A 54261-nucleotide genomic window follows, 5' to 3' on the forward strand; every position below is an offset into this window, starting at 1 on the left:
AGACTTCCTGCACACCTACAACCACCACCGCTGCCACACCGCACTCGGCGGCCAGCCACCCATCACCCGCGTGAACAACCCTGCGGGTCAATACACCTAGACGTCGGGGGTGCACGCCGCGGCGATCGACGCGCTGTTCTCATAAAGATGGTGCCGGGTGATCCGCCCGCCCTCGACGGTGAGCCGCAGCGCGAAGGGCCCCGAGAAGGACTTGCCGGTCGCACGGACGGTCCCGGAGAGGTGCCCCATCAGAACGGCGTCGGTACCGTCGACGAGGATCGTGTCGATGGACGCGCGGGCGTCCTCCGGCACGGTGTACTGGGCCAACTCGTCGGCCTGAGCGGCACATTCGGCGGCCGTGGACCGAGGGCGGATCCACGGAACGCCGGGGTTCTCGGCCAGCATCCAGTCGACCTTGTCCGCGAAGAGCCCGGTGAGCCCTTCGGTGTCGCCGGCGAGCCGGAGTTCGAGGAACTTCTGGACGGTGGCGCGGGTGGCGTCCGCGGTGCTGGTGGCTGTCATGAGAGCCAGCTTGCCGGGATGCCGAAGACCCGTCGATTACGTCAGAGGTAAGGACGACCCCTACGCCAAGCGGACTTGACCGCCTCCGCCTCCGCCTCCTCCTCCGCCTCCTCCTCCTGTGATCACTGCCCGACCCGTCCGTCGATCAGCTCACGCAGCAGGTCGGCGTGACCGCAGTGGCGCGCGTACTCCCCGATCTGCGCCACCAGCACGTCACGCAGCTGGAGCTGCCCACCGGGCTCGGGCCCGAGGTCGGAGTACCCGGCGTTCCGTGTGGCGAGGTCGGTGACACCGGCCAGATACCGCTCGTTGAGCTCCACTTCGGTCCGCCACTGCCGCCACGCCTCCTCCACGACCGCCGCGTCCGCGACCGCCCCGTTGAAGTCACCGTCCCGGTCCTCCTCGGTCCGGTACAGCTTCGGGGCGTCGTCCCCGGTCATCACCCGCCGGAAATGCCGCTCCTCCTCGGCCAGATGCCGCACCAGCCCGAGCAACGACATCGTGGACGGCGGCGCGGACCGCCGAGCCATCTGCTCCGCGTCCAGCCCCGCGCACTTCATCTCCAGGGTGAGGCGATAGTGCCGCAGGGCATCGAGCAACGCCCCCCGTTCGTCGACGATCTCCACCTCGGTCTCGCGCGGATCGTCATCCGGATCCACCCACATGTCGGGGTAGACGCTCGCCCGCGTCCACCGAGCGACCGCTGGTTCACTCACGTGCTCGTCGGAGACCATGCCGGGATGGTGGACGGGATGGGACGGGTTCCGCTACCGAATTTCGCCCGGCGCTTCTGTGCCCTGCAGCGCTTCATCAGCACGGTGATCCGCGCTTGGTCGGCCCGACCATTGAGCTCAGCCAGTAGCCCCCCGGCACACCTCTGGCGACGTAACGTCTCCTGCTCACTGCTTCCCCCCCCCGGGTCATCCAACGTGGCCCCGTGACTTCGTCGAGGAGGTCCAGGATGCCGAGGAGGGACAGCGGTAAGACCCAGCTTGACGCTGCGATGATCTGGTGCACTTGTGGGGCGGGGCCGACGGGCGCCGTAGCAGAAGCTACGGTCGGTTTATGCAGTGGATCACCCTGGTCAGCACCATAGTTGGCGCGGCGATCGCCACAGGATCCGCGATGCTTCTGGACCGTCAACGATGGAAGCGGGAGCGCTTGGATCGTGAGACGCAAGTGCGTCGCGTCCTGTATGGGGACTACCTAGCCGGTCTGTCCGAGGCCCGTCACGCCTGCGGCAACATGGCTCGTGACCCGGACATGGAACCTTCGATGCGCCGCACCACCGCTCGCGAAGCGTTCGGGCCGTGCATCGGGCTGAGATATCAGATGACCATCAGTGCGCCCAGCCGCGTCGTAGGAGCTTCGGAGGATGCTTTCCGCCGTCTGCGCGACCTTCGCGATCGGGTGATGGAGGGAGTCTTGGCAACTGATCCCGTGTACCTGGAGGGGCGCCGAACCTATGACGATGCCCTCGCTGTGCTCCGGGCGCGCATGCGAGAAGACCTGCGCGTCAGTGAAGACAGCACTGGGCTCTGAGTTTGGGAAGCTGATGTGATCTACAGTCGGGGCCCCAAACCCCTTTCACGGCCCAGCGATGGCCCCAGCGCAGCAACAAGCCCCCTACTCGCGGAAAAACCGCAGGAAGGGGGCTTGATCGCGTCGGCCTACTTCTTCTTCCCCTGGTTCTTGACCGCCTCGATCGCCGCCGCAGCCGCGTCAGGGTCCAGGTACGTCCCGCCCGGGTTCACCGGCTTGAAGTCGGCGTCGAGTTCGTAGGACAGCGGGATGCCCGTCGGGATGTTGAGGCCCGCGATGTCGGCGTCGGAGATGCCGTCCAGGTGCTTGACCAGGGCGCGCAGGCTGTTGCCGTGGGCGGCGACCAGGACCGTGCGGCCGGTCAGCAGGTCGGGGACGATCGCGTCGAACCAGTAGGGGAGCATGCGGACGACGACGTCCTTGAGGCACTCCGTCTGCGGGCGCAGCTCCGGCGGGAGGGTCGCGTAGCGCGGGTCGGAGAACTGGGAGTACTCGGCGTCACGGTCCAGCGCCGGCGGCGGGGTGTCGTAGGAGCGGCGCCACAGCATGAACTGCTCCTCGCCGAACTCGGCGAGCGTCTGGGCCTTGTCCTTGCCCTGGAGGGCGCCGTAGTGGCGCTCGTTCAGGCGCCAGCTGCGGTGGACCGGGATCCAGAGGCGGTCGGCGGACTCCAGGGCGAGCTGCGCGGTGCGGATGGCGCGCTTCTGGAGGGACGTGTGCACGACGTCGGGGAGCAGGCCGGCGTCCTTCAGCAGCTCGCCGCCGCGCGTCGCCTCCTTCTCGCCCTTAGCGGTCAGGTTGACGTCCACCCAGCCGGTGAACAGGTTCTTCTCGTTCCACTCGCTCTCGCCGTGGCGGAGGAGGATCAGCTTGTACGGTGCGTCGGCCATGCCTCAGAGCGTAATCCACGCATTCGCCCGTTCGCGTGGCTGCCCGGCAGGCGGACGTTTGACGGGTTCTGTTAATTGAGTGGCCTCCGTCAAGCGCGGATTCGTAACGTGTGATTGCTGCATGCGCCGCTTACATGCGCCGCTTACATTCTTGCGTTCCGGGGGAGCCCATGTCGTCCATGCCGTACGCCCTGCGTGCCAGACGCGCCGTCCGGGAGACCGTCTCCGGACTGCCCCGCGAGTTCTGGTGGCTGTGGACCAGCACCCTCGTCAACCGGCTCGGTGCCTTCGTCGCGACCTTCATGGCGCTGTACCTGACGCTCGACCGCGGCTACTCCGCCACGTACGCCGGTCTGGTCGCGGCCCTGCACGGGCTCGGCGGGGTGATCTCCTCACTGGGCGGTGGCGTGATGACCGACCGGCTGGGGCGGCGGCCGACGCTGCTGATCGCGCAGGCCTCGACCGCCGTGTCCGTCGCGCTGCTCGGGTTCGTGCACCACCCGGTCGCGATCGCCGGCGTCGCGTTCCTCGTCGGCATGGCCAGCAACGCGTCCCGGCCCGCCGTGCAGGCGATGATGGCCGACATCGTCCGGCCCGAGGACCGCATCCGCGCCTTCTCCCTCAACTACTGGGCCATCAACCTCGGCTTCGCCGTCTCCACCATGGCCGCCGGGTTCATCGCCGAGGTGAGCTATCTCGCCGGGTTCCTGATCGAGGCGGGGATGACGATGGTCTGCGCGGTCCTCGTCTTCGTGAAGCTGCCGGAGTCCAAGCCCGCCGAGACGGTGAAGACGTCCGCCGCCTCCGACAGCTCCGTCAGCCTCGGGACCGTACTGCGCGACGGGCGTTTCATGGGTGTCGTCGGGCTGTCCTTCCTCGTCGCGCTGATCTTCCAGCAGGCGTCGGTGGGGCTGCCGGTGGCCATGGGCGAGGCCGGGTTCACGCCCGCCGAGTACGGCATGGCGGTCGCCGTCAACGGCGTCCTGATCGTCGTGCTCCAGATCCCGGTCACGCGGTTCATCGAACACCGGGACCCGCGCCGGCTGCTCGTCCTCTCGTCCGTCCTCGCGGGGTACGGCTTCGGACTCACCGCCTTCGCAGGGTCGGTCGGCGTCATCGCCCTCACGGTGTGCGTGTGGACGCTGGCCGAGATCGTCAACGCTCCGACGCAGACGGGTCTGGTCGTCCGGCTCTCCCCGCTCCACGGACGCGGGCGCTACCAGGGGATGTACAGCATGTCCTGGTCCGTCGCCGCGCTCGTCGCCCCGCTGATGTCCGGTTTCGTCATCGACCGCTTCGGGGCCGAGTGGCTGTGGGGGCTGTGCGCGGTGGTGGGGACGGTGGCCGGGCTGGGGTACGGGGTGTTGATGCGGCGGGTGCCGGAGGAGGAGCCGGCTGAGTCGACCGTTCCGGCCGGACCTGCCGCCGTGGCCCCAGGGGAAGTCCCGGAGCGTTCCGCGTCCGCTCCCTGATCCGTTTCCGGGGAGTTCCCGATGGTGTGGCGATGCGGCGCTTGATGAGCTGTTCCCATGACCCGTCACCGCCGACACCACCACAGGCAGCAGCAGTCAGCCCATCGCCTCCTCTTCGTCGTCCTCGCCGCCCTGGTCGGCATGGCCACCCTCGCCGTCGCCGCCTCCGCGGGGGCCGGTACCTCTCACCACCCGCCGCCCCGATTACACCCGGACGGCCACGCAGCCCAGAAGAACCAGGCAGCAGCCCATGCCACGACCCAGGCCGTGCTGAACCGGATCGTCGCGCAGGGCCCCCCGGGCGTCATCGCCCAGGTCCGCGACCGGCACGGAGTGTGGGACGGCCGAGCCGGTGTCCGCAAGCTCGGCTCGGACCGGCCGCGGAACACCCACGAGAGGTTCCGTATCGCCAGCGTGACCAAGACCTTCACCGCCACCGTGCTGCTCAAGCTCGAAGCCGAGGGCAAGCTGTCGCTGGACGACAGCGTGGCCAAGTGGCTCCCGGGAGTGGTGCGCGGCAACGGGTACCGCCCCGGGCACATCACCGTGCGGCACCTGCTCAACCACACGAGCGGGATCTTCGACTACAACATGGACGCCGGCTTCCGGGCCAGGTACGCGGGTGAGGAGTTCGAGCGGAACCGGCACACCAGGTGGTCCCCACGGGAGCTGGTGGACATCGCGCTCGCCCACCCGCCGAACTTCCAGCCGGAGCAGGGCAGCAGGCCCGGCCGCCCCGGCGAGTGGGACTACTCGGACACCAACTACGTCCTCGCCGGCATGGTCATAGAGAAGGCCACGGGCTGCAGCTACGCGCACGCCGTCGAGCGCCTCGTCATACGGCCGCTCGGTCTGCGCGGCACGAGCGTGCCGGACACCGCACCCGCCCTGCCCTCGCCCCACGCGCGGCACTATTCGACGCTCTTCGAGGACGGGCCGCAGGCGAAGGTGCGCGACGTCACCGAGTTCAGTCCCACGGTCGCCTTCTCCGCGGGGCAGATGATCTCGACCGTGGGCGACGTGAACACCTTGCTGTCCAGCCTGCTGGCCGGTCACCTGCTGCCGCCCGCACAACAGCGGCAGCTGCTCGACGCCGTCCCGGTCGATGGGGACAAGGGCCATGGCGGCCCGGAGGACGCCTACGGCCTCGGCCTACGGCACTTCAAGCTCGCGGAGGGCTGCTGGGCCTGGGGGCACGGCGGCATGATCCCCGGCTCCGCGACCCGCACCCTCGCCTCGGCGGACGGCCGGCAGGTCATGACCATGAACCGCAGCGGCGACTGGGGCGAGCAGCGGCTGGAGGACGCCGCTGTCGCATCCGAGTTCTGCCGGAGCGCCCCCTGAGGCCGGCCGATCGGCCGGCCGCACCGCTCACATCACTGGACCGTCAACGGCACCGGATGGATCTCGTCCGCCTTGTGCCCCGCGCGTTCGTGGATGCGCTGGACCGCTTCCGCGGAGGGTGCCTCCGAGAGGCAGTAGACGAGGCCGGACTCCGGGTCCGCCCAGGCCCTCTCGAAGTGAACCTTCTCGTCCGCTTCGATGGCGAGGTCCGCGTTGTGGGCCTCGAGCAGCTGTTCTTCCGTGATGCCCTTCATGCTGTGGTGGACATCCATGAACTTGGCCATGACGTCACGCTCCTTCCCAGGATCCGGCGGGCACGCCGATACAGCGGGCGTACCTCCATGGTCCGCCCGTACCGGTACGAAGGCACCATGACGGCCGAAACCTTCACAACGCGACAGGGCCCCGGCGGCGAACCACCGGGGCCCTGCTGGTCGTACGAGAATGCCGGCGTCAGCCGCACTGGCAGGGGCTGCCCGACTGGCAGCCGCAGCCGCAGCCCGAGCCGCAGCCGCACGCGGCGACCAGGGGCAGGTTCCTGATCTCGGCGGGCTGCTCGGTCTCGCGCTGCTGCGTGGGGTCGGGCGTGGTGCTGGGGGATTCGGCCATGGGTCCCTCCTCGAGGCTGGTGCCTGTGCCCATTGGATGCCCGTTCCGCTGGGCGCATCAACGGCGCACAGAGGCGCCCGCACGCCCGGCCGATCCCCGCCGGCCCCGACCACTGGCCGGCTCGCGCCACGCTCAGGCGCTCTCCGCCCCCGTCACCGCCTGGATCTCCGGCTGCGCATCCGCCTGGAGCTCATCCGCGTGCTCACCCGTCACCAGGTACACCACCCGCTTGGCGACCGAGACCGCGTGGTCGGCGAACCGCTCGTAGTAGCGGCCGAGCAGCGTCACGTCCACGGCCGTCTCGATGCCGTGCTTCCAGCGGTCGTCCATCAGGTGCCGGAAGAGCGTGCGGTGCAGCAGGTCCATCTCGTCGTCGTCCTGCTCCAGCTGGAGCGCCAGGTCGACGTCCTTGGTGATGATCACCTCGGCGGCCTTGGCCATCAGGCGCTGGGCGAGCTGGCCCATCTCCAGGATGGTGGCGTGCAGGTCGCTCGGCACCGCGCGGTCCGGGTAGCGCAGGCGCGCGAGCTTCGCCACGTGCTGGGCGAGGTCGCCCGAGCGCTCCAGGTCGGCCGACATGCGCAGCGACGTGACGACAATGCGCAGGTCCGTCGCCACGGGCTGCTGCCGCGCCAGCAGGGCTATGGCCCTGGCCTCCAGGTCGTGCTGCAGTTCGTCGACCTTCTGGTCGGCCTCGATGACGTTCTCGGCCAGCTTCAGGTCGGAGTCGAGCATGGCGGTGGTGGCGCGCCCGATCGCCGAGCCGACCAGCCGGGCCATCTCCACCAGACCGTCGCCGATCGAGTCCAGTTCCTCGTGGTACGCGTCCCGCATCAGGCATCCCTCTCGTGCGTCCGTGTCGGGGGTTCAAGGGCCGGGGCCCACCGAACAACCGGCGGTACGACCGTCGTATTACCAACGGTCCGAACCCCACGCTCCCACGTTCCGTCCCGTACGCGTCCGTTTCCGTCATCCCAAATGAACCAATACTGGCTCCAAGGTGAACTCTGGGCGACGAGTGTTCGAGGTCGCAGCCCGACGGCTGTGGCCCGTGCCCGACCCATGCCTAACCTGGGTGCATGGACGTGAACGCGGCGGTCGCCGCAGTGGCAGCGATCGCCGGGGTGCTCACCGGCGTCATCGCCATGCTGGCGTTCCGCTGGAGTGAGCGTGAACAGAAGCGCCCCACCCGCAGCTCCCTCCACACGGACGCGGTGCTCCCGCCGGGCGTGGACACGGTCCTGTCGGTCCTCAGATCCTCCGCCGTCGTGCTCGACGAGGCGGACGCGGTGGTCAAGGCCAGCTCGGCGGCGTACGCCCTCGGCCTGGTCCGAGGCGGCAAGCTCGCCGTCGAGCCGATGCTGCAGATGGCCCGGGACACCCGGCGCGACGGGGAGATACGCCAGGTCGAGCTGGACCTGCCGAGGCGCGGCACCGGACGCGGAGAGGCCCTGGCCGTCTCCGCGCGGGTCGCGCCGCTCGGCTCCCGGCTCGTGCTGCTGCTCGTGGAGGACCTCACCGAGGCCCGCCGGATCGAGGCGGTGCGGCGCGACTTCGTCGCCAACGTGAGCCATGAGCTGAAGACGCCCGTCGGCGCCCTGTCCCTGCTGTCCGAGGCCGTCATGGACGCCTCCGACGACCCCGAGGCCGTCGAGCGGTTCGCCGGGCGCATGCAGATCGAGGCCACCCGGCTCACCAGCCTGGTCCAGGAGCTCATCGACCTGTCGCGGGTGCAGAACGACGACCCGCTGGAGGACGCCGAGCCGGTCCGCGCCGACGAGCTCGTCGCCGAGGCCATCGACCGCTGCCGGCACCAGGCCGGCACCAAGGAGATCACCATGGCCGCGGGCGGCACCGCCGACCTGCACGTGTGGGGCAACCGCGGCCAGCTCGCCGCCGCCCTCGGCAACCTCGTCGAGAACGCGGTCAACTACTCGCCCGCCCGCACCCGCGTCGGCATAGCGGCCCGCAAGGTGAACGCGCCCGGCGGGGAACAGATCGAGATCGCCGTGACCGACCAGGGCATCGGCATCTCCGACAAGGACAAGGAGCGCATCTTCGAGCGCTTCTACCGCGTCGACCCGGCCCGCTCCCGTGCCACCGGCGGCACGGGCCTCGGGCTGGCGATCGTGAAGCACGTGGCCGCCTCGCACGGCGGGGAGGTCACGGTGTGGAGCGCCGAAGGCCAGGGCTCCACCTTCACCCTGCGGCTGCCGGAGGCCGGTGCGGCCCGCGACCGCGCACATCAGCAGCCCGCCCGAGAGATGCGCGCAGGAGGCGCGGGCCTCGACGAGGAGGCCGGGCGGTCCACCCCCACATCCCCCGAATCAACCGCGTACGAAACGCTTCCTGCCCCGGAGGTCCTTCCGTGACCCGAGTGCTCGTCGTCGAGGACGAGGAGTCCTTCTCCGACGCCCTGTCGTACATGCTCCGCAAGGAGGGCTTCGAGGTCGCCGTCGCGACCACCGGGCCCGACGGACTCGACGAGTTCGAGCGCAACGGCGCCGACCTCGTCCTCCTCGACCTGATGCTGCCCGGTCTGCCGGGCACCGAGGTCTGCCGCCAGCTGCGCGGCCGCTCCAACGTCCCCGTCATCATGGTGACCGCCAAGGACAGCGAGATCGACAAGGTCGTCGGCCTGGAGATAGGAGCCGACGACTACGTCACCAAGCCCTTCTCCTCGCGCGAACTGGTCGCCCGCATCCGCGCCGTGCTGCGCCGCAGAGGCGAGCCGGAGGAGGTGACCCCCGCCGCGCTGGAGGCCGGCCCCGTCCGGATGGACGTCGACCGGCACGTGGTCACCGTCGGCGGCACCAAGATCGACCTCCCGCTCAAGGAGTTCGACCTGCTGGAGATGCTGCTGCGCAACGCCGGCCGCGTCCTGACGCGCATGCAGCTCATCGACCGCGTCTGGGGCGCCGACTACGTCGGTGACACCAAGACCCTCGACGTCCACGTCAAGCGCCTGCGCGCCAAGATCGAGCCGGACCCGGGCGCCCCGCGCTACCTGGTGACGGTCCGCGGCCTGGGCTACAAGTTCGAGCCGTAGGCCGGCCGCGTACGACGAACGTGAAGGGCGGGACCTCCTGGGAGGTCCCGCCCTTTCGTACGACTGTCTCACGCGGGCTCAGTGCCCGGCGCCCGCGCCCGTCGACGCGCTCGCGGAGGCCGCGTCGGTCGGCGTGCCCGGCGACGCGTGGCCGCCCGGGGTCTCGCCGGCGGCGGGGCTCTCGGTGCCGGCCGGCGAACCGGAGGGGCTCCCCGACGGCGAACCGGACGGGGACGCCGAGCCGCCCGGCGCGGCCGGCACCTCGGTCGGGCCCCACTCGGCGAAGTAGTGCTTGGCGGGGACGACGAACGCCCGCAGGCTCACGTCGCCCGTCTTGCTGAAGGTGAAGGTGACCTTCTGGGCGTTGCCGTCCTGGACGGCCTCGCGGCTGCTCGGCAGCACGGCGGTGGCGTTGTCCTTGCCGCCCAGGACCAGGCTGCCGCCGGCCGGGATGCTCAGGCTGCCGCCCTTGGCGGGCTTGAGCTCGGCCTTCTTGCCGGTGCCCGGCAGGGTGATGGACTCCAGCGTCTCGGCGGTGCTGCCGGAGTTGAAGAAGGTGGCGGAGATCGCGGCCGGGCCGGTCGACTCGAGGTCGGGCTGAGTGATCACGATCGCGTTCTGGATCTTGATGTTGCCGACGCTCGTCGCCGCGTTGTCCGGCTTGATCTCGAGGGTCTGCGCGTTGTTGCCGGCACCGCACGCGGCGAGCGAGGCGACGGAGAACGCGATGGCGGCCGCGGCGAGGACGCCGCGTCGAAGGCTGCTGCTCACGGCGGCGGCAACTCCTTGACTCGAGCAGAGCGGCCGATAAAGCCGCCCTAAGTGTCTGTCAGCAGGCCTCAGGTTACCGAGCCGTCCCCGCCCGGCCGCACCCGACCCCCCGGCACCCGTCGTCCCACCTGAGTCACAAGTGACACCCAGGTCACATTGCGGGGTGCTCGTCCGGCATTCACATAAGCGCCTCGGGGGGCAGCGCAGATTTTCCGTGAAGGAATGTGCGGACCACCTGGAATTGATCACCGGCGGCTCGTCCGGACGCCCGGTGATCAATTCCGGATTCGACCGGAACCCGGCTCGGGCCGCCGAACGGAGTAGCGGAAGTCGATCATACGGAAGCGGACATATGGGGATGTTCGACCGCTCGGAGGGGGGTTCGGATGCGTGTAACGTACGCGTTTCACTCGACCCGGAGAGCCGCTCCGACCTGCGAATACCTTCTTCCATCCCCTGTCCGAAGCACGTTCCTGTTGGACTTGTCAAGCCCCGAGATACGCCCTGACCTGCGAAAACGCCATTCAGAACCCACGATTTCCGTGTTACCCTGGATAGCCACGGAAGGGGTACCTGTCACATGACGTTCAAGGTTGGCGACACCGTGGTCTATCCCCATCACGGGGCCGCGCTGATCGAGGCTATCGAAACTCGCCAGATCAAAGGCGTGGACAAGACCTACTTGGTGCTGAAGGTCGCCCAGGGTGACCTGACAGTGCGTGTGCCAGCGGACAATGCGGAGTTCGTCGGCGTGCGTGATGTGGTCGGTCAGGACGGGCTGGACCGGGTCTTCGAGGTGCTGCGCGCGCCGTACGCCGAGGAGCCCACGAACTGGTCCCGTCGTTACAAGGCAAACCTGGAGAAGCTCGCCTCGGGCGATGTCATCAAGGTCGCGGAAGTCGTGCGTGACCTGTGGCGTCGTGAGCGTGAGCGTGGACTCTCCGCAGGCGAGAAGCGCATGCTCGCCAAGGCCCGCCAGATTCTGGTGAGCGAACTCGCCCTCGCGGAGAACACCAACGAGGACAAGGCCGAGGCCCTGCTCGACGAGGTTCTCGCCTCCTGAGGCGAAGCCGGTCGCTCAGCACTCTGCTGATCAATCCTGCACATCGAAATGCCGCGGTGCCCGATGACATTCTCCAGTCGCCGGGCGCTGCGGCATGTTCGTACTCGGATGCCGAATGCGCCGTCACCGCCGGATGTGTTAGCACTCACGATCCGGTGCTTGGCGTGCCGGGCCCGGGCAGCCGGCTCGACCAGCGTCACGGAAGGGTCCGGTCGAGCGCGTCGCGCCCGGCACTCCTCCAGGCCATACCCACGCCAGGGCAACACACAAACCTGACAGGAACCGATGTCTGACGATTCGCGTCCCTCGCCGTCGGCCGCCCCCTCGGCAGGCCGTACGGCGGCCGTGATCCCGGCCGCCGGCCGTGGTGTACGGCTCGGCCCGGGCGCCCCCAAGGCGCTCCGCGCGCTGGGCGGCACCCCCATGCTCATCCACGCGGTCCGCGCGATGGCCGCCTCCCGCGCCGTCTCACTGGTCGTCGTCGTGGCCCCGCCCGACGGTGCCGCCGAGGTCAAGTCGCTGCTCGACGCGCACGCGCTGCCCGAGCGGACGGACTTCCTCGTCGTACCGGGCGGGCAGACCCGCCAGGCGTCCGTGAAGCTCGGCCTGGACGCGCTGCCCCCCGGCCACGACATCGTGCTGGTGCACGACGCGGCCCGGCCGCTGGTCCCGGTGGACACGGTCGACGCCGTGATCGAGGCCGTACGCGAGGGCGCCCCGGCCGTGGTCCCGGCCCTCCCGCTCGCCGACACCGTCAAGCAGGTCGAGCCCGCCGGGGCGCCCGGCGAGCCGGAGCCGGTCGTCGCCACGCCGGAGCGCGCGCGGCTGCGGGCGGTGCAGACGCCGCAGGGCTTCGACCGGGCGACGCTGGTCCGGGCGCACGAGACGGTCACCGGGGATGTCACCGACGACGCCGGCATGGTCGAGCAGCTCGGCCTCACGGTCGTGGCGGTGCCCGGCCACGAGGAGGCGTTCAAGGTCACCCGCCCCCTGGACCTGGTGCTCGCGGAGGCCGTCCTGGCCCGCAGGAGGCTCAACGATGGCTTCTGACGAGACGCCCGCGACCGGCGAGATTCCCGCGACGCACGAAACGCCCGCGGTGCCGCTGCCCCAGGTCGGCATCGGCACCGACATCCACGCCTTCGAGGAGGGCCGCGAGCTGTGGTGCGCCGGCCTGAAGTGGGAGGGCGAGGGGCCGGGCCTGGCCGGCCACTCCGACGCGGACGTCGTCGCACACGCGGCGTGCAACGCGCTGTTCTCGGCGGCCGGCCTCGGCGACCTGGGACAGCACTTCGGCACGGGCCGCCCCGAGTGGTCGGGCGCGTCGGGCATCACGCTGCTGACGGAGGCGGCCCGGATCGTCCGCGCGGCCGGCTTCCGCATCGGCAACATCGCCGTCCAGGTCGTGGGCCCGAGGCCGAAGATCGGCAAGCGCAGGGACGAGGCCCAGAAGCTGCTGTCGGAGGCGGCCGGAGCGCCGGTTTCCGTATCGGGCGCGACGACGGACGGACTGGGCTTTCCCGGACGCGACGAGGGCCTGATGGCGGTGGCGACGGCGCTGGTCGTGCGGGTCGGGTGAACGGCTCCGCCCCACACACCCCCCACGGCCTACTACCCTGGTCCCGTGACTATTCGCCTGTACGACACCAGCGCCCGGCAGATCCGTGACTTCTCCCCGCTCAAGCCGGGTTGTGTCTCGATCTACCTGTGCGGTGCCACCGTGCAGGCCGCACCCCACATCGGGCACATCCGGTCGGGTCTGAACTTCGACATCATGCGCCGCTGGTTCGAGTACCGCGGCTGGGACGTCACGTTCGTGCGGAACGTGACGGACATCGACGACAAGATCATCTCCAAGGCGGACGAGCAGAACCGTCCGTGGTGGGCCATCGGCTACGAGAACGAGCGCGCCTTCAACGACGGCTACACCGTGCTGGGTTGCCTGCCGCCCACCTACGAGCCCCGCGCCACCGGCCACATCACCGAGATGGTCGAGATGATGCGGGACCTCATCGACCGCGGGCACGCCTACGAGGCCGACGGCAGCGTCTACTTCGACGTCCGCTCCTGGCCCTCCTACCTGGAGCTGTCCCGGCAGGACCTCGACGAGATGCGGCAGCCGGCCGAAGAGGGCATCACCGGCAAGCGCGACCCGCGGGACTTCGCCATGTGGAAGGCGGCGAAGCCGGGGGAGCCCAGCTGGGAGACGCCGTGGGGCCGCGGCCGTCCGGGCTGGCACCTGGAGTGCTCGGCGATGGCGCACAGGTACCTGGGCGCCGCCTTCGACATCCACGGCGGCGGCCTCGACCTGGTCTTCCCGCACCACGAGAACGAGATCGCACAGGCCAAGGCCTACGGCGACGACTTCGCCCAGTACTGGGTGCACAACGCCTGGGTCACCATGAGCGGCGAGAAGATGTCCAAGTCGCTCGGCAACTCGGTCCTGGTCAGCGAGATGGTCAAGCGCTGGCGCCCCATCGTGCTGCGCTACTACCTCGGCACCCCGCACTACCGCTCGATGATCGAGTACAGCGAGGAGGCGCTGCGCGAGGCCGAGTCGGCGTTCGCGCGGATCGAGGGCTTCGTGCAGCGCGTGGTGGAGAAGGCCGGTGTCGTCGAGCCGGCCGCCGACGTGCCGCCGGCCTTCGCCGAGGCGATGGACGACGACCTGGGCGTGCCGCAGGCGCTCGCCGTCATCCACACCACCGTCCGGCAGGGCAACAGCGCGCTGTCCGCCGACGACAAGGAAGCCGCGGTGGCCCGGCTCGCCGAGGTCCGTGCCATGCTCGGCGTCCTCGGGCTCGACCCGCTCGACGCCCACTGGGCCGGGGAGAGCGACCGAGGCGCCGACCTGCACGGCGTGGTCGACACGCTCGTCCGCATGGTCCTCGACCAGCGCGAGGCCGCCCGGGCCCGCAAGGACTGGCCCACCGCGGACGCCATCCGCGACCAGCTGAGCCAGTCCGGCCTGGTCATCGAGGACAGCCCGCAGGGGCCGCGCTGGAGCCTCGGACCGCGCTGACCCGGCCGCGATCCGGAAGATCGATTGTGCCGCCCGGGCCTCCGGGCGGCACACTTCATAGACGTACGTACGTACCGCACCCACAGACAGGTAGGTCATGGCAGCCAACAACCGCCGCATGTCCGGCAAGAAGGGCGCGCAGGTCGGCAGTGGCGGCCAGCGGCGCAAGGGCTTGGAGGGCAAGGGCCCCACCCCGCCCGCCGAGATGCGCAAGGGACACAAGAAGAACCGTGTCGCCGGCGCCAAGGCGCGGCAGACGGCGCGCCGTCCCGCGCCCCGGGGCCGCGGCGGCAAGTCCACGTCCGAGCTGGTCGTCGGCCGCAACCCGGTCTTCGAGGCGCTGCGCGACGGCGTGCCCGCCTCCACGCTGTACGTCCAGCAGTTCATCGACAACGACGAGCGGGTCCGTGAGGCCCTCCAGCTCGCCGCCGAGCGCGGTGGGATCAACCTCATGGAGGCCCCCCGCCCCGAGCTCGACCGGATGACGAACGGGCTGAACCACCAGGGGCTCGTGCTCCAGGTCCCGCCGTACGAGTACGCCCACCCGCAGGACCTCGCCGACGCCGCCCTCGACGACGGCGAGGACCCGCTGATCGTCGCGCTCGACGGTGTCACCGACCCGCGCAACCTGGGTGCGGTCGTCCGCTCCGTCTCCGCCTTCCGCGGGCACGGCGTCGTCGTACCCGAGCGGCGGGCCGCCGGGATGACGGCCGGTGCCTGGAAGACGTCCGCCGGTGCCGCCGCCCGTACGCCCGTCGCCCGCGCCACCAACCTGACGCGCGCGCTGGAGGCGTACAAGAAGGCCGGCATCGTGGTCGTCGGCCTGGCCGCCGACGGCGAGGTCGAGATCGGTGACCTGGAGGCCCTGGGCGGGCCCGTCGTCATCGTCGTCGGCAGCGAGGGCAAGGGGCTGTCCCGGCTGGTCGGGGAGACCTGCGACCACCGCGTGCGGATCCCGATGCCGGGCGGCGCCGAGTCGCTCAACGCCGGTGTGGCGGCAGGGATCGTGCTGTACGAGGCGGCCCGCCGACGCAGCTGAACGGGCGTCCGACACCTCACCCGCACGGGTTAATTCCGGGAACATCGGGGCGACGAGGACAAGCTTGACGGGGTCCGGACAGATCCGGCGAGTCAAAGCAGTGTCCTATCCCGACGTCACTCGGTTAGATGAGTGTGGACACCAGAACACCCCGCACACCCACGGGGGACCGCTCGTCGGGACTCGACGACGCTCCCGCGCTGAGCATGGTGAAGGTGCCGAGCGACCCGGCGCAGGTCATCGTCAATCACGCGAGTTTCCGCGTGCAGTTGGGCGTCTCGACGCGTCGCGTCCAGTCCCCCCGGGTCGCACGGCATCTGACCACCAGCGAGGACACCGCCCGCATCCCCGTCGTCACCGCCGGGGGCGCGGCGGACGGGGCCGCCACCCGCCGCCGGCCCGTCGTCTGGAGCGGCAAGTCCGCGCCCGACGACACCGGCGCCCACCGCCTCCTCCAGGCCGTCCGGCACGAGAGCGTCCGCCACCCCGACGAGTCCGCCACGGACGCCGGGGCCACCCAGGTCATCTCCCGCGTGGGCACCGCCCCGCAGGGCCCGGGGTACGGCGCCGGGTACCAGGACGGCGGTTACGGCGGCACCGGCTACGAGGGTGACGGCTACCCGGACGACCTCACCCAGACCGTCGAGACCCCCGTCGTCGGCCCGCAGCGCACCCACGAGCCCGCCGACGGCACGCGGCTGCTGCCGCCCATGCGCACGGTCGGCAGCGCCTACGACGAACCGGCCTACGACGAACCCGCCTACACGGAAGAGGACTTCGAGGACGCCGGTGAGGCGGACGACACCGGGCGGCCCGGCAGACGCCACGGCGACGACCCGGCACGGCACGCCTACTACCCGGGTCGCCGGCTGAACCTCGGCGTCGTCCTGCTCCCGCTGCGCGTCTTCCTCGGCTTCATCTCCATCTACGCCGGCATGGGCAAGCTGTGCGACCCCGTCTACTTCGACGGCGGCAAGCGCGGCACCATGGTGAAGTGGCTGAACACGCTGCACCCCTGGGAAGTCGCCGAGCCGCTGCGCCAGTTCGCCTTCGAGCACCCGGTCGGCTCGGGACTGGCCATCGCCTTCGCCCAGGTCATCGTCGGCGTCCTGACGGTCCTCGGCTGCTGGCAGCGCGTCGCCGCGTGCTTCGGCGCCCTGCTGTCGGCCGCGCTGCTGGTCACCGTCAGCTGGAAGAGCGTCCCCGTCTACGAGACCCCCGACATCATCTACCTCGCCGCCTGGTCCCCGCTGATCATCGCCGGCGCGCCCGTCTACTCCGTCGACGGCCGCCTGGCCGGCAGCGCCTGGCGCCGCCTCGGACCCCGCGCCCACATCTGGGACCTGCGCCGCTACGTGCTGCGCCGCGGCGCCCTCGTCACCGCCGTCGCGACCGGTCTCACGCTGCTCGTCGGCTCGCTGCTCGGCGGCGCCGTCCGCGACGCCGACCGGGTCGTCGTCCCCGGCCCCGGCGAGGCCCCGCGCAACGAACTGCCCGGCTCCCCGCTCCCGGACGCCCCCGGCGAGCGGCAGGCCAAGCGGACCCCGTCGGCCTCCACCTCGCCCACCCAGGGCGCCACGGCCGGCTCGGCCAGCCCCAGCGCGGGCACCACGACCACGCCGGGCGCCACCCGGGACGTCGGCACGGTCACCGGCGGCTCGCCCAGCCAGACCCAGGGCAGCGCGGGCCAGGCCCCGCCCCAGCAGTCCTCCCCGGCCGGCCAGGCCCCGAGCACGACCTCCGGCCCCACCTCCGGTGGCACGGCGACCGGCGGTACGGGCTCGACCGGCGGCACGGGCGACGGCGGCGGCTCCTCGTCCACGGGACGGCCGGGCCTGGTGGGCGGTTTGCTGGGCTAGTCGGCAAGGCAGGCAGCAGAAGGGCCCCGCACATCAAAGATGCGGGGCCTTTCTGACGCAGAGGGCGCAGCTGACCAAGGGGCGCGGGGCTGTGTCTGCTATGCGGCTCTGCCGCGTGGGCGCGACAAGTCACAGTCGGCCCGCAGCCGCCACACGACCACAACCAACCGAGTTCTCAGCGCCCCGACGACGCCAGTTCCTTCGCGGCCTCCGTCAGATCCTTCGCTGTGTCGATCGCACGCCAATACGACCCCTGAGGGATCGTGAAACCGGCCAGCTTCCGCTCACGGGCCAGCCGGGGAAACGTCGTGCGCTCGTGGTCCCCACGGTCCGGCAGCAGCCCGGCGAACCCGGGGGAGAAGACGTACACGCCCGCGTTGATCTCGAAGGTCGACGGCGGGGCCTCGATGAAGTCCGTGATGCGGCCGAAGCCGTCCGTCTTCACGGCGCCCCACGGCAGCCGCGGCCGGGCCAGGGCCAGCGTCGCGACGGCGTCCCGCTCGGTGTGGAAGTCCGCCATGTCACGCAGCGAGAACCGGGTCCAGATGTCGCCGTTGGTGGCGTACCAGGGCTGGTCCGGGTGGGGAAGGCGCGCGGCGGCGTACTTGAGGCCGCCGCCGCGGCCGAGGGGCTCCGACTCCACGACCGTGGTGACGGAGACCGGCAGATCGGCCGTCTCCAGCCACTTCTGGAGCACCTCGGCGAGGTGGCCGCAGGAGACCACCACGTCCGTCACGCCCTCCTCGGCGAGCCAGGACAGCTGATGGCCGATGATCGGTGTCCCCGTGCCGGGGATCTCGACCATCGGCTTGGGCCGGTCGTCGGTGTACGGGCGTAGCCGGGAGCCCTGGCCACCGGCCAGAACGACGGCTTGAACGGGGCGGGACGCGGCGCTCGGATCGCTCATGAGACCGAACTGTACGTGGCGTCCCGCCCGGGGCCGCGGCGGACAAAGGTTCTCGCGTCGGCCGCTGTCGGCTTCTCACCCCTCTCGTCCGGCGGCAGGGCGGGGTGCTCAGCTGTGCGCGGCCGCGACGCCCGTGGCGAAGGCGGTGTCGCAGACCGGGCGGGCGTAGGACTGGGCGCGTGTCGGGCCGTAGACCCGGACGGCGGCCTGGCCGAGGGCGCGGGCGATGGACGCGCAGTGCTTCGCCAGCGACGGGCGGCCGTTGACGGCCTGCTGGAGATGAGTGAGGGCGACGCCCGGGTTCTCCTCCTGGAGCTCGGTGAGCAGCTTGTCGCGCAGGACGTCCTGCGGGGCGCGCTTGGCGGCCCGCGGCGTGCCGGCGGACGTGCTGGTGTCCGCGGCGGTGAGCACCGGGTCGGAGGTGCTCCCCGACCAGTTGACTCGGGTGACCGCGAGGGTCCCGGAGAGCACCAGGACGACGGGCAGGACGAAAGCGAGGGAGCGGCCGATCCGGCGGGCGGGGCCCCGGCCGCGTCGCGTCTGTTGGTTAGTGGAGTGCTTCACGCGTGTGAGGGTAGCGCGGGGTAATGGTTTGTAGACATTTAGTCACCGGTTCGGGGGATGGGAAAGTGCTCTTTTTTGGGTAAGGCGTTGACGCACACCGCTCGAAACGTCCGGTGTGCCGGGGTATTTGTCGACAACGAGCGGCAACGGGAAGGGCCCCGCAGCACGCTGCGGGGCCCTCTTCGTCAACCTGGGTGATTCACCCGGGGTTGTGCGTTTGCCGGTGGGTCAGTCGGACAGGCGCTCGCCCGTGGAGGTCGAGAACACGTGCGTCTCGCCGGAGCGCGGGACGATGTGCAGCGTGCTGCCCTTCTCCGGGACGTCACGGCCGCTGACGCGGACGACGAGGTCCTTGGAGTCGTCGCCCACCTTCGCGGTGCCGTAGACGTAGGCGTCGGCGCCCAGCTCCTCGACGACGTTGACGGTGACCGCGAGGCCCAGCTCGGCGTCGGCGCCGGCCACGTCGAAGTGCTCGGGGCGGACGCCGACGGTGACGGTCTTGTCGGTGGTGGCGGCGAGCGCGTCGCGCTGCACCGGCACGACCGACTTGCCGAACTTCACGCCGCCGTCGGTCACCGGGACCTCGACGAGGTTCATCGCCGGGGAGCCGATGAAGCCGGCCACGAAGAGGTTGGCGGGCTTGTCGTACATGTTGCGCGGGGTGTCGATCTGCTGGAGCAGACCGTCCTTGAGGACCGCCACACGGTCGCCCATCGTCATGGCCTCGACCTGGTCGTGGGTGACGTAGACGGTGGTGATGCCCAGGCGGCGCTGGAGCGAGGCGATCTGCGTACGCGTGGACACGCGGAGCTTGGCGTCCAGGTTGGACAGCGGCTCGTCCATGAGGAACACCTGCGGCTCACGCACGATGGCGCGGCCCATGGCGACACGCTGGCGCTGACCACCGGAGAGGGCCTTCGGCTTGCGGTCCAGGTACTCCGTGAGGTCGAGGATCTTCGCGGCCTCTTCGACCTTCTGCCGGATCTCCGCCTTGTTGACGCCGGCGATCTTGAGCGCGAAGCCCATGTTGTCGGCGACGGTCATGTGCGGGTAGAGCGCGTAGTTCTGGAACACCATGGCGATGTCCCGGTCCTTCGGCGGCAGGTGGGTGACGTCGCGGTCGCCGATGCGGATGGCGCCGGCGTTGACGTCCTCGAGCCCCGCGAGCATGCGGAGCGAGGTGGACTTGCCGCAGCCGGACGGGCCGACGAGGACGAGGAACTCGCCGTCCTCGATGTCGATCTCCAGCGCGTCAACAGCGGGCTTGGTGGAACCCGGGTAGATCCGGGTCGCCTTGTCGAACGAGACAGTGGCCATGATGAGTGAACCCCTTCTACCGGCAGGAACGTGCCGGACGATCCGAGTAGGAAGGTGGTGCCACGACGGTGTTCCGTTGTGGTGTAGTCCACGCGTGTGAACTGGCTCAGGACGGTACCTGGCGTTCACGTGGTCTGTCAGTACCTCCGGGCCTGTGAACTTCGCGGAAATTTTCGAAGACGCTTCACGGCTGCCCGTACCGGTCCGCCAGCGCCGCCACCGCCCGCGCCACGGCCTGCCGCAGCTCCGGCGGCCCGAGGACCTCCGCCTCCGGACCCAGCCGGAGCAGGTCCCCGACCGCCACGGCCTCCGCCTCCACGGGCAGCTCCACCTCCACCCACCCGTCCCCGTCCGGCGCACCCGTGTTCTGCAGGGCCCGTGCACCCGCCGCCCCGAACTGCATCGGCAGCAGCCGCTGCCCCCGCGGTGAGAGACGCAGCCGGGCGACACCCTGCTGCAGGGCGGCCTCCAGCCGCCGGGAAGACTCCTCCCAGTAGGAGGCCAGGTCGAAGCCGGCCGGACGGTCGAAGGTCTCCCCGGTGTCCTCCACGGCCAGCACTCGCGACACCCGGTACGTCCGTACGGCCTCGTCCGCCAGGGCGACCAGGTACCAGATGCCGCCCTTCAGGACGAGCCCCAGCGGCCGCACCTCCCGGTGCACCTCGCCCCGCCACCGCCGGTAGTGCACGCGCAGCACCCGCCGCTCCCACACGGCTGCCGCCACCGGCTCCAGGCACGGCACCGGGTCGGCCTCCCGGAACCACGCCGGCGCGTCCAGGTGGAACCGCTCCTGCACCTGCCGCGCCTGACCGGCCAACCCCGTCGGCAGGGCGGCCTGCACCTTCAGCTGGGCACTGGCCAGCACCGCCCCCAGCCCCAGGTCCCGCGCCGGACCGGGCATCCCGGCGAGGAACAACGACCCGGCCTCGGCGTCGGTCAGACCGGTCAGCCGGGTCCGGTAGCCGTCCATCAGCCGGTAGCCGCCCTCCGGCCCGCGATCGGCGCACACCGGCACACCCGCCGCGCCCAGCGCCTCGACGTCCCGGTAGACCGTGCGCACGGACACCTCGAGCTCGGCGGCGAGCTCGGGCGCGGTCATCCGCCCGCGGTTCTGGAGCAGCAGGAGCAGGGAGAGGAGCCGGTCGGCACGCATGGGGGTCATTGTCCGGGGTGCGTTTCCCGTACCTGACAGGAGATGTCAGGTACAGCGAAGAGAGTTGGGTCCTGGGACGGCCCGCACGGCCATCGTCTTAGCTTCTGATCTTCGAGAGGACACTCATGCCCGGCAGCACACACACCACCACCGGACACTTCACCTTCGCCGACTGGCAGGAGCGCGTGATCGGCCCGGGCGAGGACGCGAACCCCCGGCTCGCCCACGCCTCCGTCCGGAACACCTTCAGCGGCGGCATCGAGGCGGCCGGGACGCTCTGCGAGTACTCCATCGTCTACGTCACCCAGAAGACCGGCACCTACACCGGCATGGAACTGATCACCGGCCGGCTCGACGGGCGGGAGGGGAGCTTCGCCGTGGAGGAGCGGGGGTGGTTCGGCGAGGACGGGACGGTGCACTGCACGTTCGAGGTGGTGCGGGACTCCGGGAGCGGGGAGCTGGCCGGACTGCGGGGGAAGGGCGGTTTCACCGCGCACCACGGGGAGCCGACGGTGGCGTACCGCTTCGAGTACGAGCTGGAGTGAGACCGGCCGACGGGGAACTTCGTGGCTCGGGGTAACGGGCTCTGTGTACAGTGGTGCCGCCCTCGCGTACGGCGTTGTAGTACGCGGTGCCTCCTTAGCTCAGATGGCCAGAGCAACGCACTTGTAATGCGTAGGTCGTCGGTTCGAATCCGACAGGGGGCTCTGCTGGAACCCCAGGTCAGGTGCGTTCTGACCTGGGGTTTCGTCGTCAGCGGATGCGGCGGCGGCGCCGGGCGCGGGCCATGCGGCGCATCGCGGTCTTGGCGAGGTGAGATCTACCTGGTGGAAGGCACACCGTGCCGGGGGCGTTCCGTCATGCTCCGAGCACGTCCATGAGATGGTCGTCAAGGTCGGCTACCCAGTTCTCCCGCCGCCACGGCATCAGTGCCCTGCGGGCCTGGCGCAGGCGGAGCGCCGGCACCCGGCCCCCTGTGGTGGACGCGGCGGCCACACAACCGTGCAGCAGGTCCGTGGCCGCGCGAGGTTCGCCCAGCCGGATCCTGGCGAGCGCCTGATCGGTGGTCACGATCGCCCGCTGAACCTGGTCGCGCGGCGCCCTCAGCGCCTCGGCCGCTTGGGCGAAGCGGTCGTGTGCCTCGGCCGCGTCCCCGATGTACAGCTCACACAACCCTTCGAAGCCCTTTAAGTGGCCAGCTGAGAACGACGCGGGCGCCGGGTCGCCCGAGTGGTCCGCTTCCACGTCGTACCAAGCAAGCCCGAGTGCCGTCTGCGCCTGCCGCTCGTTCCCGGCCCGCGCCGCCAACTCTGCCTGGAGGGCGTGGGCGCGGGCCCGCATCAGGGAGCTCTCCCCGGTTCGCGCCGCGCGGACAGCCTGATCGACCAGGCGCCGTGCCCCATCCATGCCCTGGGCGGAGTAGAGGGTGACTAGAGCGTGGCTCATGTGGACGCTGGCCTGCCGCCACGGTTCCGCCAGACGGCCGGCTTCCCCGGTGGCCTCCGCGTACAACGCTCGGGACGCCGCGTCGTCTCGTGTCTCGAAGGCCAGGCGCCCGGCGAGCGTGGCAGCGGCCACAGCGACCTTCCGCAGCTGAGGGAGCAGGGGCTCGGGCACGGGGCCTGCGAGCAGGCGCCGTGAGGCCTCGACGGCGGGCGCAAGCAGGAGCTGCAACCGCACCATCGGCAGGCTGCCGATCTCTGCGTTGACGTCCGCCACGACAGAGGCCAGCCCATCGATGGTGTCCTCGTCTGTCCGCGACGGGTCGTCGAGGGCCGCGCTCAGCCCGACCTGGACGCCAGGCGCGAGCAGGGCGAGCATGCCCCCGCCCCCGCCCGCGTCCGTGACAGCCCGCAGCATGAGGCTCCGCAGCTCCGCCGTGCGCCGTTCACTCTCGCCCAGCAGGCCGAGCGCATTCAGGTACTCGGCGAAGTCGCTCCCCGCGCCGAGTACCAGCGACCCGCCAGGGGCGCGGGCGTAGAGGTGGGCGAGCAGCAACTGGTACCGCTCGTCCGGCATCACCGGCTTCGCGGCCTCCCAGCGGGCGACGGAACGCTGCACACTGGCCACGGCCGGTAGCGCGGGCTGATGCAGGTCCCCGGCAAGCTGGACGAGTGCATGCGCGACGGCGGCGAGGGACAGGCCGCGTCGCTTCCGCAGCCTCTTGAGCGCCGCAGCCCCTGCGGCCCTGTCCTCCATACGGCTTATGGTGCGGCAGCCGACGGCTACACGGGCACGATCAGGCGTGGTTTCCCCTGATCTGCTGTGTAGTTGAGGGTCTGCCACGTACCCGAGGCCGGTTCGGCGTGGTGCGGGAACCCGGCCGTCATGCCGCTGCGGTCGACCATCCAACGGTTGCGGGCGTGGAACGCCGGCGTCTTCAGCTCTGGGGCACGCAGCTCGACTATCTCTTTGACGCGGTCACGGACTCGGACGATTGCCTGGCGGGCCTCGGGCGGCTGTTGGTCGAGGACGCCGGGGACCACCACCGTCAGGTCGGCGCCCGTGTTACCGGCCAGCCACAGCAGGGACAGGGAGTCGATGCCTTTGGCGCCCCCGATGTAGAAGTGGGCGTTGCGAGAGAAGGGGCCAAGGTAGTCCCGGAACAGGGTGTCGTACTCGTCGAGGCTTCGGTGCCCAGTGTTCCGGGTGCCGGTGATCGCCACGGTCCGCATGATCAACTCCGTGTCATAGGTTGTCATATCCCGCGCCCCCCGGGCCGTTGGGATCGTTAGTGTGTGGACACCAACGACCTCCAAGTTCTCGCGGGTTATCTGGAGAAACGCGGCCTCCAGGTGGTTGTGAACGAGCCTGGGATGCGGCTTCTCGCGACGAATGCCCTCAACAGTCGCCTCAGCGAAGAAATTACCTCGGCCGGTGACCGGTACGTCACGTCCTTCGACTACGAGATCGGCGAGCGCGGGCGAGAAACGGAGTGCGCCGAGCGCATCGCGCAGATGCTCGCTCTCGGACCTGCGTCAGTACGCGGGCGGTCCGCATGAGCAGCACACCCACTGAGATCACATCCGTCGGGCAGGCCCTGGCGCTGCTGGCGCTCCCCAGCATCGGCAGCCTCACCGAAGACCAGGTGCGCGGCTTGACTTGCGTCTGGTGCAGCAGCGAAAAGCCGCTTACCAAGAATGCGGCCGTGGTCCTCGGGCCGCGCCGCATGAAGCGTCTGGACGGCCAGTACGACTGGCACCCGCGCGGCTGCCCCGAGCACGTGGCCCACGCGGCCTACGAGAAGCTGTTCGGCCACTGCATGGAGGAGTGCGAGCAGTGTGGCCGGACGGAGGAGACCGTCGTGGACGGTGTCGTGCAGGAAGACTCCTGCGAGATCGGTGTCGCGCTGCGTCGCCTGGTCATCCGGAGGGGGCGGCTGTGACAGCGACGTATTGCGCTCGCTGCAACAAGCCGCTGAACGACAATGACGCCGAGCAGATCAACATGGCTGCGCCGACTGGTTCGGGCACCACGATCTACGTGTGCAAGACGTACTGCCGGTCTGCCCCGACCCAGACTGCGCCGTACTCCAAGCGGCACTGATCCACCGTCACCGGCGCTCCGCCGATCGCACCGGTGACGTGCGGCCCCGGCCTAGCCCCCGTCGCCAGCCGGGGCCGCTCCATGCCCAGTCGTTGTGGCGAGCGGACAGTGGGCGCCAGGGCGAGTGGTGGCGAAGTCGGCGAACGCCATGGGTGACGGGCTCGACACGGGGCAGCACCAGCCGCTGGGGGTTTTGAACAGCGCCACGTTTGTGTCCAGTGACGAACCGGCCTGCAGAGCCTTGCTCAGCTCTTCCTCAAAACTGTTGCCCGGTAGTCGCGTTCACCACAAGATCGTCACGTCGCGCCGATCTCGCACGGCTGCCGGCCGGCAACGCAGCGGCCCGGACGCGGCACGCACGTCTGACCAACGTGCGGATGAGCAACGGAAATTCATGTACCGGGGGACGATGTGTCGACATCATCCATAGTCAGAGACCGCCTGGCCAAGGGGAACGGCCGATGGAACAGGATCCGCGACATCGCCGCGCTGACGGCGGCGGCCGTGGCGCTGGGGGTCGCGGCACCGCTCGCGACCGCTACGGCCGCTGAACGAGACACGGCAGTGGTCGCGAGTACCACCGACGCCGCCGAGGTGGAAACCGGCCTCGACGTGCTGGAGAACCTGAGCGAAGAGGACGCCTTCCGCGGTCTGGAGGAGGCCCTCCGGCTCGTCAGCGAGATCCCGGACGAGGTGCTCGCGCAGGGGCAGGAGGCCACCGAGCAGTGGCTGCGGGGCCGCCTCGGTGACACGGCCGGTGAGGGCCGCGTCCAGCTGATGAAGTTCGACGCCGGCGGATGCGCCCGGGGCATCCTGCTGGCGGTGGGGTCGAACCTGCTGGCCATCGGGAAGATCTACAAGGTCAAGAAGGCCATCGACAAGCTCGGCGGTATCAAGAAGGTCGTCAAGAAGATCCAGGACAAGAAGAAGCGCGGCAAGAAGAGCTTCAAGAAGGCGATCATGGAGGTCTTCGAGGAGTCCGGGACCGGTATCGGCGCCATCGCGGCCGAGATCCTCGGCGTCGACCAGGTCATCAAGAACTGCTGGTGAGACCGGCCTCGGGGAAAGGAAACGTCCTATGCAGACAGTCGCGACTGTGCTCCAGTGGTCCTTCTTCGGCGCAGGCGTCGCCGTACTGGCCGTGGCCCTGGGCAGTTCCGTCAGGATGAAGCTCTCCGGCGCCCGCCTCGGCGCCGTCCTCGAAGCCGTCGAGACCCGGTGGTTCGGAGCGGGATCCGTACTCCTCGCCCTGCTCGTCGGCGGCGCGGCCATGACCGCTGCCGGGCGCCTGACCGACCACAGCATCGGCATCGAGCAGGCCGCGCTGGTCGTCTTCCCGCTCGCCCTGGTCGCCGCTTTCGCCGTGCGCCGGATCACCGACAAGTACGGGCACAAGACCGCCGCCCGAGCCTCCGGCCTGGTCCTGGCTCCGGCCGTGTTGGGCGCCCTGATGTCGGCCGCCGGATGAGGCAGGCAGGCTGCTGAGGACTCGGCCGGCCGCTGCGGCTGCGTAGTGAAGCGAGGGCCATCGGAGGCACAATCCGTGGCCTCCGATGGCCCGTTCTGTCGTCATGAAGGACGTCGCGTTCCGGCCGGGTCAGAGCGTCTCCGGCCCGGGCCGTTTCCTGGTCCGGACGTCGCTGAGGGCATCGGTGCTGTCCACCCACTGGTCGATCGCGCCGGTGTCGGGCAGGGAGCGGAGGGCCGGGTCCGTGATGCGGGCGCGCAGGGCCGCCGTGAAGCGTTCCGCGCGGAGGACCTGGAACGGGCGGCTGTGGTACGGGCGGGTGGTGGGGTCGACGGGGGCCGTGAGCGCGAGATCGTTGTGGTGGGTCGCGACGGCCTCGTAGGCGTGCTTGAGGTGGTGCTCGCGGGTGTGCCAGTCGGGGGACGCCAGTGCTGCGGTCAGGGTGGGAGTGAGCGCCGCGCCCTGGGGAGTCGCGGTGAAGGCGGTGCCGAGCCACTTGCTGTACGGCGGGTAGCGGCGGTGCATGAGGAGGCTCAGGCGCATCAGGTCGCGGATCAGACGGGCGGCCACGATCGCCGAGCCGAGTTCGTCGCCCACCTCGCCGCAGCGGCCTACGAAGGCCTCCTCCTGGGAGATGCGTTTCCACTGGCAGGCCAGGACGTACAGCCAGACGTCGTGCGGGTACCACCGGAGGGTGGTGCGGGCCGGGGTGAGTCGGCCGAGGCCGTCGTGGAAGACGGCGCCCGCGGTGGCCTCGGCCAGGCGCTGGGTGGGTGCGGCCAGCCAGCCCGCCGTGGTGACGCCCTGGGCCGGGTCGAAGCCGAGCCGGTCCGTGAACCAGGTGGCGGGGTCCGTGATGTCGACGCGGTGGTGGACCGGGCCGTCGGTGCCGGTCATGACGCGGATGTCGGTGCCCGGGTCGTCGCCGGTGCGGGCGAAGTGGGTGGGGTGGCCGAGGAAGGTCTTCGGGAGGCGGTGGGAGAGGAGGGCGGTGAGGCGGGGGCCGTGGGTCTCGGTGTCCTCCGGGCGCAGGAAGAGCTGGAGACGCGGGCCCCACTCGTGGTCGGCCGAGCGCGGGGTGTCGTAGCCGAGGACCTCGGAGCCGCTGCCGAGGCGGGCGGCGGAGTGGGGGATGCCGGGGAGGGCCTCGTCCAGGAGGGGGCGTACGGCCTCGGTGTAGAAGCGGCGGGAGAGCTCCAGACCCGGGAGGAAGGAGGGCATGGGTCAGGCGGTGTGGCCGCGCAGGCGGCGGGCGATTTCGAGCTGGTCGTCGTCCAGGGCGCGGCCGTCCTCGATGTCCCACAGGGCGTTCTGGAGGAGGCGGCCGAGGGTCCAGGCGCGGGCGCGGGAGCGGTCCAGGGCGAGGACGTCGGTCATGGCGTCGAAGCGCCAGAGGATGTCGTCGGGGTCGTAGCGGTTGTCGATGGCCGGCCACAGTTCGAAGCCCGGGTCGCCCGCGAGGGGCTTGGGGTCGATGGCGAGCCAGGGGGCGCGGTCGGAGGCGAGGACGTTCTCGTCGTGGAGGTCCCAGTGCAGGAGCCGGTCGCCCGGTTCGTCGACGACCTCGCGTACGGCGGCGGCGCAGTCGGCGACGAGGCGGCGGGTCTCGGGGTCGGGGATGCGGTCGAGTGCCCAGGGGGTCTGGTCCAGCATGGCCCGGGCGATGTCGCCGAGGCGGCGCAGGCCGGGCGGGGCGGGGAAGGAGGTGAGGTGGGCGAGGAGTTCGGCGATGGTGACGACGGCCTGGTGGGGGTCCGGGACGTGGGACAGCATCCGGGTCTCGTCGAGACGCTCCAGCAGCATCGTGCCGGTGGGCTCGTCGTGGTCGAGGAGGCGGACCGCTCCGTCGCCGTCCCAGACGCGCAGCGCGACCGGTTCGCCCTCGCTCTCCTCGTCGAGGATCTGGAGCTTGAGGACCGCGCGGCCGCCGTCGGCGCGGTGGACCGGGAGGACCAGGGCGGACACGCCGTGCATGGGCGGCCCGTCGGGCTCCAGTCCCCAGCGGTCGAGGAAGCCGGCCGCCAGGTCCGGCAGTTCCTCGATGAAGGCGCGGCCCGCCTCGCCGTTGTACTTCTCCTGTGACGCTGCCAGTTCCCGGGGGATGTCGATCACTTCCGGCACGGTAGTGGGGTGGGCCGGGCGGGTCATGTGAATTAACAGCCGGTGCCGCCCCTTCAGGGCTCCAGTACCACCTTTCCGATCGTCCCCCGGCTCTCCAGCGCCCTGTGAGCGGCTGCGGCCTCGCGCAGCGGGAAGCGCTGTACGGCCGGAGTGAGCCGGCCGGCCGCGGCCTCGGCCAGGGCGCGCAGTTCGAGGGTGCGTACGGGGTCGGGGCCCCCGGCCTTCTGGAGCATCACGGCGCCGAGGACCTGCTCGGAGACGCCCTCGACGAGGTAGGGACCGCCCTCGTGGATGCCTTCCGCGGACCAGCCGAAGACGACGTGCCTGCCACCGGGGCCGAGCAGGGCGACGGCCTCGCGGGCCACGTCGCCGCCGACGCCGTCGAAGACCACGGTCGCGGCCCGGCCGCCGAGGTGGGCGCGGACCTTCGCGGGCCAGGACGGGTCCTTGTAGTCGACGGCGAGATCGGCGCCGCCCGCCTGCACGCGGGCGACCTTCTCCGGCCCGCCCGCGAGGCCGACGACGGTGGCGCCGGCGTTCTTGGCGTACTGCACGAGGAGCGTGCCGATGCCGCCGGCCGCGGCCGGGACGACGACCACCGAGTCGGGGCCCAGCTCGGCGAACTGCAGGATCCCCATCGTCGTACGGCCCGTGCCGATCATGGCGACGGCCTCGGCGAAGTCCAGGTTCAGCGGTATCTCGTGCAGTCGCCCGACCTCGGCGACGGCCAGTTCGGCGTAGCCGCCCGGGACGAATCCGAGGTGGGCGACGACCCGCTTGCCGAGCCACAGGTCAGCGACGCCCTCGCCCAGGGACTCGACGACGCCGGCGACCTCGCGGCCGGGGATGGTGGGCAGGGGCGTCGGCTCGGGCGCCGGCCCCTGTGCGCCCTCGCGCAGAGCGGTGTCCAGGAGGTGGACGCCCGCCGCCCGTACGGCGACACGGACCTGGCCGGGGCCCGGCCGCGGGTCCTCGACCTGCTCGTAGGTGAGGTTCTCGGCCGGGCCGAAGGCGTGCAGGCGGATGGCGTGCATCGGGGCTCCTCGTGTTGTCGTGGTCTGCGCCCCAGCCTTCAACCTCAAGCTTGCTTGAGGTCAAGCTCCCGTCGGCCGAGCGCCAACGACACCGCCGTCAGGGCGCTGTTGAAGGAGACCTCCGACAGCACGCCCGGGGCCGCTACCTGGTCACCGGCGAGGTAGACACCGTCGCCCCGGTCCACGGAGGGCCGGTCGCGCCAGCTGGTGCCGGGCAGGTCGACCGCGCCCGTACGGCCGTTCGCGACGGCCTCGCGCCGCCAGGTGACGCGCTCGCGCCAGCCCGGGAAGCCCAGGTCGAGCAACTGCTCGGCGCGGGCGGTGCCGTCGGCCTTGGACTCGTGCGGGGCGATGGGGATCTGACCCTGGATGAGCTGCTCACCGGCCGGGGCGAGACCGCGGTCCTGCGCGGTGAACCGTTCGAGCCAGCCCGGCGCGTCGAGGTCGGACACCACGAACGCGTCCCCGCGCCGCGTCCGTACGGCGAGGTCGACGAGGACGGTACGGCCGCTCGGCCAGGTCAGGAAGTCGTCGCCGAGCAGGCGCCGGGCGGCGTCGAGGGAGGTGGCGACGACGACCGGCGTGTCGGTGGGGAGCGTGTCGACGCGGGACAGGGTCTCCATCCGGACGCCCAGGTTCCAGGCGCGGGCGGCCATCCGGTCGATGAGGCCGGCCCAGCCGCCGCGCGGGTAGTGCGCCTCGGGCGGCAGCTTCGTGGCGCGGCGCAGCCGCTCCTGCACGAACGCGGCCGACAGGGAACCGGGGTCGTGGTGGAAGAGGGCGACGGCCGAGTAGTGGGCGGCGGCCCGGGCCCCCTCCTCGCCCGCGACACCGGTCGCCCAGGTCAGGAAGTCGACGTCCACGGGCGCCTGTTCGGCGGTCCGGCGCAGCAGCTTCAGCATCGGGAAGGGCGGGGTGCGGCGCAGCACGCCGTGGTGCCGCAGTCGTAGCCGGGCGGCCTCCAGGGGCGGGATCGGGGCGAGTGGTCCGATGAGGTCGCGCTGCTTGAGCCAGGCCCAGTGCGGGCCGCCGTTGTAGAGGGCGTGCGGGCCCTCGTTCGTGCGGTAGGGGCCCTCGGCGGTGCGGGCCCGGCCGCCGAGGGTGTGGTGGGCTTCGTGGATGGTGACCTTGGCGCCCGCCTCGGCGGCGGTGATGGCGGCGGTCAGGCCGGCGAAGCCGCCGCCGATGACGGTGATGCGGTGCATGACTGGGGGTCTCCCTCGGGTCGGGGTCGCCTTCTGCGAGTACGACCGACCGAGGGCGCCGGAATGTGACATGGCCGGTGTTCTCGCAGGTCAGGGCCGGTTGTCAGTGGTGGGGTGAACCATGGGGGCATGGCGAGGAGAGCAGCGGGCGGTACGGGTGTGAAGGGCGCGCGGCGACCGGAGATCCGGCTGCCCGCGCTGGAGCCGTTCCCGGGCGGCGGGCTGGAGCCGGACGGGGACTACGACGGGCTGGAGTTCCGGGAGGCGGACTTCGCGGGGCAGGACGGGGCGGGGGCCCGCTTCCTGGACTGCGCCCTGACGGAGTGCGCGCTGGACGAGGTCCGGCTGCCGCACGCCTCCGTCCTGGACTCGGTGCTCACGGGCATCCGGGGCGTCGGTACGCATCTCGCCGAGGCGACCCTGCGCGACGTCGAGCTGATCGACGCCCGCCTCGGGGGCACGCAGATGCACGCGGCGGTGCTGGAGCGCGTGCTGATCCGCGGTGGCAAGATCGACTATCTGAACCTGCGCATGGCCCGGCTCAGAGACGTCGTCTTCGAGGGCTGCGTCCTGGTCGAGCCGGACTTCGGCGGTGCCCGCCTGGAGCGGGTGGAGTTCGTGGACTGCGCGCTGAAGGGCGCGGACCTCCACGCGGCGACCCTCAAGGACGTCGACCTGCGCGGTGCCGTGACACTGGAGATCAGCCGCGGCCTGGACCGCCTGGCCGGGGCGGTGATCAGCACGGGCCAACTGCTGGACCTGGCACCGGTGCTGGCGATGCAGTGGGGGATCAGGGTGGAGGACTGATCACCCGCTCAATTCCCGTACCAGCCCCAGGTTCCAGCCCGTTCCGGGCAGTCGTAGGACTGATGCAGTGCGATCAGGGCGTTGATCAGGCGCGGGTCCACCTCGTGGCTCAGCAGCCGGTAGTCCTCGGCCACCGCGCGGAAGACGAGATGGGCGCGGCGCCAGATGACGCGGCGCGGCGGTCCGAAGCCGTCGCCGTCTCCCGCCAGAAGAGCCCACACCAACAACAGCAGGTACACCGGAAAACCAACGGGCCACCACAGCGCCCACCACACCAGACGGCCCTCGTACCCCTGGAGGGCGGGGCCGGCCACCGGCTCGACGGTCCAGCGCCTGCGGCCCCAGCGGAAGGCGCGGCGGCGCCGCAGCGTGATCCGCCCGAGCGGCGCGCCGTGGGGATCCAGCACCTGGTACACCGCCGGGCGCCCGCTCAGCCGGGACCCCAGGGCCTGCTCCGTGACCACGCGGGCGACCGGCGTCCCGTCCTCGGCGCGCAGATGGAAGGCCCGCAGCGAGCGGAGCCGGTCGGGAGCGGGACTGTCGGGGTCACGGCACAACCGGACGGAGGTGCCCTGCCCAGGTCCGTCGCCGACGACGGCCGGTGGGTGCACCCTGTAGTCCAGCCCGTAGGTCACACGTCCCTGCGTCATGCTCCCGCTCTCCCCGTGTCAGGTACTGATCACGGACAAGGGTGTCACCGCGGTCGCCGGCGCCCGTCAGGAGCCCCTGGGGAAACGCGCCTGGAGCGTCCAGATCGCCGGGTTCTCGGCGAGGTCGTCATGCAGGTCGGTGAGGTCGGCGATCAGGTCGTGCAGGAAGTCGCGGGCTTCGCGGCGCAGTTCGGAGTGGGAGACGGTGAGCGGGGGCTCCTCCGCGCGCATCCAGTCGGCCTCGATGTCCACCCAGCCGAAGCGGCGCTCGAACAGCATCCGGTCGGTCGACTCGGTGAAGTCCAGCTCCGCCCGCTGCGGCCGCGACGCCCGTGAGCCCGCCGGGTCCCGGTCGATCCGCTCCACGATGTCGCACAGCGCCCACGCGAAGTCGAGCACCGGCACCCATCCCCAGGCTGTGGACACCTCATGGTCGGTCTTGGTGTCCGCCAGATAGACGTCACCGCAGAACAGGTCGTGCCGCAGGGCGCGGACGTCCGCGCGGCGGTAGTCGGTCTGCGGCGGGTCGGGGAAGCGGTTGGAGAGGGCGTAGCCGATGTCGAGCACGGATGTGATGGTGTCACGCACCCGTAGGATCGCGACCGTGGCCCGATCTGTACGTCTTGTCCCCGCGCTGACCGCCGTTCCCGTAGCCCTGGCCCTCACCGCGTGCGGCGGCGGAGTCCACGGCACCCCGGGCGGCTCCGGCGTGCGCGACCCGTACTTCCCGAAGGCCGGTAACGGCGGCTACGACGTCACCCACTACGACCTGCGCCTCGACTACGCCCCGGACGCACACCGCCTCACCGGCACGGCCACCCTCACCGCCCGGGCCACCGAGGCCCTCTCCGCCTTCAACCTCGACCTGCTCGGTCTGGAGGTCGGGAAGGTGACCGTCGGCGGCGAGACCGCCCGCTGGAACCGCGCCGGGCAGGAGCTCACCGTCCGGCCGCGCGAGGATCTCGACCGGGGTGAGACGTTCCGCGTGACCGTCGGCTACTCCGGGGCGCCGGAGACCGTCACCGACCCGGACGGCTCGCAGGAGGGCTGGCTGCGCACGACCGACGGGGCGCTCGCGCTGGGCGAACCCACCGGATCGATGGCCTGGTTCCCCGGCAACCACCACCCCTCCGACAAGGCGGCGTACGACCTCACGGTGACCGTGCCGCGCGGGCTGCGAGCCGTGTCCAACGGGGAGCCGCGCGGCGAGACGACCGCGCGGGGCCGGACGGCCTTCCGCTGGCACACCGCCGAGCCGATGGCGAGCTACCTCGCCACGCTCGCCATCGGCCACTACGACATCTCCCGCTCCACCGCCCGGGACGGTCTGCCCGTGTACACGGCCGTCGACCCGGCGGAGAAGGAGGGGAGCCGTGCGGTCCTCGCGCGCCTCCCCGAGGTCCTGCGCTGGGCGGAGCGGCGGTTCGGCCCGTACCCGTTCTCCTCCACCGGCGCGATCGTCGACCACGCGCCCGCCATCGGCTACGCCCTGGAGACCCAGAATCGGCCTGTGTTCCCCGGCGCCCCGGACATCACCTTCCTCGTCCACGAGCTCGCCCATCAGTGGTACGGCGACTGCGTCACGCCGGAGAGCTGGCGGGACATGTGGCTCAACGAGGGCTTCGCGACGTACGCGGAGTGGCTGTGGGAGGAGGACCACGGCGGCGAGACGGCACAGGAGACCTTCGACGCGCTGTACGACCACGGGGAGAAGACCTACGAGGATCTGTGGACCTTCCCGCCGGCGAAACCCGTGGACGCCGCGCACATCTCCGGAGCCCCCGTCTACCAGCGCGGCGCCATGGTCCTCCACAAGGTCCGCCAGGCGGTGGGCGACGAGACGTTCGGCGGCATCCTCCGGGGCTGGGCGGCGGCTCACCGCCACGGTAACGCCGACACGGCCGACTTCACGGCGTACGTCGAGAAGCGGGCGCCGGGGAAGGACTTCGACCGGATCTGGGAGGACTGGCTGTACGGGGAGGGGAAGCCGGAGCGGGCCTGAGCGCGTGCCAGGGCGTCCTAGGACGCGGTGAGTTCCTTGCGGAGCACCGCACACGGGCGCTTCATCTCCCGGTCCTCGCGATGGTCGATGACCTCGTAGCCGAGGGCGGTCCAGAAGGCCAGGGCCTTCGGGTTGTTGTCGAGGACGGCGAGGCGTACGGCGCCGCGGTCCGCCGCGCGGAAGCGGTCCTCGACGAGGGTGGCCAGGCGGCGGCCGTGGCCCTGGCCGTGCAGGCTCGCGTCCACCAGCAGGAGGCCGATCCACGGGTCCGGGTCGGCGGGGTCGGGGTGGTGGGCCAGGGTGATCGCGATCCCGGTCAGGAGGCCGAAGCTGCGGGCGAGCAGGACCTCCGTGCCGGGCTGGGCCCATTCCTCCGACAGGGCGTGCGCCACCTGCTCCGGACGGATGTCGTGCGGGTCGGGGAAGTCGCCGGTGAGGGTGTGGAACGCGTGGTTGGAGGCGTAGAGGGCCGTGAGCTCCGCGAGGAGGGGTGCGGGGAGGGCGTGGCCGGGGGGTGGCGGGAGCAGCGGGTCGAGGATCACATCGGGAACGTATCGCGGGCGGTTCGGGAACGTAGCGCGGGCGCGGGTCGGGGACGGGGAAGCCTCCCCGGGCGGGCCGGTGGAGCGGGATGGGGAAGTCCCCGCGGGCCGGTGGGCGGGGATGGGGAAGTCCCCGCGGGCCGGTGGGCGGGGATGGGGAAGTCCCCGCGGGCCGGTGGGCGGGGATGGGGAAGCCCCCGCGGGCCGGTGGGCCGGGACGGGGAAGCCCCCGGGCCGGTGGAACCGGCGCCGGGGGCTTCTGCCCCGCGTGAGGGCGGACGTCAGACGTTCACGCCGAAGTCCTGGGCGATGCCGACCAGGCCCGAGGCGTAGCCCTGGCCGACGGCGCGGAACTTCCACTCCGCGCCGTTGCGGTACAGCTCGCCGAAGACCATGGCCGTCTCCGTGGCCGCGTCCTCCGACAGGTCGTAGCGGGCGATCTCGGCGCCGCCGGCCTGGTTGACGATGCGGATGTAGGCGTTGCGCACCTGGCCGAAGTTCTGCGAGCGGTTCTCGGCGTCGTAGATGGACACCGGGAAGACGATCTTGTCGATGTCGGCCGGGAGGGCGGCGAGGTTGACGTTGATCGCCTCGTCGTCGCCGGCGCCCTCACCCGTGCGGTTGTCACCGGTGTGGACGATCGAGTTGTCCGGGGTCTGCTTGTTGTTGAAGAACACGAAGTGGGCGTCCGAGTAGACCTTGCCCTGCGTGTTGACCGCGATCGCGGACGCGTCGAGGTCGAAGTCCGTGCCGGTGGTGGTGCGGACGTCCCAGCCGAGGCCCACGGTGACAGCGGTCAGGCCCGGAGCCTCCTTGGTGAGCGAGACGTTGCCACCCTTGGACAGGCTTACAGCCATTGTTGGGAGTCCCTTCCCTCGTTTACGTACGGCAAAGAAGCTACAGCTACCCCCATGAACGTGGAGAGGGGTACGCGAGGTTCCAGGTCCTTTACTTTCTTTACGCGCGATTATTCGGGTGACGTGGACCGGTCAGGAGCGGGAACATGGACGGCATGTCTGGTCCCCACGTCATCCGCGGCTCCGTCTCCCTGCCCGAGGCCGAGCTCATCTGGCGTTTCTCACGGTCGTCGGGGCCGGGCGGGCAGCACGTCAACACCACTGACTCGAAGGTCGAGCTCAGCTTCGACCTGGCGAGGACCGAGGCGCTGCCCGAGGTGTGGAAGAAGCGGGCGCTGGAGCGGCTGGCCGGGCGCCTGGTCGACGGGGTCGTCACCGTGCGCTCCTCCGAGCACCGCTCCCAGTGGCGCAACCGTGAGACCGCCGCCGTACGCCTCGCCGCGCTCCTCGCCGAGGCGACCGCACCCCCGCCCAAGCCCCGCAAGCCGACCCGGATCCCCCGGGGCATCAACGAGCGGCGGCTGCGCGAGAAGAAGCAGCGCTCGGAGACCAAGCGGGGGCGTTCCGCGCAGAACTGGAACTAGGTCAGCTCCAGCACTCCGACCGTCTGGCCTCCACTGGTCTCGCCGTTCGTGCGGAAGCCGAGCCCCAGGTAGAAGCCCTCCGGGCCGTCGGGGCCGGGATGCCAGGTGACGTAGAACTCCTTGGTGCCGCGCCGGCGCAGTTCCTGCGCGACGGACTCGACGGCGAAGCGGCCGTAGCCCCTGCCTTGCTCCCCGGCCGCGATGTTCAGCCGCCACAGGCCCGAGCGCAGCACGCTGCCGTCCTCGTACCAGTCGATGTCGAGGAAGGCCATGAGGAAGCCGACCGGGCGGTCGCCGTCGACGATCAGGCGGGGCCAGGCGACCCCGGGATGCACATAGGCCTCGGCGAGGGACTTCACGACCGGGGCGACCGCGTGTTCCTGATCGGGGCGGACACGGATGCCGAGTGCGGAATCGAGGTTCCCGGCGGTGATCTCTTCGAGGCGCGGGCCCGTCTTCGTCATGCGCGCACCCTAGGCGCGCCGATCACCCCGGACCACCGGATTTTTCACGTCACCTCAGGTGCCGGTACCGCCCCCGGAAGTACGTCAGCGGCCCGCCCTCGGCGCTCGGCACGCGGGCCGTCAGGACGCGGCCGATGACGAGGGTGTGGTCGCCGGCCCGGACCCGCTGCTCGGTGCGGCACTCCAGGACGGCCAGGGCGCCGCCGACCAAGGGCGCGTCGGTGTACTCGCCGCGCGTGTACGGGATGTCCGCGAAGAGCAGGCGGTCGCTGACGCGGCCCTTCATGGCGAAGCGGCCCGCGATGTGCCGCTGGCTCTCGGAGAGGACCGAGACAGCCCACATGGGCTGCTCGTCGAGCAGCTCGTCCATGCGGGAGCCCTCGCGCAGGCTCACCAGGACCAGGGGCGGGTCCAGGGACACCGACATGAAGGCCGTGGCCGTCATGCCCACGTCCTCGCTGCCCGGCGCCGAGGGGTCGTCCGGGTCGAGCGGCGGCTCCTGCGCGGTCACCAGGACCACGCCCGAGGCCAGCCGGGACATGGCGGCGCGGAACTCGTCGTTGCTCACCCCCTCAGCATGCCCGGAGGCGGGCGGCGGAATGATCGCGGACGTGACAGCGGGAGTGTTCGGCACACCCGAAACGCTAATCTCCGTCCCCGGCGCCCCGCATCGGGCTCCCGCCCGATCACGGTCTTAGGACTCCTGACAGGCTTCCGACGGGCTTCAGACGGACTCCCGAGGACTCCCGACGGACTCCCCACGGACCCACGACGGGCCTTCGGCGGTCACAGGGGAAATATATGTGCGCACCTGACAAAGTTTGCGTTCGGTAGCCGCACGTGAAGAACGCAGAAACTCCACTCAATTGTTCAGGTTTGCCTGTGACTTGAGTCACAAGGGGCAGGAATTGTTGACCCTGTGTACCGAGTGGGCAGCGCGCTGTGATTCAGTGGCTGGGAAGCTGCCAGGACGATACGCCGATGAGAACCCTTGATTCGCTGCGAGGTCTCGGGGGGAGGGCGAGCATGGAGACCGAGTCGGAGCCCTACGTCCGCCTTGCCTCCCTGCGGCAACTGCACCAGGTCATGGCCGACATGAACACGGCCCGCAGCCTGGCGGACACACTGCAGACCGTCGCGGAGGGCGTCGTCGCCGCCCTCGGGTACGAGCTGGCGTGCGTGAACCTCGTACGGCCCGACGGCGACCTCGTCGTCGCCGCCTTCGCCGGGAACCCGGCCGCCGAGGCCCTCATCACCGGCCGCGTCGGCTCCCGCGAGTCCTGGGAGCGCCGCCTCGGCATGGGCGAGCACTGGGGCGACCTGGTGTTCATACCGCACACCGAGGGCTGGGTCCTCGACGACGACGACGTCCCGCAGTGGTACACCGACGGCCCCGCCCCCCGCTTCGAGGACGAGTGGCACCCGGCCGACCGGCTCTTCGCCCCGATGTACGCGCCCGGCCCGCAGGGCAGCGCGGCCTGCGGCGAGCTGATCGGCGTGCTGTCCGTGGACCGGCCGCGCAACGGCCGCCGCCCCGGCGCCTGGGGCCGCGAGGCGCTCCAGATGTACGCCTTCCAGGCCGCCATCGCGATCAGCAACGCCCGGCTGCGCGCCAACATGCAGCGGGCGCTCGTCCGGCTGGAGCGTGAGCAGCAGGCGCTGCGGGCCAGTGAGGAAAGCTTCAGGCAGGCCTTCGAGTACGCCCCGTCCGGCATGGCCATCGCCGAGATGGGCGGCGACCAGCACGGCCGGATCCTGCGGACGAACGACGCCCTGTGCCGGCTGCTCGGCCGCCCCGCCTCCGCGATGCGCCGCTACTCGTTCTCCGACCTGGTCCACCCCGAGGACATAGGCACGCTGCTGCGCACCTCCGCCGAGGGCGGCCGGGCCGAGCTGCGCCTCGGTCGCCGGGACGGCACCTACGTCTGGGTCAGCCTGCGCAACAGCGTGGTGGCGGACGCCGCCGACGGCCCGCGCTTCCTCCTCACCCACGTCGAGGACATCGAGGAGCGCAAGCGCCGCGAGCTCCAGCTCGCCCACCGCGCCTCCCACGACTCGCTCACGGGCCTGCCGAACTCCGCCGAGCTGCGCTCCCGCCTGTCCGCCCGGCTGTGCCAGCGCGCCGCGCCCTCGCACCCCGGCATCGTCGAGTCCCACGACGCGGCCTTCGGCCATCCCGCGTTCGACGCGATCGGCCACGCCTTCGACGCCGGGCCGAGCACCGAGCCGTTCGACGCCTACGACCACCATGTGCACACCGTCGCCCCGGACGGCGACCACGACGACGGCACCAAGGGTCTCGCCGTCCTCTTCTGCGACCTCGACGGCTTCAAGTCGATCAACGACCGGTTCGGGCACAACGCGGGTGACGCGGTTCTCATCGAGGTCGCCCGCCGGCTGAGCAACGGCGTCCGCGACGGCGACACCGTCGCCCGGCTCGGTGGTGACGAATTCGTCATCCTCGCCGACGGGCTCGGCCGCGCCGACGCGCAGGACCTCGCGGTCCGTCTGCGGAACGAGATCATCCAGCCCATCCGTGCCGAGGGGCGGGCCGTCCGGGTCGGCGCCAGCTTCGGCATCGGATGGGCACACTGTGGAATGACGGCGGACGAAGTGTTGAAATCCGCTGACGAGCGGATGTACGTCGAGAAACGATCTCGTCCCAAACAACACAGACGCGCGGGCTGAGCCCCAGGTCAGCGAGTGGATGCGGTCTGAGTCACCTGTTTGGGTCACTGGGAGCGGGTAGGCTCGCGTTCTCACGACCCGTACCGCATGCACCGCACCCGACTGAGGAGACCAAGGGATGACGCCCGGCAACAACGGCGCGAGCACGCCCGAGGACGACGACCCGTTCGGCTATCTCTACGCCGACGGGCAGGCCAACGGGGCCCAGCCGCCGTCCGGGGGCGGCTACGGCTACCCGAACTCGGTCAACCGGGTGCGGGCGGTCGGCACGCGCCAGTACGGCCAGCAGCCGCAGGCGAGCCAGACCGCACCGTACGGCCAGGTCCCGCAGCAGAGCGCTCCCGGCCGGCCGAACGCGCACTACGCGGCACCCGAGACGCTGCCCGGCGGTGCGCCCACAGCCCACCAGCAGGTGCCGGGCGGCGGTGGCGGCGGCCGTGGTGGCCGCGGCCCCAACACCAAGGGCCTGCTGATCGGCGCGATCGCGGTGGTCGCCGCGGTCGTCATCGGCATCGGCGTGGCCATGCTGGGCGGCGACAAGGACAAGGACGACGCGTCCGACAAGACGGGCACGACCCCGACCCAGTCCCAGAACGCGAAGCCGAGCCCGTCGCCGAGCAGCAGTGGCGCGGCGAGCGAGGAGGACCTGCCGGCGGCCGACGTGAAGACCCTCAGGCTCTCGCCCGGCATGACGACCGCCACGGACATCAAGGGGGCCAAGGCCGCCGGCGGTGTCTACGTCACCGGGTTCAACCGGGTCGGTGCCTCGGTGACCTGGACCGTCAACGGCATCCCGAAGGCGGGCAAGTACAGCCTGTTCGTCGGCTACAGCGTGCCCGGCAAGGACCAGAACGCCACTCTCACGATCAACGGCACGCCTTCCAACCGACCCGTCGAGCTGAAGAACTGGGCGGGCGGCCCCGAGGGTGATTTCGCCAAGGGCTGGACGAAGACCTACAACTACATGGAGCTCAACAAGGGCACCAACACGATCAAGGTTTCCTGCGAGCAGGGCAACCAGTGTGACGCTCTCCTCGACCAGATGTGGCTGGTGAAGGGCTGGGTCAAGAGCTGACCTTCAGGCCGCCGACGCCTCGCCGGTGACCGCCACCCTCCCCAGCAGCTCCTCGTACACCCCCCGGTCGAACTCCCCCGCAACCGGTGCCGAGACCGTCGCTGCCGACAGGGCCACCGCCCGGGCCAGGCGGTCCGGCCAGGGAAGGTGTTCCACCAGGCCCGACAGCAGGCCCGCGACCGCTGAGTCGCCTGCGCCTGTCGGGTTGCCTCGGACGGAGGTCGGTGGGGTGGCTCGCCAGCGGCCGTCTCGAGTGGCGGCGAGGAGGCCTTCCGGGCCCAGGGACGCCACGACCGCGGCCGCGCCCCGGCGGCGGGCGTCCTGCGTGGCGCGCAGGGGCTCGTGGGAGCCGGTGAGTTCCGCCAGTTCGTCGGCGTTCGGCTTGATGATGTCCGGGCGGGCCGCGACGCCCCGGCGCAGCGCTTCGCCGCTCGTGTCCAGGAGGACCGGGACACCGGCGGCACGGGCCGTACGGACCAGGCCGGCGTACGCACCGACCGGCACGCCCGGTGGGAGGCTGCCGCACAGGGCCACCGCCGAGGCGGACGGCAGCAGGTCCTCGTAGGCCTCCTGGAAGGCCGACCATTCGGCGGGCGTGACCGTCGGGCCCGGTTCGTTGAGCTGCGTCGTGTCGCCGGTCTGGGAGTCGACCACGGCTATCGTGCGGCGGGTCGCGCCCGAGACGGGGACCAGCGCGTCCACCACGCCCGGCACCGCGGCGAGCAGCTCCTGTACGACCCGCCCCGTCGCCCCGCCCGCGAAACCGGTCACCGTCACCTCGTGCCCGAGCGCGGCGAGCACCCGGGCCACGTTGACGCCCTTGCCGCCGGGGCGTTCCGTCACCTCGGAGACGCGGTGGGAGGCGTGCGGCCGGAGGGACCGGACGCGGTAGGTGATGTCGAGAGCGGTGTTCAGCGTGACCGTGAGGATCACCTGGGCCGACCTCCCCCGAGAATGCGCTTGCCGCCGTGAACGTTCAGGTAGTCCGATCATGCCAAAGAGACGGCGGTCGGCCCAGTCCTGGAGTCGGCCACCGTCTCCCTACCGCGGGACGGATCAGCGCAGTTGGGGACCGACCACCCATTCGCCACGGCGCATCACGCCCTTGAGCTCGTAGTCCGCGTCCAGGAGCACCAGGTCCGCGTCCTTGCCGGGCTCCAGGGAGCCGATCCGGTCGTCCATGCCGAGCAGGCGGGCGGGGGTCGCCGAGAGTGCCTTCACCGCGTCCTCGACGGAGAGGCCGTCGACCGTCACCGCCCGTTTGAAGGCGCTGTCCAGGGTGAGGGTCGAGCCGGCGATCGTGCCGTCCGCCAGCAGGCGGGCCACGCCGTCGGCGACCTCCACCTCCAGCGGGCCCAGCCAGTAGCGGCCGTCGCCGAAACCGGCCGCGTCCATCGCGTCCGTGATGAACGCCACCCGGTCCGCGCCCGCGCGGTGGAACGCCAGCTGGAGTGCGGCGGGGTGCAGATGCGTGCCGTCGTCGATCAGCTCGATGGTGATCCGGTCGTCCTCCAGGAGCGCGGCGATCGGGCCGGGGGAGCGGTGGCCGAGCGGCGGCATCGCGTTGAACAGGTGGGTGGCGACCGTCGCGCCCGCGTCGATGGCCTCGACCGTCTGCTCGTACGTCGCGTCGGTGTGGCCGATCGCCGCGATCACGCCGTGTTCGGCCAGGAGGCGTACGGAGTCGGTGCCGCCGGGCAGCTCGGTGGCCAGCGTGACCATCGTCGCCCTGCCCCGGGCCGCGTCGATCAGTTTGCGGACCTCCGCCGGGTCCGGGTCGCGCAGCAGTGCCTCGGAGTGCGCGCCCTTGCGGCAGGGGGAGATGAACGGGCCCTCGAAGTGGATGCCGGCGATTTCGCCCTGCTCGGCCAGCTCGCTCAGCAGGCCCGCGCGCTGGGTGAGGAAGTCCATGTCGCCGGTGACGGTCGAGGCGACCAGGGTGGTCGTGCCGTGGAGGCGGTGGGTGTGGATGCCCTTGAGGATGTCCTCGACCGAGCCGGAGGTGAAGGAGGCTCCGCCGCCGCCGTGGTTGTGGATGTCGATGAAGCCGGGGATGACGTAGTGGCCGGTTACGTCGATGACCTGGGCGTTTTCGGGTGCCGCTCCCGTGATGCGGGTGCCGTCGATGGTCACCTGGCCGTTTTCGACGGCTCCTGTGGGGAGGACGACGGTCGCGCCGGTGAGGACCGTGGGGTGTCCGGCCGTTGCGGGGTGCGGGTGCGTTGTGGCTGGTCGCGCAGTTCCCCGCGCCCCTGGGGGCGTTGCCATCAGGTGGTTACCTCCGAACGGTCGGTCGACGACAGAAGATCCCAGGCCAGCAGGCCCGCCCCCAGACAACCGGCGCTGTCCCCGAGCGCCGCGGGGACGAGCGTCGGCTGTTTCTGGAAGGTGATGCGGTGACGGATGGCTTCCCTGAGCGGTGTGAACAACGTCTCCCCCGCCTCCGCCAGACCGCCGCCGATGATCAGGACGCGTGGGTCCAGCAAGGTGAGGGCCGTGACCAGGCCGTCGGCCAGAGCGTCCACGGCGTCCTGCCAGACCGCCTGAGCCCTCGGATCGCCCGACTCGACGGCCTTCGCGCAGGCCGCCGCGTCCGCGTCCGGGTCGCCGCAGGCCGTCGCCCACGCCTCGCTCACCGCCGCCGCCGAGGAGAAGCGCTCCAGGCAGCCGCGCTGGCCGCAGGGGCAGGGGGTCCCGCCGGGGCGTACGACGATGTGGCCGACCTCGCCCGCGAAGCCGTGCGCGCCCGCCTCGACCCGGCCGTCGACGCCGATGGCGCCCGCGATGCCGGTGCCCAGCGCGACGAACAGGAACCGGTCCGCGCCCCGGCCCGCGCCGATCCGGCCCTCGGCGAGGCCGCCGGTGCGCACGTCGTGGCCGAGGGCGACGGGGATGTCCAGCCGCTGCGCCAGCAGGTCGCGCAGGGGGACGTCGCGCCAGCCGAGGTTCGCCGCGTAGGCGGCGACGCCCCGCGCCTCGTCGACGATGCCGGGGACGGCCACGCCGGCGGCCGACGCGGGCGTGCCGAACTGCTCGGCGCCGTACGCGCGCAGCTCGGCGGCGAAGTCGAGGATGCCCGCGACCACGGCGTCGGGTCCGTGGTCGCGTCCGGTGGGGCGGCGGGCCCGGTGCAGCAGCTCGCCCTGCGGACCGGCCAGAGCGGCCTTCATCCCGGTGCCGCCCACGTCGAGGGCGATGACATGTCTCACGTGGACAGTGTGACCCGGGGACCCGCAAGAGGTCTAGTCCACTCACGTGGTGTAGACCTTGTTCCGATTATCGAAAGCTTTCGTCGGCGGTCACGCCAGGGTTGGGGAAGAACAGCGGTGCAGCGGCGGTGGATGGCAGGAACGATCGCGGTGGTGTCCGCACTGGGCATGACGGCGGTCCTCGGCGGCTGTGGCGTGACGGGCGGCTCGGCCGACGTGACCCTGAAGCTGGTCGCCGCCGACTACGGAGACAGTGCGGCCAACAGCTCCAAGAAGTACTGGGACGAGCTCGTCGAGGAGTACGAGGCCGACCACCCCGGCGTCAAGATCGACGTCAGCGTCTACTCCTGGAACGACGTCGACCGCAAGGTCAGGGAGATGGTCGCCGCCGGTGACCCGCCGGACATGGCGCAGATCGGCGCGTACGCCGACTACGCGGCGCAGAACCAGCTCTACAAGGCCGACGACCTGCTCTCCATACCCGTGCAGGCCGACTTCGTCGGGCAGCTGGCCTCCGCGGGACAGGTCAAGGGCGTGCAGTACGGCATGCCGTTCGCCTCCTCCACCCGCGTGCTCTTCTACAACAAGACCCTCTTCGCCAAGGCCGGCATCACCCCGCCCAAGACCTGGGGCGACCTGGCCGACGACGCCGAGGCGCTCAAGGGCGAGGGCGTGAAGTACCCCTACGCGCTGCCCCTCGGCCCGGAGGAGGCGCAGGCCGAGACCCTGCAGTGGATGCTCAGCGGCGGGGGCGGCTACACCGACAGCGTCGACAGCTACGGCATCGACTCCCCGGAGAACATCGACACCTTCTCCTGGCTGAAGAACGAACTGGTCGCCAAGGATCTGACCGGGCCGGTCGCGCCCGGCGAGCTGAACCGGGCCGCCGCGTTCGCCGCCTTCGCCAAGGGCGAGGTCGGCATGCTCAACGGCCACCCCTCCCTGATGAAGATCGCCGCCAAGCACGGCGTCGAGTACGGCATGGTGCCGACCCCCGGCAAGGAGGGCCCGAGCAAGTCCACGCTCGGTGTCGCCGACTGGATGACGGCCTTCCGGAAGAACGGCCACCGCGACCAGGTCGGCGACTTCCTCGACTTCGTCTACAGCGAGAAGAACGTGCTGGCCTTCTCCCGCGAGTACGACCTGCTGCCGGTCACCAGCTCCGCGTCCCAGGCCATGGCCGACTCCGGCCGGGACCGGCACCTCAAGCCCTTCCTGGAGGAGCTCGTGGCCTCCGAGCTCTACCCGGTCGGCAAGACCTCCTGGGCCGATGTCAGCGCCGAGGTGAAGAAGCAGATCGGCAAGGCCGTCGCGCCCACCGGCAGCCCCTCGGGCGTCCTGGGCCACCTCCAGGCGGTGGCGACCCGGGCGGAGAGCGCGGAGTAGTCCCGCTGTCGGTGGCGGGCGTTACGGTGCCTGGCATGGACGAGGACACGGATGACGAGCGGCTCGGGCGCAGGGAGCGGGACATCCTGGCGCTCGAACGCCGTGGTTTCTCCGGGCCGGGCGCGAAGGAACGGGCCATACGGGAGGAGCTGGGCCTCGCCCCGGTGCGCTACTACCAGCTCCTCAACGCCTTGCTGGACGACCCCCGGGCCCTGGCCCACGACCCGGTGACGGTGAACCGGCTGCGGCGGATCCGGGAGAGGCGCCGGGCGGAGCGCTGACAGGCATTACGGCAGCCGGTCCGCCAGTGCGCGCAGCAGGCGTACGACACCCTCCGGGCCGTCCACCACCACGTCCGCCCGTTCCCTCAGCTCGGTCACCTCGTCGCTGCCGCTGCACACCAGCAGGCCCGGGGTGCCGTCCGAGCGGAGCGTGTCGACGGCCGCGTAGGCGGGCAGGTCGCCCAGGTCGTCTCCGGCGAAGAGGACGGACCCGGCGCCGATCTCCCGCGCGAACCCGGTGAGGGCGGCGCCCTTGTCCATGCCGGGCGGGCGGAGTTCGAGGACCATCCGGCCGGGCTCCACGATCAGGCCGTGGCGGCCGGCCAGGCCGGCGAGCGGATCGCGCAGGGAGTCCAGCGTGGCCTGCGGGTCGGCGGCCCGGCGGGTGTGCACCGCCACGGACCGGCCCTTGTCCTCGATCCAGGTCCCCTGCGACGCGCCGAACCGGTCGAGGAGCTCGGGCAGCTCGGCGCGTACGGCGGCCACGCCCGGATGCGGCTCGGGGGCGCTGATCTCGCCGGTGCGGGCGTCCCAGCGCTCGGCGCCGTAGTGGCCGAGGACCACGAGGTGTTCCAGGCCCGGGGCGTCCGCGAAGCCGCCGTTACGCACGGCGACCTCGGCGGGCCGCCCGGTGATCACCGCCACGGCGGCGACCTTCGGCGCGAGCGCGGCCAGCGCGGGTACGGCGTCCGGATGGGCCCGGGCCTGCTCGGGGTCGGCCACGATCGGCGCGAGCGTCCCGTCGAAGTCGAGGCCGATCAGCGCCCGGCCGGGGCGGTCGAGGAGGGCGTCCAGACCCTCCAGGCCCGCCTTGGTCACGGGAGGGGGCAGCGGCTGCCACGCCGGCGTGGTGCTGCTCATCCGCCGCTCAGCCCCTCAACGCGTCGAGCTGGTCCAGGAACCACTGCGCCGGCGGCAGCGCGGTCGCCGCCGCTGCCAGCCGCTTGCTGCGCTCGGCCCGTTCCTCCGGGCGCATCGACAGCGCCTCGTGCAGGGCCGCCGCCGTCCCCGTCACGTCGTACGGGTTCACCACGATCGCGTCCTCGCCCAGCTCCTCGAAGGCCCCGGCCTCCCGCGACAGCACCAGGGCGCAGCCCTCGTCGGAGACGACCGGGACCTCCTTGGCGACGAGGTTCATGCCGTCCCGGATGGGGTTGACGAGCGCTACGTCGGCCAGCCGGTACGCGGCCAGGGAGCGGGCGAAGTCGTCCTTGAGGTTGAGGACGACCGGGGTCCACCCCGGCGTCCCGAACTCGGCGTTGATCTCCTCCGAGACCCGCTGCACCTCGGCCGTGTACTCCCGGTACACCGCGAGGTCCTGGCGCGAGGGATACGCGAAGGCCACGTGCACCACGCGCTCGCGCCACTCGGCGTGGGTCTGAAGCAGCCGGCGGTAGGCCAGCAGGCCGCGCACGATGTTCTTCGACAGCTCGGTGCGGTCGACCCGGACGATGGTGCGGCGGCCTTCGCCGATCTCCTCCCGGAGTGCGGCCATCCGCTCCTCGACGTCCTGCTCGTGCGACCGCTTGCGCAGGAAGTCCGCGTCGGCACCCAGCCCGTGCACGCCGATCCGCGTGCCGCCGAGCCCGCCGGCGAACTGCTCGGCGCACGCGGTGAACGCGTCCGCCCAGCGCTGCGTGAGGAAGCCCAGCCGGTCCGCGCCCAGCATGCCGCGCAGCACCTGCCCGGCCACGTCGTCCGGCAGCATCCGGAAGTACTCGGGCGGCGCCCACGGCGTGTGCGAGAAGTGGCCGATCCTCAGGTCCGGCCGCAGCTCGCGGAGCATGCCCGGCACCAGGGTGAGGTGGTAGTCCTGCACCACGACCGCCGCGCCCTGCGCCGCCTCCTCGGCCAGCGCCTCGGCGAACGCCCGGTTGTACGTCTCGTAGGACGCCCACTGGCGTCGGAACTCCGCGTCGAAGACCGGCTCCAGCGGCGTCTGGTAGATCATGTGGTGCACGAACCACAGCACCGAGTTGGCGATGCCGTTGTACGCGTCCGCGTGCACGTCGGCCGGGATGTCCAGCATCCGCACGCCGTCCTCGCCGACGCCCCGCCGGACCGCCTCCCGGTCGCCGTCGGACAGCGCCGAGCACACCCACAGCGCGTCCGCGTCCGAGCCGATCGCGGACAGCCCCGAGACCAGCCCGCCGCCACCCCGCTTGGCGTTCAGCGAACCGTCATCGCCCACCGCGTACGAGACCGGACCGCGGTTGGACGCCACCAGCACCTGTGCAGCACCGTACGTCGAAGCCATACGCCTCAACCTAGCCCGGCCCGGAAACGCTCAAACGTGCGGCCCCGCCCCACCCGGCCGAAAACGACCCCGGTCAGGCCGCTCTCCGCGCCTGGTACTCGGCGATCTCCACCATCGGCGGACGCTCCTCGGTGTCCACGGAGTACGTGCGCGGCTCGAAGCCGTCGCCACCCCGCTCGAACTGCGTCAGGGACGGCCGGATCAGATGCCCGCGGGCCAGCCGCAGCTGGGCCGTGCGGTAGATCGCGGCCGCCATCCGGCCCAGCGCCTGCCCGTCCTGGTGCCGGTGCTTGCGCACGCCGACGTCCACCTGGGCGAGGGCGTCCAGGCCCACCAGGTGCAGCGCGTCGACCAGCATGCCCAGCTCGACGCCGTACCCGACGGGGAACGGCAGCTGCTCCAGCAGCGAGCGCCGGGCCGCGTACTCGCCGCCGAGCGGCTGCACGAACCCGGCCAGCTGCGGCCAGTGCATGTTGAGCAGCGGGCGGGCCATCAGCTCCGTGACCCGGCCGCCCTGCCCGGCCGCCCCGCCGAGGGGACGGTCGTACATGCCCTTCACCAGGGCGACGTCCGGGTCGGTGAGCAGTGGTCCCACGATCCCGGAGACGAAGTCGGACGAGAAGTCCTTCAGGTCCGCGTCGATGAAGCAGACGATGTCCCCGCGCGTGACGAGCAGCGAGCGCCACAGCACCTCGCCCTTGCCCGGTACGGCGGGGATCCGCGGGATGATCTCGTCGCGGTGCACCACCGTCGCGCCCGCGGCGGCGGCCACCTCCGACGTGCGGTCGGTCGACCCCGAGTCGACGACGACCAGCTCGTCGACGAGCGGGACCTGCCGCATCAGGTCGTGACGGATGATCGCGGCGATGTCACCGACCGTCTCCTCCTCGTTGAGCGCGGGCAGCACCACACTCACCGTCTGGCCCGTGCGCTGCTTGGCGGCCAGGATCTGGTGGAGCGGACGATCGGTCGCTGACCAGGAACGGGTGCTCAGCCAGCGCTCGACTTCTTCCAGCACCGTGGCGGCTCCTCTGCGTACTCTCGGCGGGACGGACTGTGACCCATCTCGCGGTTCGGACGACTATCTCAACTGTCCTGGTCGTCGGTTACAGTCTTGAACAACGCGGATGACCATCGCATGTCCGGGGTCAACCGTTGTTTACAACCGAATACAGCTCATCCAGAGGGGCAGAGGGATACGGCCCGATGAAGCCCCGGCAACCCTCCAGCCGACACTCGTAGGTCACTGTCGACCGCTCCGCGAGGTCCCGGCTCGGGAAGGTGCCAAATCCGTCTCACGGCGAGATGCGTCGTGAGGAAGATGAGGAAGGGCCTCGCCTCACATGGCTGTGCAGACTGTTGCAAGCACCACCGACTCCACCGTAGACCTCGGTCCCGCCGCGGCGCTGAGCTGCCGCGAGTGCGGTCACCGCGTACCCCTCGGCCCGGTCTTCGCGTGCGAGGAGTGTTTCGGTCCGCTGGAGATCGCCTACGACTTCTCGGCCTACGACACCGAGGAACTGCGCAAGAAGATCGAAGCGGGACCCGCGAACATCTGGCGCTACGCCCCGCTGCTGCCGGTCCCGGCCGACGTGGCGACCAAGCCGAACATCAACCCGGGCTGGACCCAGCTCGTCAAGGCCGACAACCTCGCGCGCGAGCTCGGCGTCGAGACGGGCAAGCTCTTCATCAAGGACGACTCCGGCAACCCGACGCACTCCTTCAAGGACCGGGTCGTCGCCCAGGCCCTGGAGGCCGCCCGCGCCTTCGGCTTCACCACGCTGTCCTGCTCCTCCACCGGCAACCTCGCCGGCGCCGTGGGCGCCGCGGCGGCCCGCGCCGGCTTCCGCTCCTGCGTGTTCATCCCGCACGACCTGGAGCAGGGCAAGGTCGTCATGGCCGCGGTCTACGGCGGCGAGCTCGTCGGCATCGAGGGCAACTACGACGACGTGAACCGCTTCTGCTCCGAGCTGATCGGCGACCCGGCCGGCGAGGGCTGGGGCTTCGTCAACGTCAACCTCCGGCCGTACTACGCGGAGGGCTCCAAGACCCTGGCGTACGAGATCTGCGAGCAGCTCGGCTGGCAGCTGCCGGACCAGATCGTGGTGCCGATCGCCTCCGGCTCACAGCTCACGAAGATCGACAAGGGCCTGCAGGAGCTGATCAAGCTCGGGCTGGTCGAGGACAAGCCGTACAAGATCTTCGGCGCGCAGGCCGAGGGCTGCTCGCCGGTGTCGACGGCGTACAAGGCCGGCCACGACGTCGTACGCCCCCAGAAGCCGGACACGATCGCCAAGTCGCTGGCGATCGGCAACCCGGCGGACGGGCCGTACGTGCTCGACATCGCGCGGCGTACGGGCGGTGCGGTGGAGGACGTCGACGACGAGCAGGTCGTCGAGGCGATCAAGATCCTCGCCCGGACCGAGGGCATCTTCGCGGAGACCGCCGGTGGTGTGACCGTGGGTGTGGCGAAGAAGCTCGTCGAGAACGGGGTGCTCGACCCGTCGAAGACGACCGTGGTGCTGAACACGGGGGATGGTCTGAAGACGCTGGATGCGGTGGCCGGGACCGGGCTTACTGCGACCATTCGTCCCAACCTTGATTCGTTCCGTGAGGCTGGGCTCGTCTGATCGTTGTCTGCTGCGGGCCGGTGGGGGTTGGTCGCGCCCACGCGGCGGAGCCGCACATCGACACAGCCCCGCGCCCCTGGGGCGCGCCCCAGCCGTAGCTGCAAAACAAAACCGGAGGTCACATCCCGATGAGCGTCACCGTTCGCATCCCCACCATCCTGCGTACCTACACCGGCGGGCAGGCCGAGGTCGCCGCCGAGGGTGCGACCCTCGGCGAGGTCATCGCCGATCTGGAGAAGAACCACACCGGGATCGCCGCCCGGGTGCTGGACGACCAGGGCAAGTTGCGCCGGTTCGTCAACGTGTACGTCAACGACGACGACGTGCGGTTCGAGCAGGGGCTGGAGACGGCGACGCCGGACGGTGCCGGGGTGTCGATCATCCCCGCCGTCGCGGGTGGCTGAACCGGTCGACCGGCTTGATTATTACCTTCGGTAACGTCGGTCACTGAGAGTTCATCGAATTGCCCCCTCCGTGAGAGAAGCGGAGGGGGCAATTCTGTGTGATTGAGCGCGGTACAGTTGGGGAACGCAGCACCGATCTCCTGATCGGGAGCCCTTATTTCCTGCCGCGCGCCCGACAAGATGTAGCCAAAGTGTGTGCGTCTTTCGCGGCTTTTGTTCTTTTTGTGTGGTCCGACTTGCCCTGAAGTCTGGCGAATTCTCCCCACATTCCGGATCCTGCGCGTCCAGAATTCTCGTCCGATTGACCTGTTGCAGACGGCAGTTGGACAGATACATTCAGCCGCGGTCGACGCGTTCCGGCGCACGCCCCCAACCGTGGGGGGTGAGGTCTGACCCGGGTCCGCGAAGTGTGGATCTGTGCAAGGGCCAGTAATAGGGGAGTTAGGCATGGCTCAGGGCACCGTCAAGTGGTTCAACGCGGAGAAGGGGTACGGCTTCATCGCGGTCGACGGTGGTGCGGATGTTTTCGTCCACTACAGCGCGATCCAGATGGACGGCTACCGCACCCTGGAGGAGGGCCAGCGGGTCGAGTTCGAGATCTCGCAGGGCCAGAAGGGACCGCAGGCCGACATGGTTCGCGTCTCTGCCTGAACGCGCACCACGACCAAGCGCAAGCGACCGGTCTTCTCTGAAGGGCCCGCACCCCCCGGGGTGTGGGCCCTTCGGCCTGCTCGCGGGCCGACGCCCGGTTGGCGGGCGTGCCGGGCGACCTGGCGTCGAAATTCGCCGCGCCCGAACGCGCTTCGGCCTCCACCCCGGTGCAGGTGGCGCGGGTTCGCGCTCCGCACCCGCTCGCGGCGTCGGTCTCCTTGCCGTCGCGGGCCGTGGGCCAGGCCTTTCTCTGCTCGCGCGACCCGCCGTGGCGCTGCCCGCGGCCTGTCGGCCAAGCCCGGTGCGCCCTGTTCGCCGGGGGCTGAGTGCCCCGCCCGAACCGTGGTAGCCGCTTGCACTCGCCATGCCCGAGTGCTAATCATTGCGTTAGCACTCTGAAGGTGAGAGTGACAACGTAAGGACCGGGTCGGTGAGGCCCGCAGGCTGGGTGGGAAGGAACCACGAGGCCGGCGAGCCGTCCGTCGCGGGCGCGGGCGCGGTCCGAAGTAATCACCCCCAGTCCTGGAGGGACCACTTCACATGGCCAAGATCATCGCGTTCGACGAGGAGGCGCGGCGCGGCCTCGAGCGCGGCATGAACCAGCTCGCGGACGCCGTCAAGGTGACGCTCGGCCCCAAGGGCCGCAACGTCGTCCTCGAGAAGAAGTGGGGCGCCCCCACGATCACCAACGATGGTGTGTCCATCGCCAAGGAGATCGAACTCGAGGACCCGTACGAGAAGATCGGCGCCGAGCTGGTCAAGGAAGTCGCCAAGAAGACGGACGACGTCGCCGGTGACGGTACGACCACCGCGACCGTTCTCGCCCAGGCCCTGGTCAAGGAAGGCCTGCGCAACGTAGCCGCCGGCGCCAACCCGATGGCCCTCAAGCGTGGTATCGAGCGCGCCGTCGAGGCCGTCTCCGCCGCCCTGCTGGAGCAGGCGAAGGACGTCGAGACCAAGGAGCAGATCGCCTCCACGGCCTCCATCTCCGCCGCCGACACCCAGATCGGCGAGCTCATCGCCGAGGCGATGGACAAGGTCGGCAAGGAAGGCGTCATCACCGTCGAGGAGTCCCAGACCTTCGGTCTGGAGCTGGAGCTCACCGAGGGTATGCGCTTCGACAAGGGCTACATCTCTGCGTACTTCGCCACCGACATGGAGCGTATGGAGGCCGTCCTCGACGACCCGTACATCCTGATCGCCAACTCGAAGATCAGCAACGTCAAGGACCTGCTGCCGCTCCTCGAGAAGGTCATGCAGTCCGGCAAGCCGCTGCTGATCATCGCCGAGGACGTCGAGGGCGAGGCCCTGTCGACCCTGGTCGTCAACAAGATCCGCGGCACCTTCAAGTCCGTCGCCGTCAAGGCCCCGGGCTTCGGCGACCGCCGCAAGGCGATGCTGCAGGACATCGGCATCCTCACCGGCGGCGAGGTGATCTCCGAGGAGGTCGGCCTCAAGCTGGAGAACGCCACGATCGACCTCCTGGGCAAGGCCCGCAAGGTCGTCATCACCAAGGACGAGACCACCATCGTCGACGGTGCCGGCTCCGCCGAGCAGGTCCAGGGCCGGGTCAACCAGATCCGCGCCGAGATCGAGAACAGCGACTCGGACTACGACCGCGAGAAGCTGCAGGAGCGCCTGGCGAAGCTCGCCGGCGGTGTCGCGGTCATCAAGGCCGGCGCCGCCACCGAGGTGGAGCTCAAGGAGCGCAAGCACCGCATCGAGGATGCCGTGCGCAACGCCAAGGCGGCCGTCGAGGAGGGCATCGTCGCCGGTGGTGGCGTGGCCCTGCTGCAGGCCTCCTCGGTCTTCGAGAAGCTGGAGCTCGAGGGTGACGAGCTGACTGGCGCCAACGCCGTGAAGCTGGCGCTGGAGGCCCCGCTCAAGCAGATCGCCGTCAACGGTGGTCTCGAGGGTGGCGTCATCGTCGAGAAGGTGCGCAACCTGCCCGTCGGCCACGGCCTGAACGCCGCGACCGGTGAGTACGTCGACATGATCGCCGAGGGCATCATCGACCCGGCGAAGGTGACCCGTTCCGCGCTGCAGAACGCCGCCTCCATCGCCGCGCTGTTCCTCACCACCGAGGCCGTCATCGCCGACAAGCCGGAGAAGGCCGCCGCGCCCGCCGGCGGCGGCATGCCGGGCGGTGACATGGACTTCTGATCGACCTGGTCGATCAACGTCCTTGCCGAGGGCGGCACTTCCTGTTCCGACAGGGGGTGCCGCCCTCGGGCGTGTCCCGGATCACAGTGCGGACGGGATGCAGGGGACGGGGCCGGATGGTTGGACCGTACGTCTTATGCGTATGCACATACTGTCCGGTATCCGAAGAGGAGCACCCCACGTGACCGTCGACGTCTCCGCCGCCTCCCGCGCCGCCGAAATCCTGTCCCGGCCCGTATCGCTGGGCGGCCTGACCGTCCCGAACCGGATCGCGATGGCGCCGATGACCCGCATGTTCTCCCCGGGCGGCGTCCCCGGCGACGACGTCGTCTCGTACTACTCCCGCCGCGCCGCCGCCGGAGTCGGCCTGATCGTCACCGAGGGCACCTACGTCGGCCACGAGTCGGCCGGGCAGAGCGACCGCGTGCCGCGGTTCCACGGCGAGGAGCAGCTCGCGGGCTGGGCGAAGGTCGCCGAGGCGGTGCACGCCGCGGGCGGCACGATCGTGCCGCAGCTGTGGCACATCGGCATGGTCCGCAAGCAGGGCGAGCCGCCGGTCGCGGACGCCCCGGCCGTCGGCCCCTCCGGTCTGCGCATCGGCGCCACGGAGCCCACCGGCAAGGCCATGACCCAGGCCGACATCGACGCCGTCATCGGCGCGTTCGCCGAGGCCGCGGCCGCCGCCGAGCGCATCGGCTTCGACGGCGTGGAGCTCCACGGCGCCCACGGCTACCTGCTCGACCAGTTCCTGTGGGAGGGCACCAACCGCCGCGCCGACGCCTACGGAGGCGACCCGGTCGCCCGTGCCAGGTTCTCGGCGGAGATCGTCGCGGCCGTCCGCGAGACCGTCTCGGCCGACTTCCCCGTCATCTTCCGCTACTCGCAGTGGAAGCAGGACGCCTACGACGCCCGCCTCGCCGAGACCCCGGAGGAGCTGGAGGCCATCCTGACCCCGCTCGCCGCCGCCGGCGTCGACGCCTTCCACGCCTCCACCCGCCGCTACTGGCTCCCCGAGTTCGACGACTCCGACCTCAACCTGGCCGGCTGGACCAAGAAGCTCACCGGCAAGCCTTCCATCACCGTCGGCTCGGTCGGCCTGAGCGGCGTCGACTTC

57 protein-coding genes, 1 tRNA gene, 1 pseudogene and 1 riboswitch (1 of these 60 only partly in view) are annotated in these 54261 nt (G+C 70.9%); of the genes and pseudogenes, 30 read left to right on the top strand and 29 right to left on the bottom strand.

The window, feature by feature from the left end; translation table 11 throughout:
• A pseudogene (locus ABZ192_RS22280) lies at positions 1-100 on the top strand (IS481 family transposase); the annotation flags it as partial.
• On the opposite strand, the gene ABZ192_RS22285 reads toward ABZ192_RS22280, so the two are convergent.
• Both ABZ192_RS22285 and ABZ192_RS22290 read right to left on the bottom strand, forming a co-directional pair.
• Complete coding sequence (locus tag ABZ192_RS22285; RefSeq protein WP_356926189.1) at positions 97-522, bottom strand: nuclear transport factor 2 family protein; 426 nt, start codon at positions 520-522, stop codon at positions 97-99. The pseudogene ABZ192_RS22280 and the gene ABZ192_RS22285 overlap by 4 nt on opposite strands.
• A 122-nt stretch (positions 523-644) precedes the next feature.
• The gene (locus ABZ192_RS22290; RefSeq protein WP_356926190.1) at positions 645-1256 is read right to left on the bottom strand and encodes a DinB family protein; all 612 of its coding nucleotides are present in this window, start codon (positions 1254-1256) and stop codon (positions 645-647) included.
• Positions 1257-1587: 331 nt separating this feature from the next.
• Between ABZ192_RS22290 and ABZ192_RS22295 the strand changes: the two genes are divergently transcribed.
• On the top strand, positions 1588-2064 hold the full coding sequence (locus ABZ192_RS22295) for a hypothetical protein (RefSeq protein WP_356926191.1): 477 nt from the start codon (positions 1588-1590) through the stop codon (positions 2062-2064).
• Positions 2065-2192: 128 nt separating this feature from the next.
• On the opposite strand, the gene ABZ192_RS22300 is transcribed toward ABZ192_RS22295, so the two are convergent.
• Complete coding sequence (locus ABZ192_RS22300) at positions 2193-2954, bottom strand: phosphoglyceromutase (protein WP_020271854.1); 762 nt, start codon at positions 2952-2954, stop codon at positions 2193-2195.
• Positions 2955-3124: 170 nt separating this feature from the next.
• Here ABZ192_RS22300 and ABZ192_RS22305 point away from each other — a divergent pair, with 170 nt between their 5' ends.
• Positions 3125-4426, top strand: coding sequence for an MFS transporter (locus ABZ192_RS22305; RefSeq protein WP_356926192.1), 1302 nt, complete (start codon positions 3125-3127; stop codon positions 4424-4426).
• A 57-nt stretch (positions 4427-4483) separates the two neighbouring features.
• The gene (locus ABZ192_RS22310) at positions 4484-5770 is read left to right on the top strand and encodes a serine hydrolase domain-containing protein (protein WP_356926193.1); all 1287 of its coding nucleotides are present in this window, start codon (positions 4484-4486) and stop codon (positions 5768-5770) included.
• Positions 5771-5802: 32 nt separating this feature from the next.
• Here the strand turns inward: ABZ192_RS22310 and ABZ192_RS22315 are convergent, their stop codons facing one another.
• The 3 genes from ABZ192_RS22315 to phoU form a co-directional block, all read right to left on the bottom strand.
• Positions 5803-6054, bottom strand: a complete 252-nt coding sequence (locus ABZ192_RS22315) for an SCO4226 family nickel-binding protein (protein WP_356926194.1) — start codon at positions 6052-6054, stop codon at positions 5803-5805.
• Between the two features lie 169 nt (positions 6055-6223).
• Positions 6224-6379, bottom strand: a complete 156-nt coding sequence (locus ABZ192_RS22320; protein WP_356926195.1) for a hypothetical protein — start codon at positions 6377-6379, stop codon at positions 6224-6226.
• A gap of 132 nt (positions 6380-6511) precedes the next feature.
• Positions 6512-7213, bottom strand: coding sequence for a phosphate signaling complex protein PhoU (phoU, locus tag ABZ192_RS22325; protein ID WP_356926196.1), 702 nt, complete (start codon positions 7211-7213; stop codon positions 6512-6514).
• Between the two features lie 245 nt (positions 7214-7458).
• Between phoU and ABZ192_RS22330 the strand changes: the two genes are divergently transcribed.
• Together ABZ192_RS22330 and ABZ192_RS22335 are read left to right on the top strand one after the other, a co-directional pair.
• Entirely contained in the window at positions 7459-8751 is a 1293-nt protein-coding gene (locus ABZ192_RS22330) for an ATP-binding protein (RefSeq protein WP_356926197.1), read from the top strand.
• Positions 8748-9428, top strand: coding sequence for a response regulator transcription factor (locus ABZ192_RS22335; RefSeq protein WP_030243122.1), 681 nt, complete (start codon positions 8748-8750; stop codon positions 9426-9428). Before ABZ192_RS22330 ends, ABZ192_RS22335 begins: the two co-directional genes overlap by 4 nt.
• Before the next feature lie 78 nt (positions 9429-9506).
• On the opposite strand, the gene ABZ192_RS22340 is transcribed toward ABZ192_RS22335, so the two are convergent.
• Positions 9507-10199 carry a DUF461 domain-containing protein gene (locus ABZ192_RS22340; RefSeq protein WP_356926198.1) on the bottom strand — a complete coding sequence of 231 codons (693 nt, stop codon included), beginning with the start codon at positions 10197-10199 and terminating at the stop codon, positions 9507-9509.
• A 580-nt stretch (positions 10200-10779) separates the two neighbouring features.
• On the opposite strand from ABZ192_RS22340, the gene ABZ192_RS22345 reads away from it, so the two are divergent.
• The 6 genes from ABZ192_RS22345 (at position 10780) to ABZ192_RS22370 (ending at position 17182) form a co-directional block, all read left to right on the top strand.
• Complete coding sequence (locus ABZ192_RS22345; protein ID WP_003953493.1) at positions 10780-11262, top strand: CarD family transcriptional regulator; 483 nt, start codon at positions 10780-10782, stop codon at positions 11260-11262.
• Between the two features lie 285 nt (positions 11263-11547).
• On the top strand, positions 11548-12312 hold the full coding sequence (ispD, locus tag ABZ192_RS22350; RefSeq protein ID WP_356926199.1) for a 2-C-methyl-D-erythritol 4-phosphate cytidylyltransferase: 765 nt from the start codon (positions 11548-11550) through the stop codon (positions 12310-12312).
• Positions 12302-12841 (top strand): 2-C-methyl-D-erythritol 2,4-cyclodiphosphate synthase, encoded by a 540-nt coding sequence (ispF, locus tag ABZ192_RS22355; protein ID WP_356926200.1) that lies wholly within the window; start codon positions 12302-12304, stop codon positions 12839-12841. The genes ispD and ispF overlap by 11 nt, the downstream gene beginning before the upstream one ends.
• 45 nt (positions 12842-12886) lie before the next feature.
• Positions 12887-14284 (top strand): cysteine--tRNA ligase, encoded by a 1398-nt coding sequence (gene cysS, locus ABZ192_RS22360; RefSeq protein ID WP_356926201.1) that lies wholly within the window; start codon positions 12887-12889, stop codon positions 14282-14284.
• Between the two features lie 97 nt (positions 14285-14381).
• Complete coding sequence (gene rlmB, locus ABZ192_RS22365; protein WP_356926202.1) at positions 14382-15323, top strand: 23S rRNA (guanosine(2251)-2'-O)-methyltransferase RlmB; 942 nt, start codon at positions 14382-14384, stop codon at positions 15321-15323.
• 128 nt (positions 15324-15451) lie between these two features.
• Entirely contained in the window at positions 15452-17182 is a 1731-nt protein-coding gene (locus tag ABZ192_RS22370) for a DoxX family membrane protein (RefSeq protein WP_356926203.1), read from the top strand.
• A 175-nt stretch (positions 17183-17357) separates the two neighbouring features.
• Here ABZ192_RS22370 and ABZ192_RS22375 read toward each other — a convergent pair whose 3' ends face one another.
• The 4 genes from ABZ192_RS22375 to ABZ192_RS22390 form a co-directional block, all read right to left on the bottom strand.
• Positions 17358-18089 carry a nucleotidyltransferase family protein gene (locus tag ABZ192_RS22375; protein ID WP_356926204.1) on the bottom strand — a complete coding sequence of 244 codons (732 nt, stop codon included), beginning with the start codon at positions 18087-18089 and terminating at the stop codon, positions 17358-17360.
• A gap of 108 nt (positions 18090-18197) precedes the next feature.
• On the bottom strand, positions 18198-18653 hold the full coding sequence (locus tag ABZ192_RS22380) for a hypothetical protein (protein ID WP_356926205.1): 456 nt from the start codon (positions 18651-18653) through the stop codon (positions 18198-18200).
• Positions 18654-18881: 228 nt separating this feature from the next.
• The gene (gene ugpC / locus ABZ192_RS22385; protein ID WP_356926206.1) at positions 18882-19970 is read right to left on the bottom strand and encodes a sn-glycerol-3-phosphate ABC transporter ATP-binding protein UgpC; all 1089 of its coding nucleotides are present in this window, start codon (positions 19968-19970) and stop codon (positions 18882-18884) included.
• Between the two features lie 184 nt (positions 19971-20154).
• Complete coding sequence (locus ABZ192_RS22390; RefSeq protein WP_356926207.1) at positions 20155-21123, bottom strand: WYL domain-containing protein; 969 nt, start codon at positions 21121-21123, stop codon at positions 20155-20157.
• 125 nt (positions 21124-21248) lie between these two features.
• On the opposite strand from ABZ192_RS22390, the gene ABZ192_RS22395 reads away from it, so the two are divergent.
• Together ABZ192_RS22395 and ABZ192_RS22400 are read left to right on the top strand one after the other, a co-directional pair.
• Positions 21249-21668, top strand: coding sequence for a DUF3224 domain-containing protein (locus ABZ192_RS22395; protein WP_356926208.1), 420 nt, complete (start codon positions 21249-21251; stop codon positions 21666-21668).
• Between the two features lie 88 nt (positions 21669-21756).
• A tRNA-Thr gene (locus ABZ192_RS22400) sits at positions 21757-21830 on the top strand.
• A gap of 151 nt (positions 21831-21981) precedes the next feature.
• On the opposite strand, the gene ABZ192_RS22405 is transcribed toward ABZ192_RS22400, so the two are convergent.
• Positions 21982-23322, bottom strand: a complete 1341-nt coding sequence (locus tag ABZ192_RS22405) for a hypothetical protein (RefSeq protein WP_356926209.1) — start codon at positions 23320-23322, stop codon at positions 21982-21984.
• A gap of 26 nt (positions 23323-23348) precedes the next feature.
• Positions 23349-23825: a hypothetical protein gene (locus tag ABZ192_RS22410; protein ID WP_356926210.1), complete on the bottom strand. Its 477-nt coding sequence runs from the start codon at positions 23823-23825 to the stop codon at positions 23349-23351.
• 36 nt (positions 23826-23861) lie between these two features.
• Between ABZ192_RS22410 and ABZ192_RS22415 the strand changes: the two genes are divergently transcribed.
• The 4 genes from ABZ192_RS22415 (at position 23862) to ABZ192_RS22430 (ending at position 26137) form a co-directional block, all read left to right on the top strand.
• Positions 23862-24125 carry a hypothetical protein gene (locus ABZ192_RS22415; RefSeq protein ID WP_356926211.1) on the top strand — a complete coding sequence of 88 codons (264 nt, stop codon included), beginning with the start codon at positions 23862-23864 and terminating at the stop codon, positions 24123-24125.
• On the top strand, positions 24122-24508 hold the full coding sequence (locus ABZ192_RS22420; protein WP_356926212.1) for a hypothetical protein: 387 nt from the start codon (positions 24122-24124) through the stop codon (positions 24506-24508). Before ABZ192_RS22415 ends, ABZ192_RS22420 begins: the two co-directional genes overlap by 4 nt.
• A 725-nt stretch (positions 24509-25233) precedes the next feature.
• Positions 25234-25719 (top strand): hypothetical protein, encoded by a 486-nt coding sequence (locus ABZ192_RS22425; protein WP_356926213.1) that lies wholly within the window; start codon positions 25234-25236, stop codon positions 25717-25719.
• A 28-nt stretch (positions 25720-25747) separates the two neighbouring features.
• Positions 25748-26137 carry a hypothetical protein gene (locus ABZ192_RS22430; RefSeq protein WP_356926214.1) on the top strand — a complete coding sequence of 130 codons (390 nt, stop codon included), beginning with the start codon at positions 25748-25750 and terminating at the stop codon, positions 26135-26137.
• A gap of 129 nt (positions 26138-26266) precedes the next feature.
• Here ABZ192_RS22430 and ABZ192_RS22435 read toward each other — a convergent pair whose 3' ends face one another.
• The 4 genes from ABZ192_RS22435 to ABZ192_RS22450 all read right to left on the bottom strand — a co-directional run bounded on the left by ABZ192_RS22435 (position 26267) and on the right by ABZ192_RS22450 (position 30497).
• Positions 26267-27358 (bottom strand): DUF4037 domain-containing protein, encoded by a 1092-nt coding sequence (locus tag ABZ192_RS22435; protein WP_356926215.1) that lies wholly within the window; start codon positions 27356-27358, stop codon positions 26267-26269.
• A gap of 3 nt (positions 27359-27361) precedes the next feature.
• Complete coding sequence (locus tag ABZ192_RS22440) at positions 27362-28249, bottom strand: aminoglycoside phosphotransferase family protein (protein WP_356926216.1); 888 nt, start codon at positions 28247-28249, stop codon at positions 27362-27364.
• A 62-nt stretch (positions 28250-28311) separates the two neighbouring features.
• Positions 28312-29292: a zinc-binding dehydrogenase gene (locus tag ABZ192_RS22445; RefSeq protein ID WP_356926217.1), complete on the bottom strand. Its 981-nt coding sequence runs from the start codon at positions 29290-29292 to the stop codon at positions 28312-28314.
• Positions 29293-29336: 44 nt separating this feature from the next.
• Complete coding sequence (locus ABZ192_RS22450) at positions 29337-30497, bottom strand: FAD-dependent oxidoreductase (RefSeq protein ID WP_356926218.1); 1161 nt, start codon at positions 30495-30497, stop codon at positions 29337-29339.
• 129 nt (positions 30498-30626) lie between these two features.
• Between ABZ192_RS22450 and ABZ192_RS22455 the strand changes: the two genes are divergently transcribed.
• The gene (locus ABZ192_RS22455) at positions 30627-31304 is read left to right on the top strand and encodes a pentapeptide repeat-containing protein (protein ID WP_356926219.1); all 678 of its coding nucleotides are present in this window, start codon (positions 30627-30629) and stop codon (positions 31302-31304) included.
• Positions 31305-31312: 8 nt separating this feature from the next.
• On the opposite strand, the gene ABZ192_RS22460 is transcribed toward ABZ192_RS22455, so the two are convergent.
• On the bottom strand, positions 31313-31954 hold the full coding sequence (locus ABZ192_RS22460) for a hypothetical protein (RefSeq protein ID WP_356926220.1): 642 nt from the start codon (positions 31952-31954) through the stop codon (positions 31313-31315).
• A 66-nt stretch (positions 31955-32020) separates the two neighbouring features.
• Positions 32021-32521: a hypothetical protein gene (locus ABZ192_RS22465; RefSeq protein WP_356926327.1), complete on the bottom strand. Its 501-nt coding sequence runs from the start codon at positions 32519-32521 to the stop codon at positions 32021-32023.
• Between the two features lie 37 nt (positions 32522-32558).
• Between ABZ192_RS22465 and ABZ192_RS22470 the strand changes: the two genes are divergently transcribed.
• Positions 32559-33956 carry a M1 family metallopeptidase gene (locus ABZ192_RS22470; RefSeq protein ID WP_356926221.1) on the top strand — a complete coding sequence of 466 codons (1398 nt, stop codon included), beginning with the start codon at positions 32559-32561 and terminating at the stop codon, positions 33954-33956.
• A gap of 17 nt (positions 33957-33973) precedes the next feature.
• Here ABZ192_RS22470 and ABZ192_RS22475 read toward each other — a convergent pair whose 3' ends face one another.
• Positions 33974-34498, bottom strand: a complete 525-nt coding sequence (locus ABZ192_RS22475) for a GNAT family N-acetyltransferase (protein ID WP_356926222.1) — start codon at positions 34496-34498, stop codon at positions 33974-33976.
• 281 nt (positions 34499-34779) lie between these two features.
• The gene (locus ABZ192_RS22480) at positions 34780-35355 is read right to left on the bottom strand and encodes a TerD family protein (protein WP_010035999.1); all 576 of its coding nucleotides are present in this window, start codon (positions 35353-35355) and stop codon (positions 34780-34782) included.
• A gap of 146 nt (positions 35356-35501) precedes the next feature.
• Here ABZ192_RS22480 and arfB point away from each other — a divergent pair, with 146 nt between their 5' ends.
• Positions 35502-35939, top strand: a complete 438-nt coding sequence (gene arfB / locus ABZ192_RS22485) for an alternative ribosome rescue aminoacyl-tRNA hydrolase ArfB (RefSeq protein ID WP_356926223.1) — start codon at positions 35502-35504, stop codon at positions 35937-35939.
• Here arfB and ABZ192_RS22490 read toward each other — a convergent pair.
• The gene (locus ABZ192_RS22490; RefSeq protein ID WP_356926224.1) at positions 35936-36403 is read right to left on the bottom strand and encodes a GNAT family N-acetyltransferase; all 468 of its coding nucleotides are present in this window, start codon (positions 36401-36403) and stop codon (positions 35936-35938) included. The genes arfB and ABZ192_RS22490 overlap by 4 nt on opposite strands.
• Positions 36404-36452: 49 nt before the next feature.
• Entirely contained in the window at positions 36453-37037 is a 585-nt protein-coding gene (locus tag ABZ192_RS22495) for a flavin reductase family protein (protein ID WP_356926225.1), read from the bottom strand.
• Positions 37038-37429: 392 nt separating this feature from the next.
• On the opposite strand from ABZ192_RS22495, the gene cdgB reads away from it, so the two are divergent.
• Both cdgB and ABZ192_RS22505 read left to right on the top strand, forming a co-directional pair.
• Positions 37430-39091: a diguanylate cyclase CdgB gene (gene cdgB, locus ABZ192_RS22500; RefSeq protein WP_356926226.1), complete on the top strand. Its 1662-nt coding sequence runs from the start codon at positions 37430-37432 to the stop codon at positions 39089-39091.
• Positions 39092-39209: 118 nt separating this feature from the next.
• Positions 39210-40166: a CBM35 domain-containing protein gene (locus tag ABZ192_RS22505; RefSeq protein ID WP_356926227.1), complete on the top strand. Its 957-nt coding sequence runs from the start codon at positions 39210-39212 to the stop codon at positions 40164-40166.
• A 3-nt stretch (positions 40167-40169) separates the two neighbouring features.
• Here ABZ192_RS22505 and ABZ192_RS22510 read toward each other — a convergent pair whose 3' ends face one another.
• The 3 genes from ABZ192_RS22510 to ABZ192_RS22520 form a co-directional block, all read right to left on the bottom strand.
• Positions 40170-41099, bottom strand: coding sequence for a 1-phosphofructokinase family hexose kinase (locus ABZ192_RS22510; RefSeq protein ID WP_356926228.1), 930 nt, complete (start codon positions 41097-41099; stop codon positions 40170-40172).
• A gap of 123 nt (positions 41100-41222) precedes the next feature.
• Complete coding sequence (gene nagA, locus ABZ192_RS22515; protein WP_356926229.1) at positions 41223-42434, bottom strand: N-acetylglucosamine-6-phosphate deacetylase; 1212 nt, start codon at positions 42432-42434, stop codon at positions 41223-41225.
• Positions 42434-43375 (bottom strand): ROK family protein, encoded by a 942-nt coding sequence (locus ABZ192_RS22520; RefSeq protein WP_356926230.1) that lies wholly within the window; start codon positions 43373-43375, stop codon positions 42434-42436. Before ABZ192_RS22520 ends, nagA begins: the two co-directional genes overlap by 1 nt.
• Before the next feature lie 132 nt (positions 43376-43507).
• On the opposite strand from ABZ192_RS22520, the gene ABZ192_RS22525 reads away from it, so the two are divergent.
• Positions 43508-44761, top strand: a complete 1254-nt coding sequence (locus ABZ192_RS22525) for an extracellular solute-binding protein (RefSeq protein WP_356926231.1) — start codon at positions 43508-43510, stop codon at positions 44759-44761.
• A gap of 35 nt (positions 44762-44796) precedes the next feature.
• A complete protein-coding gene (locus ABZ192_RS22530) occupies positions 44797-45042 on the top strand; it encodes a DUF3263 domain-containing protein (protein ID WP_356926232.1) in 246 nt (81 codons plus the stop codon).
• A gap of 6 nt (positions 45043-45048) precedes the next feature.
• Here ABZ192_RS22530 and otsB read toward each other — a convergent pair whose 3' ends face one another.
• From otsB to ABZ192_RS22545, 3 genes are all read right to left on the bottom strand, one after another.
• Complete coding sequence (otsB, locus tag ABZ192_RS22535; protein WP_356926233.1) at positions 45049-45903, bottom strand: trehalose-phosphatase; 855 nt, start codon at positions 45901-45903, stop codon at positions 45049-45051.
• 7 nt (positions 45904-45910) lie between these two features.
• Complete coding sequence (locus tag ABZ192_RS22540; RefSeq protein WP_356926234.1) at positions 45911-47299, bottom strand: trehalose-6-phosphate synthase; 1389 nt, start codon at positions 47297-47299, stop codon at positions 45911-45913.
• A 73-nt stretch (positions 47300-47372) separates the two neighbouring features.
• Positions 47373-48317, bottom strand: a complete 945-nt coding sequence (locus ABZ192_RS22545; protein WP_356926235.1) for a glucosyl-3-phosphoglycerate synthase — start codon at positions 48315-48317, stop codon at positions 47373-47375.
• A 155-nt stretch (positions 48318-48472) separates the two neighbouring features.
• A riboswitch (SAM riboswitch) is annotated at positions 48473-48627 on the top strand.
• Positions 48628-48642: 15 nt separating this feature from the next.
• Here ABZ192_RS22545 and thrC point away from each other — a divergent pair.
• The 5 genes from thrC to ABZ192_RS22570 form a co-directional block, all read left to right on the top strand.
• A complete protein-coding gene (gene thrC, locus ABZ192_RS22550) occupies positions 48643-49929 on the top strand; it encodes a threonine synthase (RefSeq protein WP_356926236.1) in 1287 nt (428 codons plus the stop codon).
• 128 nt (positions 49930-50057) lie between these two features.
• Entirely contained in the window at positions 50058-50333 is a 276-nt protein-coding gene (locus tag ABZ192_RS22555) for a ubiquitin-like small modifier protein 1 (RefSeq protein WP_010035955.1), read from the top strand.
• A 447-nt stretch (positions 50334-50780) separates the two neighbouring features.
• Positions 50781-50984: a cold-shock protein gene (locus ABZ192_RS22560; protein ID WP_010035953.1), complete on the top strand. Its 204-nt coding sequence runs from the start codon at positions 50781-50783 to the stop codon at positions 50982-50984.
• A gap of 540 nt (positions 50985-51524) precedes the next feature.
• Entirely contained in the window at positions 51525-53147 is a 1623-nt protein-coding gene (groL, locus tag ABZ192_RS22565) for a chaperonin GroEL (RefSeq protein WP_356926237.1), read from the top strand.
• A 181-nt stretch (positions 53148-53328) separates the two neighbouring features.
• Positions 53329-54261: the 5' portion of an NADH:flavin oxidoreductase gene (locus ABZ192_RS22570; protein WP_356926238.1), read on the top strand. 198 nt of this gene lie beyond the right edge of the window; the window shows 933 of its 1131 coding nt (coding positions 1-933); it begins with the start codon at positions 53329-53331; its stop codon lies beyond the right edge, outside the window.

This window comes from Streptomyces sp. NPDC006235 (genome assembly GCF_040613735.1).
In the GTDB taxonomy this organism is placed as follows: Bacteria; Actinomycetota; Actinomycetes; order Streptomycetales; family Streptomycetaceae; genus Streptomyces.

Excerpts from the sequence above, each read along its gene's own strand:
- ABZ192_RS22285 (WP_356926189.1), bottom strand. The coding sequence starts at position 522 with ATGACAGCCACCAGCACCGCGGACGCCACCCGCGCCACCGTCCAGAAG.
- ABZ192_RS22290 (WP_356926190.1), bottom strand. The coding sequence starts at position 1,256 with ATGGTCTCCGACGAGCACGTGAGTGAACCAGCGGTCGCTCGGTGGACG.
- ABZ192_RS22295 (WP_356926191.1), top strand. The coding sequence starts at position 1,588 with ATGCAGTGGATCACCCTGGTCAGCACCATAGTTGGCGCGGCGATCGCC.
- ABZ192_RS22300 (WP_020271854.1), bottom strand. The coding sequence starts at position 2,954 with ATGGCCGACGCACCGTACAAGCTGATCCTCCTCCGCCACGGCGAGAGC.
- ABZ192_RS22305 (WP_356926192.1), top strand. The coding sequence starts at position 3,125 with ATGTCGTCCATGCCGTACGCCCTGCGTGCCAGACGCGCCGTCCGGGAG.
- ABZ192_RS22310 (WP_356926193.1), top strand. The coding sequence starts at position 4,484 with ATGACCCGTCACCGCCGACACCACCACAGGCAGCAGCAGTCAGCCCAT.
- ABZ192_RS22315 (WP_356926194.1), bottom strand. The coding sequence starts at position 6,054 with ATGGCCAAGTTCATGGATGTCCACCACAGCATGAAGGGCATCACGGAA.
- ABZ192_RS22320 (WP_356926195.1), bottom strand. The coding sequence starts at position 6,379 with ATGGCCGAATCCCCCAGCACCACGCCCGACCCCACGCAGCAGCGCGAG.
- phoU (WP_356926196.1), bottom strand. The coding sequence starts at position 7,213 with ATGCGGGACGCGTACCACGAGGAACTGGACTCGATCGGCGACGGTCTG.
- ABZ192_RS22330 (WP_356926197.1), top strand. The coding sequence starts at position 7,459 with ATGGACGTGAACGCGGCGGTCGCCGCAGTGGCAGCGATCGCCGGGGTG.
- ABZ192_RS22345 (WP_003953493.1), top strand. The coding sequence starts at position 10,780 with ATGACGTTCAAGGTTGGCGACACCGTGGTCTATCCCCATCACGGGGCC.
- ispD (WP_356926199.1), top strand. The coding sequence starts at position 11,548 with ATGTCTGACGATTCGCGTCCCTCGCCGTCGGCCGCCCCCTCGGCAGGC.
- ispF (WP_356926200.1), top strand. The coding sequence starts at position 12,302 with ATGGCTTCTGACGAGACGCCCGCGACCGGCGAGATTCCCGCGACGCAC.
- rlmB (WP_356926202.1), top strand. The coding sequence starts at position 14,382 with ATGGCAGCCAACAACCGCCGCATGTCCGGCAAGAAGGGCGCGCAGGTC.
- ABZ192_RS22370 (WP_356926203.1), top strand. The coding sequence starts at position 15,452 with ATGAGTGTGGACACCAGAACACCCCGCACACCCACGGGGGACCGCTCG.
- ABZ192_RS22375 (WP_356926204.1), bottom strand. The coding sequence starts at position 18,089 with ATGAGCGATCCGAGCGCCGCGTCCCGCCCCGTTCAAGCCGTCGTTCTG.
- ugpC (WP_356926206.1), bottom strand. The coding sequence starts at position 19,970 with ATGGCCACTGTCTCGTTCGACAAGGCGACCCGGATCTACCCGGGTTCC.
- ABZ192_RS22390 (WP_356926207.1), bottom strand. The coding sequence starts at position 21,123 with ATGCGTGCCGACCGGCTCCTCTCCCTGCTCCTGCTGCTCCAGAACCGC.
- ABZ192_RS22395 (WP_356926208.1), top strand. The coding sequence starts at position 21,249 with ATGCCCGGCAGCACACACACCACCACCGGACACTTCACCTTCGCCGAC.
- ABZ192_RS22405 (WP_356926209.1), bottom strand. The coding sequence starts at position 23,322 with ATGGAGGACAGGGCCGCAGGGGCTGCGGCGCTCAAGAGGCTGCGGAAG.
- ABZ192_RS22410 (WP_356926210.1), bottom strand. The coding sequence starts at position 23,825 with ATGACAACCTATGACACGGAGTTGATCATGCGGACCGTGGCGATCACC.
- ABZ192_RS22420 (WP_356926212.1), top strand. The coding sequence starts at position 24,122 with ATGAGCAGCACACCCACTGAGATCACATCCGTCGGGCAGGCCCTGGCG.
- ABZ192_RS22430 (WP_356926214.1), top strand. The coding sequence starts at position 25,748 with ATGCAGACAGTCGCGACTGTGCTCCAGTGGTCCTTCTTCGGCGCAGGC.
- ABZ192_RS22435 (WP_356926215.1), bottom strand. The coding sequence starts at position 27,358 with ATGCCCTCCTTCCTCCCGGGTCTGGAGCTCTCCCGCCGCTTCTACACC.
- ABZ192_RS22445 (WP_356926217.1), bottom strand. The coding sequence starts at position 29,292 with ATGCACGCCATCCGCCTGCACGCCTTCGGCCCGGCCGAGAACCTCACC.
- ABZ192_RS22450 (WP_356926218.1), bottom strand. The coding sequence starts at position 30,497 with ATGCACCGCATCACCGTCATCGGCGGCGGCTTCGCCGGCCTGACCGCC.
- ABZ192_RS22455 (WP_356926219.1), top strand. The coding sequence starts at position 30,627 with ATGGCGAGGAGAGCAGCGGGCGGTACGGGTGTGAAGGGCGCGCGGCGA.
- ABZ192_RS22460 (WP_356926220.1), bottom strand. The coding sequence starts at position 31,954 with ATGACGCAGGGACGTGTGACCTACGGGCTGGACTACAGGGTGCACCCA.
- ABZ192_RS22480 (WP_010035999.1), bottom strand. The coding sequence starts at position 35,355 with ATGGCTGTAAGCCTGTCCAAGGGTGGCAACGTCTCGCTCACCAAGGAG.
- arfB (WP_356926223.1), top strand. The coding sequence starts at position 35,502 with ATGGACGGCATGTCTGGTCCCCACGTCATCCGCGGCTCCGTCTCCCTG.
- ABZ192_RS22490 (WP_356926224.1), bottom strand. The coding sequence starts at position 36,403 with ATGACGAAGACGGGCCCGCGCCTCGAAGAGATCACCGCCGGGAACCTC.
- cdgB (WP_356926226.1), top strand. The coding sequence starts at position 37,430 with ATGGAGACCGAGTCGGAGCCCTACGTCCGCCTTGCCTCCCTGCGGCAA.
- ABZ192_RS22505 (WP_356926227.1), top strand. The coding sequence starts at position 39,210 with ATGACGCCCGGCAACAACGGCGCGAGCACGCCCGAGGACGACGACCCG.
- nagA (WP_356926229.1), bottom strand. The coding sequence starts at position 42,434 with ATGGCAACGCCCCCAGGGGCGCGGGGAACTGCGCGACCAGCCACAACG.
- ABZ192_RS22525 (WP_356926231.1), top strand. The coding sequence starts at position 43,508 with ATGGCAGGAACGATCGCGGTGGTGTCCGCACTGGGCATGACGGCGGTC.
- ABZ192_RS22530 (WP_356926232.1), top strand. The coding sequence starts at position 44,797 with ATGGACGAGGACACGGATGACGAGCGGCTCGGGCGCAGGGAGCGGGAC.
- otsB (WP_356926233.1), bottom strand. The coding sequence starts at position 45,903 with ATGAGCAGCACCACGCCGGCGTGGCAGCCGCTGCCCCCTCCCGTGACC.
- ABZ192_RS22540 (WP_356926234.1), bottom strand. The coding sequence starts at position 47,299 with ATGGCTTCGACGTACGGTGCTGCACAGGTGCTGGTGGCGTCCAACCGC.
- thrC (WP_356926236.1), top strand. The coding sequence starts at position 48,643 with ATGGCTGTGCAGACTGTTGCAAGCACCACCGACTCCACCGTAGACCTC.
- ABZ192_RS22555 (WP_010035955.1), top strand. The coding sequence starts at position 50,058 with ATGAGCGTCACCGTTCGCATCCCCACCATCCTGCGTACCTACACCGGC.
- ABZ192_RS22560 (WP_010035953.1), top strand. The coding sequence starts at position 50,781 with ATGGCTCAGGGCACCGTCAAGTGGTTCAACGCGGAGAAGGGGTACGGC.
- groL (WP_356926237.1), top strand. The coding sequence starts at position 51,525 with ATGGCCAAGATCATCGCGTTCGACGAGGAGGCGCGGCGCGGCCTCGAG.